Annotated in this window: 55 protein-coding genes and 1 riboswitch (2 of these 56 cut by a window edge); of the genes, 17 read left to right on the top strand and 38 right to left on the bottom strand. The window is 60.8% G+C overall.

The genetic code is table 11. The features are described from left to right. The 4 genes from pheA to mtnA all read right to left on the bottom strand — a co-directional run. Positions 1 to 771: the 5' portion of a prephenate dehydratase gene (pheA, locus tag ACCD02_RS16100; RefSeq protein ID WP_259099358.1), read on the bottom strand. Its footprint begins 324 nt before the window's first position; 771 of the gene's 1095 nt are visible here — the first part of the coding sequence; the start codon lies at positions 769 to 771; its stop codon lies off the left edge, out of view. Continuing rightward, on the bottom strand, positions 771 to 1856 hold the full coding sequence (gene serC, locus ACCD02_RS16105; protein WP_413303573.1) for a 3-phosphoserine/phosphohydroxythreonine transaminase: 1086 nt from the start codon (positions 1854 to 1856) through the stop codon (positions 771 to 773). Before serC ends, pheA begins: the two co-directional genes overlap by 1 nt. Before the next feature lie 104 nt (positions 1857 to 1960). Continuing rightward, a complete protein-coding gene (gene gyrA / locus ACCD02_RS16110) occupies positions 1961 to 4738 on the bottom strand; it encodes a DNA gyrase subunit A (protein ID WP_413303576.1) in 2778 nt (925 codons plus the stop codon). Positions 4739 to 5032: 294 nt separating this feature from the next. Then, positions 5033 to 6109, bottom strand: a complete 1077-nt coding sequence (gene mtnA / locus ACCD02_RS16115; RefSeq protein WP_413303579.1) for an S-methyl-5-thioribose-1-phosphate isomerase — start codon at positions 6107 to 6109, stop codon at positions 5033 to 5035. Positions 6110 to 6412: 303 nt separating this feature from the next. On the opposite strand from mtnA, the gene ACCD02_RS16120 reads away from it, so the two are divergent. The 5 genes from ACCD02_RS16120 (at position 6413) to ACCD02_RS16140 (ending at position 11247) form a co-directional block, all read left to right on the top strand. Beyond that, positions 6413 to 7765: a TRZ/ATZ family hydrolase gene (locus tag ACCD02_RS16120; RefSeq protein WP_413303581.1), complete on the top strand. Its 1353-nt coding sequence runs from the start codon at positions 6413 to 6415 to the stop codon at positions 7763 to 7765. A gap of 43 nt (positions 7766 to 7808) precedes the next feature. Beyond that, the gene (gene ubiG, locus ACCD02_RS16125) at positions 7809 to 8507 is read left to right on the top strand and encodes a bifunctional 2-polyprenyl-6-hydroxyphenol methylase/3-demethylubiquinol 3-O-methyltransferase UbiG (RefSeq protein WP_413303584.1); all 699 of its coding nucleotides are present in this window, start codon (positions 7809 to 7811) and stop codon (positions 8505 to 8507) included. A 4-nt stretch (positions 8508 to 8511) separates the two neighbouring features. Further along, the gene (mupP, locus tag ACCD02_RS16130) at positions 8512 to 9183 is read left to right on the top strand and encodes an N-acetylmuramic acid 6-phosphate phosphatase MupP (protein WP_413303587.1); all 672 of its coding nucleotides are present in this window, start codon (positions 8512 to 8514) and stop codon (positions 9181 to 9183) included. A 179-nt stretch (positions 9184 to 9362) separates the two neighbouring features. After that, positions 9363 to 10103, top strand: coding sequence for a YciK family oxidoreductase (locus ACCD02_RS16135; RefSeq protein ID WP_413303592.1), 741 nt, complete (start codon positions 9363 to 9365; stop codon positions 10101 to 10103). Between the two features lie 217 nt (positions 10104 to 10320). Next, positions 10321 to 11247, top strand: coding sequence for a GGDEF domain-containing protein (locus ACCD02_RS16140; RefSeq protein WP_413303594.1), 927 nt, complete (start codon positions 10321 to 10323; stop codon positions 11245 to 11247). Positions 11248 to 11250: 3 nt separating this feature from the next. Here the strand turns inward: ACCD02_RS16140 and ACCD02_RS16145 are convergent, their stop codons facing one another. The 6 genes from ACCD02_RS16145 to ACCD02_RS16170 form a co-directional block, all read right to left on the bottom strand. Then, positions 11251 to 13713, bottom strand: a complete 2463-nt coding sequence (locus ACCD02_RS16145; protein WP_413303597.1) for an EAL domain-containing protein — start codon at positions 13711 to 13713, stop codon at positions 11251 to 11253. Positions 13714 to 13862: 149 nt separating this feature from the next. Next, the gene (locus ACCD02_RS16150) at positions 13863 to 15602 is read right to left on the bottom strand and encodes an ABC transporter ATP-binding protein (protein ID WP_413303804.1); all 1740 of its coding nucleotides are present in this window, start codon (positions 15600 to 15602) and stop codon (positions 13863 to 13865) included. Between the two features lie 64 nt (positions 15603 to 15666). After that, positions 15667 to 16269 (bottom strand): DsbA family protein, encoded by a 603-nt coding sequence (locus ACCD02_RS16155; RefSeq protein ID WP_413303806.1) that lies wholly within the window; start codon positions 16267 to 16269, stop codon positions 15667 to 15669. A gap of 36 nt (positions 16270 to 16305) precedes the next feature. Next, positions 16306 to 17256: a rhodanese-related sulfurtransferase gene (locus ACCD02_RS16160; RefSeq protein ID WP_413303599.1), complete on the bottom strand. Its 951-nt coding sequence runs from the start codon at positions 17254 to 17256 to the stop codon at positions 16306 to 16308. Between the two features lie 225 nt (positions 17257 to 17481). Beyond that, entirely contained in the window at positions 17482 to 17775 is a 294-nt protein-coding gene (locus tag ACCD02_RS16165; protein ID WP_413303602.1) for a BolA family protein, read from the bottom strand. Positions 17776 to 17791: 16 nt separating this feature from the next. Next, positions 17792 to 18316, bottom strand: a complete 525-nt coding sequence (locus tag ACCD02_RS16170; RefSeq protein ID WP_413303605.1) for a DUF2059 domain-containing protein — start codon at positions 18314 to 18316, stop codon at positions 17792 to 17794. Between the two features lie 173 nt (positions 18317 to 18489). Between ACCD02_RS16170 and ACCD02_RS16175 the strand changes: the two genes are divergently transcribed. Beyond that, on the top strand, positions 18490 to 19884 hold the full coding sequence (locus ACCD02_RS16175; protein WP_413303608.1) for a class II fumarate hydratase: 1395 nt from the start codon (positions 18490 to 18492) through the stop codon (positions 19882 to 19884). A 132-nt stretch (positions 19885 to 20016) separates the two neighbouring features. On the opposite strand, the gene ACCD02_RS16180 is transcribed toward ACCD02_RS16175, so the two are convergent. Both ACCD02_RS16180 and ACCD02_RS16185 read right to left on the bottom strand, forming a co-directional pair. Next, positions 20017 to 20616 (bottom strand): tRNA-uridine aminocarboxypropyltransferase, encoded by a 600-nt coding sequence (locus ACCD02_RS16180; RefSeq protein WP_413303611.1) that lies wholly within the window; start codon positions 20614 to 20616, stop codon positions 20017 to 20019. Between the two features lie 11 nt (positions 20617 to 20627). After that, the gene (locus ACCD02_RS16185; RefSeq protein WP_413303614.1) at positions 20628 to 21521 is read right to left on the bottom strand and encodes a LysR family transcriptional regulator; all 894 of its coding nucleotides are present in this window, start codon (positions 21519 to 21521) and stop codon (positions 20628 to 20630) included. 195 nt (positions 21522 to 21716) lie between these two features. Between ACCD02_RS16185 and speB the strand changes: the two genes are divergently transcribed. Beyond that, positions 21717 to 22667, top strand: coding sequence for an agmatinase (gene speB, locus ACCD02_RS16190; RefSeq protein WP_413303616.1), 951 nt, complete (start codon positions 21717 to 21719; stop codon positions 22665 to 22667). Between the two features lie 233 nt (positions 22668 to 22900). Then, positions 22901 to 23248, top strand: a complete 348-nt coding sequence (locus ACCD02_RS16195) for a hypothetical protein (protein ID WP_413303619.1) — start codon at positions 22901 to 22903, stop codon at positions 23246 to 23248. Between the two features lie 3 nt (positions 23249 to 23251). Here ACCD02_RS16195 and ACCD02_RS16200 read toward each other — a convergent pair whose 3' ends face one another. After that, a complete protein-coding gene (locus ACCD02_RS16200; protein ID WP_413303622.1) occupies positions 23252 to 23374 on the bottom strand; it encodes a PA1414 family protein in 123 nt (40 codons plus the stop codon). Between the two features lie 270 nt (positions 23375 to 23644). Next, on the bottom strand, positions 23645 to 25117 hold the full coding sequence (rmuC, locus tag ACCD02_RS16205; protein WP_413303624.1) for a DNA recombination protein RmuC: 1473 nt from the start codon (positions 25115 to 25117) through the stop codon (positions 23645 to 23647). Positions 25118 to 25656: 539 nt separating this feature from the next. On the opposite strand from rmuC, the gene ACCD02_RS16210 reads away from it, so the two are divergent. From ACCD02_RS16210 to ACCD02_RS16225, 4 genes are all read left to right on the top strand, one after another. Then, positions 25657 to 25956, top strand: a complete 300-nt coding sequence (locus ACCD02_RS16210; RefSeq protein ID WP_413303626.1) for a hypothetical protein — start codon at positions 25657 to 25659, stop codon at positions 25954 to 25956. Between the two features lie 473 nt (positions 25957 to 26429). Then, positions 26430 to 26654, top strand: a complete 225-nt coding sequence (locus ACCD02_RS16215) for a hypothetical protein (protein ID WP_259099319.1) — start codon at positions 26430 to 26432, stop codon at positions 26652 to 26654. 277 nt (positions 26655 to 26931) lie between these two features. Then, positions 26932 to 27411 (top strand): hypothetical protein, encoded by a 480-nt coding sequence (locus ACCD02_RS16220; protein ID WP_413303629.1) that lies wholly within the window; start codon positions 26932 to 26934, stop codon positions 27409 to 27411. A 149-nt stretch (positions 27412 to 27560) separates the two neighbouring features. Further along, the gene (locus ACCD02_RS16225; RefSeq protein WP_413303632.1) at positions 27561 to 28835 is read left to right on the top strand and encodes an OmpP1/FadL family transporter; all 1275 of its coding nucleotides are present in this window, start codon (positions 27561 to 27563) and stop codon (positions 28833 to 28835) included. A gap of 342 nt (positions 28836 to 29177) precedes the next feature. On the opposite strand, the gene ACCD02_RS16230 is transcribed toward ACCD02_RS16225, so the two are convergent. The 11 genes from ACCD02_RS16230 to cobO are packed head-to-tail and all read right to left on the bottom strand — an operon-like array spanning position 29178 to position 38583. Continuing rightward, the gene (locus tag ACCD02_RS16230) at positions 29178 to 29729 is read right to left on the bottom strand and encodes a glutathione peroxidase (protein ID WP_413303635.1); all 552 of its coding nucleotides are present in this window, start codon (positions 29727 to 29729) and stop codon (positions 29178 to 29180) included. Positions 29730 to 29774: 45 nt separating this feature from the next. Further along, positions 29775 to 30506 carry an adenosylcobinamide-GDP ribazoletransferase gene (locus tag ACCD02_RS16235; protein WP_413303808.1) on the bottom strand — a complete coding sequence of 244 codons (732 nt, stop codon included), beginning with the start codon at positions 30504 to 30506 and terminating at the stop codon, positions 29775 to 29777. Between the two features lie 2 nt (positions 30507 to 30508). Then, positions 30509 to 31081, bottom strand: a complete 573-nt coding sequence (cobC, locus tag ACCD02_RS16240; RefSeq protein ID WP_413303638.1) for an alpha-ribazole phosphatase family protein — start codon at positions 31079 to 31081, stop codon at positions 30509 to 30511. Further along, positions 31078 to 32133 (bottom strand): nicotinate-nucleotide--dimethylbenzimidazole phosphoribosyltransferase, encoded by a 1056-nt coding sequence (gene cobT / locus ACCD02_RS16245; protein ID WP_413303641.1) that lies wholly within the window; start codon positions 32131 to 32133, stop codon positions 31078 to 31080. Before cobT ends, cobC begins: the two co-directional genes overlap by 4 nt. Further along, positions 32130 to 32654 (bottom strand): bifunctional adenosylcobinamide kinase/adenosylcobinamide-phosphate guanylyltransferase, encoded by a 525-nt coding sequence (cobU, locus tag ACCD02_RS16250; protein WP_413303644.1) that lies wholly within the window; start codon positions 32652 to 32654, stop codon positions 32130 to 32132. The genes cobT and cobU overlap by 4 nt, the downstream gene beginning before the upstream one ends. After that, on the bottom strand, positions 32654 to 34114 hold the full coding sequence (locus ACCD02_RS16255; RefSeq protein ID WP_413303646.1) for a cobyric acid synthase: 1461 nt from the start codon (positions 34112 to 34114) through the stop codon (positions 32654 to 32656). Before ACCD02_RS16255 ends, cobU begins: the two co-directional genes overlap by 1 nt. Continuing rightward, positions 34111 to 35127, bottom strand: coding sequence for a threonine-phosphate decarboxylase CobD (cobD, locus tag ACCD02_RS16260; RefSeq protein ID WP_413303649.1), 1017 nt, complete (start codon positions 35125 to 35127; stop codon positions 34111 to 34113). Before cobD ends, ACCD02_RS16255 begins: the two co-directional genes overlap by 4 nt. Continuing rightward, positions 35120 to 36028, bottom strand: a complete 909-nt coding sequence (gene cbiB, locus ACCD02_RS16265) for an adenosylcobinamide-phosphate synthase CbiB (RefSeq protein ID WP_413303651.1) — start codon at positions 36026 to 36028, stop codon at positions 35120 to 35122. Before cbiB ends, cobD begins: the two co-directional genes overlap by 8 nt. Then, the gene (gene bluB, locus ACCD02_RS16270; RefSeq protein ID WP_413303654.1) at positions 36025 to 36675 is read right to left on the bottom strand and encodes a 5,6-dimethylbenzimidazole synthase; all 651 of its coding nucleotides are present in this window, start codon (positions 36673 to 36675) and stop codon (positions 36025 to 36027) included. Before bluB ends, cbiB begins: the two co-directional genes overlap by 4 nt. Next, positions 36672 to 37961, bottom strand: a complete 1290-nt coding sequence (locus tag ACCD02_RS16275) for a cobyrinate a,c-diamide synthase (protein WP_413303657.1) — start codon at positions 37959 to 37961, stop codon at positions 36672 to 36674. Before ACCD02_RS16275 ends, bluB begins: the two co-directional genes overlap by 4 nt. A 10-nt stretch (positions 37962 to 37971) precedes the next feature. After that, a complete protein-coding gene (gene cobO, locus ACCD02_RS16280) occupies positions 37972 to 38583 on the bottom strand; it encodes a cob(I)yrinic acid a,c-diamide adenosyltransferase (protein WP_413303660.1) in 612 nt (203 codons plus the stop codon). Positions 38584 to 38671: 88 nt separating this feature from the next. Then, positions 38672 to 38872, bottom strand: a riboswitch (cobalamin riboswitch). A gap of 105 nt (positions 38873 to 38977) precedes the next feature. Between cobO and ACCD02_RS16285 the strand changes: the two genes are divergently transcribed. After that, the gene (locus tag ACCD02_RS16285; RefSeq protein ID WP_413303662.1) at positions 38978 to 40297 is read left to right on the top strand and encodes a PQQ-dependent sugar dehydrogenase; all 1320 of its coding nucleotides are present in this window, start codon (positions 38978 to 38980) and stop codon (positions 40295 to 40297) included. A 78-nt stretch (positions 40298 to 40375) separates the two neighbouring features. On the opposite strand, the gene ACCD02_RS16290 is transcribed toward ACCD02_RS16285, so the two are convergent. From ACCD02_RS16290 to ACCD02_RS16315, 6 genes are all read right to left on the bottom strand, one after another. Beyond that, a complete protein-coding gene (locus ACCD02_RS16290; protein WP_413303665.1) occupies positions 40376 to 40912 on the bottom strand; it encodes a C40 family peptidase in 537 nt (178 codons plus the stop codon). Positions 40913 to 40986: 74 nt separating this feature from the next. Next, positions 40987 to 41664 carry a C40 family peptidase gene (locus tag ACCD02_RS16295; protein WP_413303668.1) on the bottom strand — a complete coding sequence of 226 codons (678 nt, stop codon included), beginning with the start codon at positions 41662 to 41664 and terminating at the stop codon, positions 40987 to 40989. Between the two features lie 75 nt (positions 41665 to 41739). Continuing rightward, positions 41740 to 42504, bottom strand: coding sequence for an NAD-dependent deacylase (locus ACCD02_RS16300; RefSeq protein WP_413303671.1), 765 nt, complete (start codon positions 42502 to 42504; stop codon positions 41740 to 41742). Further along, positions 42498 to 43202: a DnaA regulatory inactivator Hda gene (gene hda / locus ACCD02_RS16305; RefSeq protein ID WP_259099285.1), complete on the bottom strand. Its 705-nt coding sequence runs from the start codon at positions 43200 to 43202 to the stop codon at positions 42498 to 42500. The genes ACCD02_RS16300 and hda overlap by 7 nt, the downstream gene beginning before the upstream one ends. Positions 43203 to 43364: 162 nt before the next feature. Next, positions 43365 to 44438 (bottom strand): AI-2E family transporter, encoded by a 1074-nt coding sequence (locus ACCD02_RS16310; protein WP_413303673.1) that lies wholly within the window; start codon positions 44436 to 44438, stop codon positions 43365 to 43367. Between the two features lie 151 nt (positions 44439 to 44589). Beyond that, positions 44590 to 45651, bottom strand: a complete 1062-nt coding sequence (locus tag ACCD02_RS16315) for a DUF2066 domain-containing protein (protein WP_413303676.1) — start codon at positions 45649 to 45651, stop codon at positions 44590 to 44592. A 491-nt stretch (positions 45652 to 46142) separates the two neighbouring features. Here ACCD02_RS16315 and purM point away from each other — a divergent pair, with 491 nt between their 5' ends. From purM to ACCD02_RS16335, 4 genes are all read left to right on the top strand, one after another. Further along, the gene (purM, locus tag ACCD02_RS16320; protein ID WP_413303678.1) at positions 46143 to 47201 is read left to right on the top strand and encodes a phosphoribosylformylglycinamidine cyclo-ligase; all 1059 of its coding nucleotides are present in this window, start codon (positions 46143 to 46145) and stop codon (positions 47199 to 47201) included. 11 nt (positions 47202 to 47212) lie between these two features. After that, the gene (gene purN, locus ACCD02_RS16325) at positions 47213 to 47863 is read left to right on the top strand and encodes a phosphoribosylglycinamide formyltransferase (RefSeq protein WP_413303811.1); all 651 of its coding nucleotides are present in this window, start codon (positions 47213 to 47215) and stop codon (positions 47861 to 47863) included. Positions 47864 to 47871: 8 nt separating this feature from the next. After that, entirely contained in the window at positions 47872 to 48585 is a 714-nt protein-coding gene (locus ACCD02_RS16330; protein WP_413303681.1) for a DUF3108 domain-containing protein, read from the top strand. 302 nt (positions 48586 to 48887) lie between these two features. Continuing rightward, complete coding sequence (locus ACCD02_RS16335) at positions 48888 to 49067, top strand: hypothetical protein (RefSeq protein ID WP_413303684.1); 180 nt, start codon at positions 48888 to 48890, stop codon at positions 49065 to 49067. A gap of 64 nt (positions 49068 to 49131) precedes the next feature. On the opposite strand, the gene ACCD02_RS16340 is transcribed toward ACCD02_RS16335, so the two are convergent. The 7 genes from ACCD02_RS16340 to ACCD02_RS16370 form a co-directional block, all read right to left on the bottom strand. Further along, positions 49132 to 49674 carry a DUF2058 domain-containing protein gene (locus tag ACCD02_RS16340; protein WP_413303687.1) on the bottom strand — a complete coding sequence of 181 codons (543 nt, stop codon included), beginning with the start codon at positions 49672 to 49674 and terminating at the stop codon, positions 49132 to 49134. Positions 49675 to 49704: 30 nt separating this feature from the next. Next, positions 49705 to 50538, bottom strand: a complete 834-nt coding sequence (gene mazG, locus ACCD02_RS16345) for a nucleoside triphosphate pyrophosphohydrolase (protein ID WP_413303690.1) — start codon at positions 50536 to 50538, stop codon at positions 49705 to 49707. A gap of 97 nt (positions 50539 to 50635) precedes the next feature. Next, positions 50636 to 52879 carry a GTP diphosphokinase gene (relA, locus tag ACCD02_RS16350; RefSeq protein ID WP_413303692.1) on the bottom strand — a complete coding sequence of 748 codons (2244 nt, stop codon included), beginning with the start codon at positions 52877 to 52879 and terminating at the stop codon, positions 50636 to 50638. A 145-nt stretch (positions 52880 to 53024) separates the two neighbouring features. After that, positions 53025 to 54380: a 23S rRNA (uracil(1939)-C(5))-methyltransferase RlmD gene (gene rlmD, locus ACCD02_RS16355; RefSeq protein ID WP_413303696.1), complete on the bottom strand. Its 1356-nt coding sequence runs from the start codon at positions 54378 to 54380 to the stop codon at positions 53025 to 53027. After that, positions 54380 to 55282, bottom strand: coding sequence for a cysteine synthase CysM (cysM, locus tag ACCD02_RS16360; RefSeq protein WP_413303814.1), 903 nt, complete (start codon positions 55280 to 55282; stop codon positions 54380 to 54382). Before cysM ends, rlmD begins: the two co-directional genes overlap by 1 nt. A gap of 220 nt (positions 55283 to 55502) precedes the next feature. After that, positions 55503 to 56870 carry a histidine kinase sensor domain-containing protein gene (locus ACCD02_RS16365; protein ID WP_413303699.1) on the bottom strand — a complete coding sequence of 456 codons (1368 nt, stop codon included), beginning with the start codon at positions 56868 to 56870 and terminating at the stop codon, positions 55503 to 55505. Beyond that, a protein-coding gene (locus tag ACCD02_RS16370; RefSeq protein ID WP_413303702.1) for a response regulator transcription factor crosses the window boundary here: on the bottom strand, positions 56863 to 56905 show its 3' end. Its footprint extends 710 nt past the window's final position; the window shows 43 of its 753 coding nt (coding positions 711-753); its start codon lies off the right edge, out of view; the stop codon is at positions 56863 to 56865. Before ACCD02_RS16370 ends, ACCD02_RS16365 begins: the two co-directional genes overlap by 8 nt.

Genomic DNA, 56905 nt, shown 5'->3' on the forward strand with positions numbered 1-56905 from the left:
CTCGATCTTCTCGGCAATGCGCGTCAGGCCGTACAGGCCTGCGGACATGTCGCCGGCGATGGCCGCAGAGTTCCACTCACCCTTGACTCGCTTGGCGGCCTCGGCATTGCTGGCGACGGCGATGCGCTCGACATTCGGGTAGTGCGCGTCCAGCCACTTGCGGCACTGGGCCAGGGACTGGGCGTGGGAATAGATGCGACTGATGCTTTCGGTCTTCGTGTTTTCACCGACCAGCAGGTGGTGGTGAATACGCAGCTCGACTTCGCCACAGATGACCATGTCATGTTCGAGGAAGCTGTCCAACGTATGGTTGACCGCGCCTTCGGTAGAGTTTTCCACCGGCACCACGCCGAAGTTCACCGCACCGGCGGCGACTTCCCGGAACACTTCGTCGATAGCCGCCATCGGACGACTGATCACGGCGTTGCCGAAATGCTTGATCGCCGCAGCCTGGGTGAAGGTGCCCTCAGGGCCGAGGTAAGCCACTTTCAGCGGCTGCTCCAGGGCCAGGCACGACGACATGATTTCGCGGAACAGCCGCGCCATCTCTTCGTTGCTCAGCGGGCCACGGTTACGCTCCATGACGCGCTTGAGCACCTGGGCCTCACGCTCGGGCCGGTAGAATACCGGCACCTCGCCTTCAGCCAGGGACGCCATTTTCACCCGTGCCACTTCCTGAGCGCAGCGGGCGCGCTCGCTGATCAGTTCCAGGACTTTCTCGTCCAGGCTGTCGATGCGGACCCGCAGGGCCTTGAGTTCCTGTTCGGACATTAGCCGTGTTCCTTCTCGAACTCAGCCATGTACGCCACCAGCGCATTGACTGCGTGGATATCCACCGCGTTGTAGATGGAGGCACGCATGCCGCCCACCGAACGGTGTCCCTTGAGGTTAAGCAGCCCGCGCGCTTCGGCACCCGCGAGGAACGGCTTGTCCAGACGATCATCGGCCAGACGGAACGGCACGTTCATCCACGAACGATCGGGCTTGTTGATCGGGTTGCTGTACAGGCCGCTGGCATCGATAAAATCGTAGAGGGTGCGCTGCTTGACGTCGTTGAGCCTGGCGATGGCTTCGACACCGCCCTGCTCCTTCAGCCACTCGAACACCAGGCCGGACAGGTACCAGGCCAGGGTCGGCGGGGTGTTGTACATCGAGGCGTTGTCGGCCGCGACCTTGTAGTTGAGCATGGTCGGGCAGATCGAACGGGCACGACCCAGCAGGTCTTCACGAATGATATTGACCACGATGCCGCTCGGGCCGATGTTCTTCTGGGCACCGGCGTAGATCATGCCGAAACGCGAGATATCCACCGGGCGCGAGAGAATGTCGGAAGACATGTCGGCGACCAATGGCACGTCGCCAGTCTCGGGAATCCAGTTGAATTCCAGGCCACCGATGGTTTCGTTCGGCGCGTAGTGAACGTAAGCGGCGTCTTTCGACAGTTTCCACTCGTTCTGGCCGGGAATGGCGAAATAGTCGTAAGACTTGGCGCTGGCCGCGACATTGACGTTGCCATAGCGCGACGCTTCTTCAATGGCTTTCTGCGACCAGATACCGGTGTCGATATAGTCGGCAGTAGCGTCTTCGGGCAGCAGGTTCAGCGGAATCTGGCTGAATTGCTGGCTGGCGCCGCCTTGCAGGAACAGCACTTTATAGTTGGACGGAATGTTCAGCAGGTCACGCAGGTCCTGCTCGGCCTTATTGGCGATGGACACGAACTCATCGCTGCGATGGCTCATTTCCATGACCGACAGGCCCTTGCCTTGCCAATCCAGAAGTTCCGCCTGGGCACGCAGCAGAACAGCTTCAGGAAGCGCAGCAGGACCTGCGCAGAAGTTAAAGGCTCGCTTGCTCATATCCACTCTCACTACGGCCCCGAAAACACCGACACCTTATCGGGCTCTCAGGCGGGTTCATTCAGACCGGGGGCGTTGCCCGCCCCCTCAACTCAAGGATTTGCTCAGTCCTGCGGCGCGTCGTCGTCCGCAGCCGCATCGGCCTGCAGTTCGCCACCGATCTCGTCAGCATCGACGGAGGCCGACAGATCGCCTTCCAGCGCTTCGTCATCCAGTTCGTCGCCTTCGACTTCAGAGGGCTCCTGCACACGCTCCAGGCCGACCAGTTTTTCGTCGCTGGCCAGCTTGATCAGCGTGACGCCCTGAGTGTTACGACCAAGGCTGGAAACTTCGTCGACGCGGGTACGCACCAGGGTGCCCTGGTCGGAAATCAGCATGATCTCCTCGCCGTCGAGCACCTGAACCGCGCCGACCAGACGGCCGTTACGCTCGTTGCTGACCATGGCGATCACACCCTGACCGCCACGTTTGTACTCAGGGAACTCGGAAATCGCCGTGCGCTTGCCATAGCCGCGCTCGGAAGCGGTAAGGATCTGGCTGCCTTCTTCCGGGATCAGCATGGAAATCAGCTTTTGCCCTTCCGGCAGACGCATGCCGCGTACACCACGGGCCGTACGGCCCATGGCACGAACGTCGGATTCCTTGAAGCGGGTAACCTTGCCGCCGTCGGAGAACAGCATGATTTCCTGCTCGCCATCGGTGATGGCAGCGGAGATCAGGATGTCGCCTTCGTCCAGCTCAAGGGCAATCAGGCCGACGCTACGCTGACGGCTGAACGCCACCAGCGGGGTTTTCTTCACGGTACCGTTGGCGGTCGACATGAAGATGAACGGAGCCTTCTTCTTGTCCGCAGCCTTGATGCGCGCCTTGCGCTCTTCTTCGGTCTCGTTGCTGTTTTCAGCGTCGTCGAGTTCGCCATCAATGACCTCGTCTTCCTCGTCAGCCTGCTTGCGCATGGCCTCCAGGTCGACCGGCAGCATAGTGGTGATGTACTCGCCCTCGCTCAGCGGCAGCAGGTTGACCAGCGGACGGCCACGGGCAGCGCGGGACGCTTCCGGAATCTCGTAGGTCTTGAGCCAGTACACCTTGCCCTTGCTGGAGAACATCAGCAGGGTGGTGTGGCTGTTGGCGACCAGCAGGTGAGCGATGTAGTCCTCATCCTTGACGCCGGTAGCCGATTTGCCTTTACCGCCGCGACGCTGAGCCTGATAGACCGCCAGTGGCTGGGTCTTGGCATAGCCGCCGTGGGAAATGGTCACGACCCGCTCTTCTTCGGTGATCAGGTCACCCAGGGTCAGGTCCAGGCGTGCATCGAGAATTTCGGTGCGACGCACGTCGCCATATTCGGCGCGGATCAGTTCCAGCTCTTCGCGGATGACTTCCATCAGGCGCGTGGAGCTGTTGAGGATGCGGATAAGCTCGCCGATCTGGGTCAGGATTTCCTGATACTCGCCCAGCAGCTTTTCGTGCTCCAGACCGGTCAGACGGTGCAGACGCAGCTCCAGAATGGCCTGGGCCTGTTCCGGCGAGAGGAAATACTTGCCGTCACGCAGACCGTATTGCGGATCAAGGTTTTCCGGGCGGCTCGATTCGGCGCCTGCGCGCTCGACCATTTCCACCACGGCGCTGGATTCCCACGGCGTATTGATCAGGCCTTCCTTGGCTTCGGCCGGGGTCGGCGAAGCCTTGATCAGGGCGATGACCGGATCGATGTTGGACAGGGCAACCGCCTGGCCTTCAAGGATATGACCGCGCTCACGGGCCTTGCGCAGTTCGAAGATGGTGCGGCGGGTGACGACTTCGCGGCGGTGACGGACGAAGGCTTCCAGCAGATCCTTGAGGTTGAGGATCCGCGGACGGCCATCGATCAGCGCAACGATGTTGATGCCGAAGACGCTTTGCAGCTGGGTCTGGGCGTAGAGGTTGTTGAGGATGACCTCAGGCACTTCGCCACGACGCAGCTCGATCACCACGCGCATACCATCCTTGTCGGATTCGTCGCGCAGTTCGGTAATACCTTCGAGTTTCTTTTCCTTGACCAGCTCGGCGATCTTCTCGATCAGACGCGCCTTGTTCAGCTGGTACGGCAGCTCGGTGATGACGATCTGCTGACGGCCGCCAACCTTGTCGATGTCTTCGACCATGGAACGGGCACGCATATAAATGCGCCCGCGACCAGTGCGATAGGCTTCGACGATACCGGCACGGCCGTTGATCACTGCGGCTGTCGGGAAATCCGGGCCAGGAATGAATTCCATCAGCTCGTCGATCGTCAGATCGGGGTTGTCGATCAGCGCCAGGCAACCGTCGATGACTTCACCAAGGTTGTGCGGCGGAATGTTGGTCGCCATGCCCACGGCGATACCACTGGAGCCGTTGACCAGCAGGTTGGGAATACGGGTCGGCATGACCGCCGGGATCATTTCGGTGCCGTCGTAGTTCGGCACCCAGTCCACGGTTTCCTTGTGCAGGTCGGCCAGCAGCTCGTGGGCCAGCTTGGTCATGCGCACTTCGGTGTATCGCATGGCCGCAGCGTTGTCGCCGTCCACCGAACCGAAGTTGCCCTGGCCATCTACCAGCAGGTAGCGCAGGGAGAAAGGTTGCGCCATCCGTACGATGGTGTCGTAGACGGCCGTATCACCGTGAGGGTGATACTTACCGATGACGTCACCGACCACACGGGCGGATTTCTTGTATGGCTTGTTCCAGTCGTTGCCCAGTTCGCTCATTGCGAACAGAACACGCCGATGCACGGGCTTCAAGCCATCGCGCGCATCCGGCAATGCCCGTCCGACGATAACGCTCATCGCGTAATCGAGATAGGACTGCTTCAGCTCGTCTTCGATATTGACCGGGAGGATTTCTTTGGCCAGTTCGCCCATGAGAAGCCTGATTCCTTTTTCTGGTGAAACCTCGTGTCATCCATGCAGGACGAACGAAGCTCGCCGCTACTGACTTGTGCCAGATAGCGACTTACGACAAATCAACGAGTTATGCCCTGGATCTGTGCAGTGGGGACCACTCTCGCAAGCACCCCCGGAAACCGCCGGATGTTAGCACAAACGCCGTCATGGACCTATCCCTTGAAGGCGCTGAAAATGAGCGAGGCGACCAGAAGACGCCTGATACGCGCTCACAGAGCCGCACAGGCGCCTTCATGGCAATTGGCCGGTTCATTAATGCAGGTGCTTGCGACTCATCAGCGCGGCCATCTTCGCCGCATCCGGACGCTCGACAATGCCCTTTTCGGTCACAATGGCGTCGATCAGATCAGCCGGAGTCACATCGAAGACCGGATTGAAGGCTTCGACATCAGCTCCGACCCGTTGCCCGCCCACCTCCAGAAGCTCACGGCCGTCGCGCTCTTCGATGACGATGTCATCGCCGCTGGCGGTTTCCATGTCGATGGTCGAGCTCGGCGCCACCACCATGAAGCGCACGCCGTGGTGCATGGCGGCTACCGCCAGTTGATAGGTACCGATCTTGTTCGCCACGTCGCCGTTGGCGGTGATGCGATCAGCGCCGACGATGACCCATGTCAGACCCTTGGTGCGCATCAGGTGGGCAGCGGCCGAGTCAGCGTTAAGGGTGACCGGAATGCCTTCGTTGGCCAACTCCCAGGCGGTCAGGCGTGAACCTTGCAGCCAGGGTCGGGTTTCGTCGGCGTAAACCCGTTCGATCATGCCTTCCAAGTGCGCCGCGCGAATCACCCCCAGCGCCGTACCGAAACCACCGGTGGCCAGGGCCCCGGTATTGCAGTGGGTCAGTACGGTCTGCAGGTTGCCCTGATGCTTGCGGATCAGCTCGGCGCCGAGCTGGGCCATGGTCAGGTTGGCTTCACGATCACTCAGATGAATCGCCACCGCCTCGGCTTCCAGCACCGTCAGTGGATCGTCGGTGGGCTTGAGCCGCTGCAGGCGATCGCGCATGCGGTTGAGTGCCCAGAACAGATTGACTGCCGTAGGCCGTGACTGCGCCAGCACCGAAAAATCCTCTACCAGCGCAGTTGCCCAGTCACCACCAGCCGCTATACGGGCACGAGCGCCTAGTACAATGCCATAGGCAGCGCTGATGCCAATGGCCGGCGCACCGCGCACCACCATCGAACGAATCGCCTCAGCCACTGCGGCAGCACTGGTATAGGCGTGCCAGGTTTCCTCGAACGGCAAAACCCGCTGATCCAACAGGTAGAGCGCGTCGCCTCGCCAATCGATGGCCTTCACTTTCTCCGCAGCCAACAGTCGATCGCGCATTACACACCCCACTCTCTTATCAAACACAACATAACCATCTGAATTGAAATACGATTTTGCAGGAGCTGCCGAAGGCTGCGAAGGGGGCTGCCTGTATAGATCGCTTTCGCAGCCTTCGGCAGCGCCTACAGGTCCGGTGTTTGCCACAAGAAGGCGTAACGCCTGCTTCACGTTACGAAAGCCTGGACGCAAACCTTTGCAAATCGCAAACAAGGGGCCAAAAGCCATCGATTATAGCGAGCCGTCCGACAAGGCGCTCGGGTATACTTCGCCGTCCCCATAAATAAGCCCGGAAGCCTTGCCATGCCGAACACCAGAGCTCCCCTCGACCTGCTGCTCCTGCCGACCTGGCTGGTCCCGGTCGAACCTGCCGGAGTGGTGCTCAAGGAGCATGGACTGGGCGTTCGCGACGGCCGTATCGCCTATATCGGCCCTCGGGCGGAGGCTTTGAAACAACCGGCCACTGAAGTCCGTGAGCTGCCGGGCATGCTGCTCAGCCCGGGCCTGATCAATACCCACGGCCACGCCGCCATGACGTTGTTTCGCGGTCTGGCCGACGATCTGCCGCTGATGACCTGGCTCGAAGAGCATATCTGGCCCGCCGAAGGCAAATGGGTCGATGAAGCCTTTGTCCGCGACGGCACGGACCTCGCCATCGCCGAGCAGCTCAAGGGCGGCATTACCTGCTTCTCGGACATGTACTTTTACCCAAAGGTTGCCAGCGAGCGCGTGCACAACAGCGGCATGCGCGCGCAAATCACCGTGCCGGTACTGGACTTTCCGATCCCCGGCGCGCGCAACACCGACGAAGCCTTGCATATCGGCGTCGAATTGTTCAATGACCTGGCCCATCACCCGCGCATCACCGTGGCCTTCGGTCCACACGCGCCTTACACCGTGGGCGACGACAATCTGGAGAAAATCCGCGTCATTGCCGACGAACTGGATGCCATGATCCAGATGCACGTCCATGAGACGGCCTTTGAAGTCGAACAGGCCGTGGCGCAGAATCAGGAGCGCCCGCTGGCCCGCCTGCACCGCCTCGGCATGCTCGGGCCGCGCTTCCAGGCCGTTCACATGACCCAAATCAGCGATGAGGACCTGGTTTTGCTGGTAGAAAGCAACTCCAGCGTGATTCATTGCCCGGAATCCAACCTGAAGCTGGCCAGCGGCTTCTGCCCGGTGGAGCGCCTGTGGCAGGCCGGAGTCAATGTGGCGGTGGGCACCGACGGTGCGGCCAGCAACAATGACCTGGATCTGCTCGGCGAAACCCGTACCGCAGCGCTGCTGGCCAAGGCGGTCGCCGGCTCGGCTACGGCTCTGGACGCCCATCGCGCCCTGCGCATGGCCACCCTCAACGGCGCCCGCGCCCTGGGCCTGCAAGCCGAAGTCGGTTCCCTGGAGATTGGCAAGGCCGCCGACATGGTCGCCTTCGACCTGTCCGGCCTGGCCCAGCAACCGGTCTATGATCCGGTATCGCAACTTATATATGCCACCGGCCGCGATTGTGTCAGCCATGTGTGGGTGGCAGGCAAGGCCTTGCTCGAAGAGCGCCGCCTGACTCGCATGGATGAACAGGCGCTGGGCCAGACCGCCCGGGCCTGGGGCCTGCGCATCAGCGGCCAGACCGAACAAGACAGCCCACACCCGCGCTGAGCGGGCAGGCGAAACCGAATTCTAAGTTTAAGAGGACACCCCCATGAGCAACGTCGACCACGCTGAAATCGCCAAATTCGAAGCCCTGGCTCATCGCTGGTGGGACCGCGAAAGCGAATTCAAGCCGCTGCACGACATCAACCCGCTGCGGGTCAACTGGATCGACGAACGGGTCAATCTGGCCGGCAAGAGGGTTCTCGACGTCGGCTGCGGCGGCGGCATCCTCAGCGAAGCCATGGCCCAGCGCGGCGCCACCGTGACCGGTATCGACATGGGCGAAGCGCCCCTGGCCGTGGCCCGTTTGCATCAACTGGAATCCGGCGTTGAAGTGGAATACCGGCAGATCACCGCCGAAGCCCTGGCCGAAGAAATGCCCGAGCAGTTCGACGTGGTCACCTGCCTGGAAATGCTTGAACACGTGCCGGACCCATCCTCGGTGATCCGCTCCTGCATGCGCATGGTCAAGCCCGGCGGCCAGGTGTTTTTCTCCACCATCAACCGCAATCCCAAGGCATATCTGTTCGCCATCGTCGGTGCCGAGTACATCATGGGCCTGCTGCCCCGGGGCACCCATGACTTCAAGAAATTCATCCGCCCGTCCGAGCTGGGTGCGTGGAGCCGTGCGGCGGGTCTTACGGTCAAGGACATCATCGGCCTGACCTACAACCCCCTGACCAAGCACTACAAGCTGGCGTCCGATGTCGACGTCAATTACATGATCCAGACGCTGCGGGAGGCATGACAGCATGCGTTTGAGGGCAGTTCTCTTCGATATGGACGGCACGCTGCTCGACACCGCGCCGGACTTCATCGCCATATGCCAGGCCATGCTGGCCGATCGCGAATTACCGCCGATCGCCGACAAACTGATTCGCGACCAGATCTCCGGCGGTGCCAAGGCCATGGTCGCGGCGACTTTTGCCATGTCCCCCGAAGCCCCGGAGTTCGAGACCCTGCGCCTGGAGTTTCTGGAACGCTATCAGGTCGGTTGCGCAATACACAGCCATCTGTTCGACGGCATGGCCGAGCTGCTGGCCGACATCGAAAAGGCCAACCTGATCTGGGGTGTAGTGACCAACAAGCCGCTGCGCTTCGCCGAGCCGATCATGCAGCAACTCAAGCTGGCCGAGCGTTCGGCCCTGCTGATCTGCCCGGACCACGTGACCCGCAGCAAGCCGGATCCGGAACCGCTGATCCTGGCCTGCCGCATGCTCGACCTGGATCCGGCCAGCGTGCTGTTCGTCGGTGACGACCTGCGCGATATCGAATCCGGCCGCGACGCCGGCACCCGCACCGCCGCGGTGCGCTATGGCTATATCCATCCCCATGACAATCCGGATCACTGGGGCGCCGATGTGGTGGTGGATCATCCGCTGGAGCTGCGCAAGGTGCTGGATAACGCGCTGTGCAGTTGCTGACACGCCAGCCGTTTGAATTGAAATGTTGTTGGAGCGAGGCTTGCCCGCGAAGCATTCAATAGATTCGACACATTTTTTGCGTTTGAAACATCGTGTTCGCGGGCGAGCCTCGCTCCAACAGGAGAGATCCTGCCGGACTGCCTCAGGCCCGCGCTTATTTGAATCTGCCGAGGTTATTCATGTTCGATTACTCCGCTCGCCCTGAACTGCTCAAGGACCGGGTAATTCTGGTCACCGGCGCCGGGCGCGGCATCGGTGCCGCTGCCGCTCTGACCTACGCCGCCCACGGCGCCACGGTGTTGTTACTGGGCAAAACCGAAGCCAATCTGACCCAGGTCTATGACCAGATCGAAGCGGCGGGCTACCCACAGCCTGCGGTGATTCCGTTCAACCTGGAAACCGCCCTGCCCCATCAGTACGACGAACTGGCGGCGATGATCGAAAGTGAATTCGGTCATCTCGACGGCCTGCTGCACAACGCCTCGATCATTGGCCCGCGCACGCCCATCGAGCAATTGTCCGGCGAGAACTTCATGCGTGTCATGCACATCAACGTCAATGCCATGTTCATGCTGACGAGCACCCTGCTACCGCTGCTCAAACTGTCCCAGGACGCATCGGTGATATTCACTTCCAGCAGCGTCGGGCGCAAGGGCAAGGCCTACTGGGGCGCCTACGGCGTGTCGAAGTTCGCCACCGAAGGCCTGATGCAGACCCTGGCCGAAGAAGTCGACGGCGTCGCGCCGGTGCGCGCCAACAGCATCAACCCGGGCGCCACCCGCACCAGCATGCGTGCCCAGGCCTATCCCGGGGAAAACCCGCTGGATAACCCGTTGCCCGAGCAGATCATGCCGGTCTACCTGTACCTGATGGGCCCGGACAGCGCCGGCATCAACGGCCAGGCTTTCAACGCGCAATAAGTTCTTCCGCCATTTAGCGGCAGTAATCTGGCGCCATACAGACCATGGGCTGTTTTCTGCCCATGGCCTCGCCAACAAACTGCCAGCGCCAATCCAATGGCAGCCTCGCAAAAATCACAAGCCATTGATTATAAAACATTTTATTTTATTTCCGGCACATGGCACGAGTTTCGCTCTACCTCATTCAAGACAGCAACACTTGCTGAGGAGTGCAACCATGAGTTCTCCCGTCCAGACCAACATCATTGATTTCGACCTTGCCCGATCCCAGCGCAAGAGCAGTGCCGCCGGCCATTTCAGTCTGGCAGCACCGATCAATGTGACGCAACTGCGTCAGCATCTGGACCAACGGTTGCAGAGCAGCCTGGAAGCAGAGCGCATCCTTACGTTGTTCTTCAAGCATGTGCAGCACCTGATTCCTCTCGACGGCCTCACCTATCGCCATGAAGAAAGCGATGTGAAATTGCGCCTCGGCGACAACGGTCGGCACAGTGTCACCTACAGCCTCAGCTACGAAGGCCAGTCCCTCGGTGAACTGGGCCTGCAACGCAATATGGGTTTCCTTGAGCAAGAACTGGCCGACCTTGAATCCCTGCTGGCCTGCCTGCTGTTCCCGATTCGTAACGCCTTGCTGTATCGCGCTGCCACCCAGAGTGCGCTGCGCGATCCACTGACCGGCACCGGCAACCGCATCGCCATGGAACAGAGCCTGAACCAGGAAATCGAAACCGCCGCCAAGGAACTGCGTCCGCTGTCGGTGCTGATGCTGGATATCGATCACTTCAAGCAGGTCAACGACACCTACGGCCACTGCGTCGGCGATGAAGTACTCAAGTCCATCGCCAACACACTTAAAGCCCAACTGCGTAACTCCGATCAGGTGTTCCGCTTCGGCGGAGAAGAGTTTCTCATCGTCCTCGCCGATACGGGTCGGGATACTGCCGCCATGCTCGGCGAACGCCTGCGCAAGGCCGCCCAGAGCCTGATCCACCCGGCAGTCGGGCGCCCTGTGGAACTGACCATCAGTCTCGGTTGCGCCACGCTGCTGCCCGCAGAGTCCGCCGACAGCCTGCTGCGCCGGGTCGACGGCGCACTGTACGTCGCCAAGCGCGCCGGGCGAAATCGCCTGACCATGGCTGGCTGAGCGTCAACCAAATGCACCCGGCACGCTGGCCAGTTTCGCCACAGGCCGTGCTGGCCGGGCATGCAGGCATTCACAGGTGAACAACCGGGGTTTCTCGATCAGATAGCCCTGGGCAAAATCGACGCCGATTTCCCGTAAAGCCGCCTCGATCTGCGACGTCTCGACAAACTCGGCAATGGTCCGTTTACCCATCACATGTCCGATATGGTTGATCACCTCGACCATGGCCCGATTAACCGGGTTGTCGAGCATGTCCTTGACGAAGCTGCCGTCGATCTTCAGGTAGTCCACCGGCAAATGCTTGAGGTAGGTAAACGTCGACATTCCGGCGCAGAAATCGTCCAGAGCGAAGTAACAGCCCAAGCCTTTTAGCTCGTTGATAAAGCGAATGGCGCTGCCCAGGTTGGCGATGGCTACGGTTTCGGTGATCTCGAAGCAGATCATATGAGGCGGAATGCCAAAGGTCTTGAACTGCTGGCGCAGGAACTCGAGGAAATCATCATCGCCGACACTGGCGCCCGACAGATTGACGGCACAGGTCGCCTTGGGCCCGGCGTGGCCTTCACGCAGGCATTTGGCGATCACCCGAAATACGCTGCGCACCACCCAGCGGTCCAGGGAGCTCATGATGCCGTAGCGTTCGGCAGCAGGGATAAACCTGTCGGGCAGGATGATCCGGCCGCTTTCATCGCGCAAGCGCAGGAGAATTTCCACATGCCCATGGGCATGCTCCGGAGTATCGTCCAGAGGTGCGATGGCCTGTGCATACAGGCAGAAGCGGTTTTCCTCCAGAGCCATGTGCAGACGTTGAATCCAGGCCATTTCGCCAAAGCGACCGGACAGCTCCGAGTCATCGGGATGATAGACCTGTACTCTATTGCGGCCCTTTTCCTTGGCCATGTGACAGGCCATGTCCGCCGCCCGCAGGCTGGCTTCCAGAGTGGCAAGGGCGGGCGAGCCATGGACCAGGCCGATACTGACCGTGATGACAAAGGGCCGGCCCTTCCAGACAAAATGCAGGTTCTGCACGCTCTGGCGCAGTACCTCGGCCATTTTTTCAGCGATCTGCGGTGAACAGTTGGCCAGCAGCACACCAAACTCGTCACCGCCCAGGCGTGCCAACGTGTCGCCTTCGCTCAGGCACTGTTGCAACACCGTACAGACATGCCGCAGCAGCTCGTCCCCGGCAGCATGGCCACTGGTGTCGTTGACCAGTTTGAACTGGTCCAGATCGAGGAACATCAGCGAATGCCGCCCCGGCTCCAGCTGCTGATATTCCAGGGCCCGTTCCAGGCGAAATTCGAATTCGCGGCGATTGGCCAATCCGGTCAGGGCGTCATGGCTGGCTTGCCACGACAGATTGGCAATGTATTGGCGCTCCCGGGTCATGTCATGCAGGACCAGCACTGTGCCGCTGGCGCCTTCCTCGGTGCGGATCGGCGAGCCGACCAGAGCCACGGCCACCGTGGTGCCATCCAGGCGCTGGATCGACTTGAAATGCTCACCGCCAGCGCCCAGCTTGCCCGCCAGAATATGCTCGACCAGGGTCTGGCCCTCGCGCTGATCGTTCTCGTCAAGCAGATTGAACAGCGCCGCCAGGGGCAGTCCGAGAGCCTGAGCGTGGGTCCAGCGGGTCAGGCTTTCGGCGGCTGGATTCATGTAAACGATGGCCCCGGTGACATCCGTGGTAATCACCGCATCACCGATGGATTGCAGGGTGGTTTGTGCCCGATCCTTTTCCAGCTGCAAGGCATGGGCAAAAGCGCGACGCTGGGCCAGCAGCTTGTGGGTATGGCGCAGGGCCAGAAGAATCAGGCCGATCGCCGCCAATAGATTGAACAGCAACAACGCCCGCAGGATCGCCCGGGAGCCCTCGCCCAGCGCTTCGCTGAAAGCCCGCGCAGCCGGGGTGACGCTTTCGTTGATGGCGACGATCTGTTCACGCCAGCCGAGCAGGTCGGCCGGGGTTGCCAGATTGCCGACGATGCGCTCATGCATGTCCCGGGCAAGGTTATCCAGGCGCAGCATGTGCTGGTCACCGATCTCCCAGTGGGCGATGGCGGTACGCATATAGGTCAGGTTGCGGAAATTCAGATACAGCCAGATCATCCCCGGCACATCTCCCGGGTGGTTGCCACCTTGCAGGATGCCCGTGCGCGCGACGTCGAGATCCGGCGTCTTCTGCTCCAGGGCGAGGCGGAAATCATGGTCGCCCTGGGTAATGGCGATGGCCTGGCGGTAGCGCAGGTAGTCGGCTTCACTGCGGCTGCTGGCGTACAGCGTCAGGTAATAAATGGCGTCTTTCTGCCCCTTGGACCACAGGCTTTCGCCGGCGACATAACTGCGCACCCCGGACAGGGTATAGAGACTGACGCACCCCAGCAGGGTCTGGAACAGAATGACGGCAATGAACGGCCATACGATACCCAGCAGACTGGGGGTGGCAAAAATCCGCTCTGACTTCATGGGCTCCCTTCCGACGACTGGTCCTGAGCTCTGAGCCTAGGACAATTGCGCGAAGTGGAGGGTCGTTTTTGTCAAAATTGAAACACTGTCCGGGCAGACAGCCGTGACCGTGCAGACGTGAGATTGCTATTCAATGGCTCGAGCGCAGGTCAGATTTGCTGCAAATGCCCATAAAGCTTGGCATAGAGCCCGCCATCGGCAATCAGTTGCTGATGACCGCCTTGCTCGGCGATGCGCCCACCATCGAATACCAGCACACGATCGGCCTGCTTCACTGCCGACAAACGGTGGGCGATGATCAGGGTCGTACGGGCACTGAGGAAACGCGCCAGGGCTTGATGCAGGTTGTATTCGGTGGCTGCATCCAGGGCTGAGGTGGCTTCGTCGAGGATCACCACTTTAGGCTCGGCCAATACCATCCGGGCAATCGCCAGGCGCTGACGCTGTCCACCCGACAGGCGCACGCCGGAACGCCCGACGATGCTGTCCAGACCCTCGGGCAAGGCGCGAATGGTCGCCTCCAGCTGGGCAATTTCCAGCGCCCGCCAGCAGGCTTCATCACTGCGCTCGCGGCCCATGGTCAGGTTGGCGCGCACGCTGTCGTTGAACAGCGCCGGGTGCTGCAGGACCACGGCAACGTTGTCGCGAATGGTTTCCAGGCCGATGTCTTGCTGGGTCTCGCCGCCGAAGCGGATGGTCCCGGACTGGGCCGTGTACAGCCCCAGCAACAGTTGAACCAGAGTACTCTTGCCGCCGCCGCTGGCGCCGACAATGGCGACTTTTTCACCGGGAGCAATGGACAGGTTCAGTTGATCAAGTACCTGCACCTCACCATAGGCGAAGCTCAGCTCGCGAATATCGATACCTACGGTGGTATGGCCGGTGAATGGATCCGCCCCGCCGACATACTGCGGCTCGTCCTCCCGGGCCAGCAACTCGTTGATCCGGCTCAGGGCGCCACCTGCGGCGTAATAGGCGTATTGCAGGTTAAGCAGTTGCTCGACCGGGCCAATCATGAACCACAGGTAGCTGAACACCGCCAGCATCTGGCCGATGGACAGGTCGGAAAACAGCACCGTGAGCATCGCCACGGCGCGGAAGATATCGATGCCAAACTGGAACAACAAGCCACTGGCACGACTCGACGCATCGCTCTTCCACTGCGAGGCCACGGCGTAATCGCGCACGTCCCTGGCCCGCAGGCCGAGCCTGCCGAGGAAGAACCCCTGTCGATTGCCCGCGCGCACTTCCTGAATCGCTTCCAGAGTCTCGGTCAGGGCCTGGGTGAAGCGTGACGTGCTGTCGTTCTCCAGTTTCTTCAGGTGCTTGACCCGCTTGCCCAGTTGCACCGTGGCGTAGATCACCAGCGGATTGAACAACAGGATCAGCAGCGCCAGTTGCCAGTGCATGAAGATCAGGATCGCCGCAGTGCCGGTCAGGGTCAGCATGGCGACCAGGAAACGGCTGAGGGTTTCACCGATGAATTTGTCGAGGGTATCGAGATCGGTGACCAGGTGCGCGCTCACCGTGCCGCTGCCCAGGCTTTCATATTCGCCCAGGGAAATGCGCTTGAGGCGCTCGATCAGGCGCAGGCGGATGCGATAGACGATGTCCTTGGCCAGCCGTGCAAAAAGCCGCGCCTGGACCACGTTGAATACCAGGGCACTGAGGCGCAGGCAAAAGGTGAACAGCAGCATCAGGCCGATATAGCCTGCGGCCTTCTGCAGGCTGTCAGGCAACAGGTGATTCATGAAACGCAGGGCCGAGTCGCCGTGGCCCAACAGCACTTCATCCACCAGCAACGGCAGCAGCAACGGGATCGGTACGCTGCACAGGGTGCCCAGTACCGCCACACCATTGGCGATCCATAGAGCCTTCTTGTGGCGCATGACCAACTGGCGAATCTGCGCCCAGTTCAGGCGGTCGCGAGGTGGCGTAGGCGGGATCGATCCATCAGGCACTGACGGCGCGCTCCAGCCAGCGCCCGAGCAGCGGCGACAGTTCATCCAACGGCTGATAGCCATTGGTCAGTAACGCCAGCTGACCATTGCGCTCGGCCAGCAGGGTCGGGAAACCGGCGATGCCCAGATCCTGAACCCAGGCGAAATCCGCTGCGGTGTCCGTCAACTGTGTGGCACTGTCGAAGGCTTCGGCGAATTCGATGCGGGGCAGACCGGCCTGTTCCGCCAGTTCGGCGAGGATCGAAGCCTGGGTCACGTCGCGACCTTCACGGTAAAACGCTTCCTGAATCCGTTTGACCAGCGCCCAGGCGATGTCCTCATCGAAGGAACGCGCGGTGACCACGGCACGACAGGCCGGCTCGGTGTCATAAACGAAACCATCGGGCAACGCGTCGTCGAAGCGGAACGGCTGGCCAGTGGCTTCATGCACGGCCTGCCAATGATTGAGGATATAGCGCCGCGTCGACGAATCCAGTGACGCGCCGCTACCGGTGCGCAAACCGCCCATGACCAGATGCAGCGGAAAGCCCGCCGCCCGCGCCTGCTGCACCAGGGCTTCGGCGACTGGCGCGAACCCCCAGCACCATGAACACATCGGGTCCATTATATAAAGCAGGCGGTCGGGCATGGCTCAGGCCTCGTTTTGACGGTAGTTATAGCCGATCGGATGGGGCTGGTTGCGGGCCTTGGCCAGTTCGATCTGCTTCTGCCGGTCGATGGCACTGCGGCGGGTCTTTTCGCTCAGGCTGTTCCAGCAGTGCGGGCAACTGATACCGGGCGAATAGTGCTCGCTGGCGCGCTCTTCGGCACTGATCGGGGTGCGGCAGGCGTGACACTGATCGTAGTCGCCTTCACTGAGATCGTGACGCACGGTAACGCGATTATCGAAAACGAAACAGTCGCCGCGCCATTGGCTGTCTTGCTCGGGCACTTCTTCCAGGTATTTGAGAATTCCACCCTTGAGGTGATAGACCTCCTCGAAACCTTCGCCGAGCATATAGCTGGAGGCCTTCTCGCAGCGGATGCCGCCCGTGCAGAACATCGCCACCTTCTTGTGCACGGCCGGGTCGAAGTGGGCTTTGATGTACTCCGGGAACTCGCGGAAGCTGGTGGTCTTGGGGTCGATGGCGCCTTCGAAGGTGCCGATGGACACTTCGTAGTCGTTACGGGTGTCGATCAGCAGTACTTCAGGGTCGGTGATCAGGGCATTCCAGTCCTTGGGCTCGACATAGGTGCCCACGGCCTTGTTCGGATCGACGCCGGGCACGCCCAGGGTAACGATTTCTTTCTTCAGTTTGACCTTGGTCCGATAGAACGGCTGCTCGTCGCAATAGGATTCCTTGTGATCGATATCGACCATGCGCGGATCCAGCTTCAACCAGGCCAGCAGGCCATCAATGCCTTCGCGGCTGCCGGAAACCGTACCATTGATGCCTTCTTCGGCGATCAGCAGGGTGCCCTTGATGCCGTTGTCGACCATGGCCTGCAACAGCGGCTCGCGCAGCTCAACGTAGTCTGGGAGGGTGACGAATTTGTACAACGCGGCAACCACGATCGGCGCCGTGACGGGTGCTTCGGACATGTAAAACTCCAGGTGGTGACCCTCGCAAAGGGCCTACCGGATCGAAAAAAAAAGCCAATAAAAAACGCGCCGGGTCACGGCGCGTTGAGCATTCTAGCAAAATTGGCGATGTCCCTGACACCATGCTGTCTCTGACAAATGCAACCCGTGGGACCTGCTTCAGCCAGCAACGCGCTTTCCCGGCTGAAACAGGTCCCACGAAGCGTCATTCATCAGTTGTCAGGATCAGTGCCCTCCGGCACAGGTCGGTGAAGCCGGGGCCGCACCGATCTTCGCCCACTCTTCAGGCGTATAGGTGTGCAGCGCCAGCGCGTGGAACTCGCCCATCAGCCCACCGAGCAGGCCGTAGACCTTCTGGTGGCGCTTGACGGAGCTGAGCCCCTCGAACTGTTCGCTGACAACGGTCGCCTTGTAATGGGTCTGCTCGCCACGGCTGTGCATGTGGCTCTCGTCGAGCACATGCAGGTAAACCGGTTGGAACACGGCAAGAGCCGACTCGATACGCGTTTGCATGGTCATGACAGGTTTCGCTCAATCAGGGCTTCTTGGTGGCCTTGGCAGGTGCGGCAGCAGGCTTGAGCTGGGCGGTCATATCGTCCAGCAGCTTGTCGACCACGGGGCCGGCAACCTGGAGTTTTTCCTGGGTCATCTGGATCGATTTCTGACCCAGTACCGGCGAGGTCGCCAGGACTTTCTGGCCCAGCGGCGACTGGTAGAACGCCACCAGATCTTTCAGCTCGCTTTCGCTGAATGCAGAGGCGTAGAGTTTGACCATGTCAGGCTTGAGCTTGTCCCAGCCGATGGCTTGGTCCAGAGCGGCACTGGCCTTGGCCTGGTAGGTTTCCAGCACGGCCTTTTTCGCTTCAGTACCGTTGGCTTCGGCGAAACGCTGGGCGAACATCTGCTGCACTTGCATGTAGGCCGGGGTGGCCAGTTTGTCGGCGTGCACCAACTTGAGGAATGTTTCGGCATTGGCATTTTGGCTGGCAGCATCGGCAAGAACCTGGCCGCTGGCACAGGCCAGAACCACCGCAGCACAAATAGCACGAAGACGGGTCATCGAGTTTCCTTTATAGCAGGCGAGGCATTACCCCAAGGCCGACCATTCTGCGCCCATGAGCCTGACCCGCTCAACCCCCCGGCCTAATCGGTGTTGCAAATCATTCTCAAAATTGAACCCAAACCGCTCAAGAACGCCTAAACTGCACGTTCAACTTTTCAGGAGTGAATCCAGTGAGCCGCATTGAAACAGACAGCATTGGTCCGATCGATGTCCCCGAGGACGCCTATTGGGGGGCCCAGACCCAACGCTCGCTTATCAACTTCGCCATTGGTCAGGAACATATGCCGGTGCCGGTGCTGCACGCCCTGGCGCTGATCAAGAAGGCCGCGGCACGGGTCAATAACCGCAATGGCGACTTGCCTGCGGAAATCGCCCGCCTGGTCGAACAGGCCGCCGATGAAGTCCTCAGTGGCCAGCTCGACGCACAATTCCCCCTGGTGGTCTGGCAGACCGGCAGCGGTACCCAGAGCAACATGAACGTCAACGAAGTGATCGCCGGCCGCGCCAATGAACTGGCTGGCCAGAGTCGCGGCGGCAAGTCGCCGGTGCACCCGAACGACCACGTCAACCGCTCCCAGAGCTCCAACGACTGCTTCCCTACCGCCATGCATATCGCTGCCGCCCAGGCGGTGACCAGCCACCTGCTGCCAGCCATTGCCGAGCTGTCCAGCGGTCTTGCCGAGCAGTCGGCGCGCCACATGAAACTGGTCAAGACCGGCCGCACCCACATGATGGATGCTACGCCGATCACCTTCGGCCAGGAGCTCTCGGGCTTTGTCGCCCAGCTCGAATACGCCGACAAGGCCATCCGCGCCACCCTGCCAGCCATTTATGAACTGGCCCAGGGCGGCACCGCCGTCGGTACCGGGCTGAACTCGCCCAAGGGCTTTGCCGAAGCCATCGCCGCCGAGCTGGCCGCGCTGTCTGGGCTGCCGTTCGTCACTGCGCCGAACAAATTCGCCGCCCTGGCCGGTCATGAGCCGATTGCCGCCCTGTCCGGCGCCCTGAAAACCCTGGCCACGACCCTGATGAAGATCGCCAACGACCTGCGCCTGCTGGGCTCCGGCCCGCGTGCCGGTCTGGCCGAGGTCAAACTGCCTGCCAACGAACCCGGCAGTTCGATCATGCCTGGCAAGGTCAACCCGACCCAATGCGAAGCCCTGTCGATGCTGGCCCTGCAGGTCATGGGCAACGACGTCACCATCGGTTTTGCCGCCAGCCAGGGCCACCTGCAACTGAACGTGTACAAGCCGGTGATCATCCACAACCTGCTGCAATCGATCCGCCTGCTCGGCGACGGCTGCAGCAACTTCAACGAACATTGCGTCGCGGGCATGGAGCCGGATGCCGGCAAGATGGCCGAGCACCTTGAGCGCGGCCTGATGCTGGTGACCGCACTCAACCCGCATATCGGTTACGACAAATCAGCCCAGATCGCCAAGAAAGCCTACAGCGAAGGCCTGACCTTGCGTGAGGCAGCCCTGCAACTGGGCCTGCTGACCGATGCGCAGTTCGATGAGTGGGTACGTCCGGAGAATATGCTGGAAGCCGGCAGCAACGGCTGACCCCTACCCACCCAGGCAACATCGGGCAAATGTGGGACCGGCTTGAGCCGGGAAGGCGATATTACAGGCGATAGAGATGTATCGATCATGCCTGAGCCTTCCCGGCTCAAGTCGGTCCCACAGGCTGTCGCATCAACGCTTTTGAGCATGATTACGGCTATAGGTATCCTGACCCATCGCCGCAATCTGGCCCTCGATCAACGCATCGAAAGGCCGCAGTAACGCGACAAATGACGTCGGCGCCTCCAACGTCTGCAAGGCGTGAACGATAGCTTCCAGCGTCGACAGTGCCTCGGCATCCGGCGCCTTGCGAAGACGGTAGCGTGATGCCCCAACTTCCCCCAGCGTGACCCGTGGCAGCGCTGCCAGCAGCGGATTGCAGTGCAGCAGCTTGCGCGCCTTGCGCCAGGTGCCATCGGGAACCACCAATAAGGTGGGCTGGCTTTCAGCCGTCTCGGCGATCAAGGGGTGTGCCTGCTCTCCGGGAAACAGCAAGCGCGCCTGATAACCCGGCTGATTGAGCAGTTGCGGCAGATCCTCGAATACCTCCCCCACTTGCAACTGCGCATTACGCAACCCCAGTGTCGCCAGACGCGCGGTATTGAGGGCGTGATTGACTTCACTCGGATGCTGCAACACCAACACGCGAGTGCGGCTATCCAGGCTGGGGATCAGTGCACACAGGCAAAGGCTTAGCGGGCGCAGACAACGTTCACAACGGGGGCGGGACATCGAGACCTTCCTCAGACCGGATTGAGCTGCGCTTTGAGCAGGTCGCGGAACGTCTGGATCAACGGTTCGCGACTGCGGCCACGGCGCACGATCATGGAAAACGGCGCCTGATAACCAAAGGTCGCAGGCAGCAATACGCGCAGATGGCCGGAGTCGACCCAGGCCTGCGCGTAATGCTCCGGCAGATAACCGATATAGGCCCCGGACAGCACCAGAATCAGCTGCGCTTCCATACTCTCCACCGTGGCGGCGCTGTGCTTGAAGCCGTGGCGCGCCAGCTCCGCCTGGCTCCAATAGCCACGGCCGACCATGCGCTGCTGGGCGATCAGCGGCTCGGGAATGCGCCGCTCGTTGAACAGGGGATGGCGATTACTGCAATACAGCCAGTGCTGCTCGCGATACAACGGCTGATACACCAGGCCGTTCATGCGCGTGGAAAACGAACCGATGGCCAGGTCCAGGCGATTGTCGAGCACGCCCAGTTGCAGCTCATACGGGCTCATCACCGACAAGTGCAAATGCACCGCCGGGTGCTCTTCGCTGTAGGCGCCAATGACCTCGGCAAAAGGCAAGGCCCGATCACTCACGGTGGAATCGAGCACACCGAGGTTCAGGGTGCCGCGCAGTTCACCCTTGAGGGCCGCCGCATACAATTCGAAACCTTCCAGTTCACCCAACAGGCGCAGGGTTTCCTGATGAAACAGCTCGCCCTTGCTGGTCAGACTGAAGCCGCCACGGCCGCGATGACACAGGACAATACCCAGGGCCGCCTCTAGCTGGCTCATGTAGGTACTGATGGCCGAGGTCGACAGGTTGAGCTCCTGCTGGGCACTGGCGAACCCCTGATGACGGACCACGCTGACAAAGATGCGCAGCAATTTCAGATCGGGTAGAGCACTGGCCATGGAGGTCCTGCAAGGTCGGGAGCGACAAATATGAGGCTGAGAACAGCGCCCATTCTAACCACAATCCCCTTGAGCGCTATCGTCCGCCCGGCATCAGTTCAGAAATTTCTAAACTGATTATTTGCTCCCCGGGATTCCCTCCCGGCCTCTCGCTTCGCAGAATCGCCTCCATCCAAACCATGCTGAGGCAATCCCGTGGACAAGATTTTTCACCAACCACTGGGCGGCAATGAAATGCCGCGCTTCGCCGGTATCGCCACCATGATGCGCCTGCCCCACCTGCAGACCGCAGCAGGCCTGGACGCCGCCTTTGTCGGTGTGCCGCTGGACATCGGTACCTCGCTGCGCGCCGGCACCCGCTTCGGCCCGCGGGAAATTCGCGCCGAGTCCGTAATGATCCGCCCCTACAACATGGCCACCGGTGCCGCGCCTTTCGACTCCCTGTCGGTGGCCGATATCGGTGACGTGGCAATCAATACCTTCAATTTGCTGGATGCCGTACGCATCATCGAAGAAGCCTACGACGAGATCCTCGAGCATGGTGTCATTCCCATGACCCTGGGCGGCGACCACACCATCACCTTGCCGATCCTGCGCGCCATCCACAAGAAACACGGCAAGGTTGGGCTGGTGCATATCGATGCCCACGCTGACGTCAACGATCACATGTTCGGCGAGAAAATCGCCCATGGCACCACTTTCCGCCGCGCCGTGGAAGAAGGTCTGCTCGATTGCGACCGCGTGGTACAGATCGGCCTGCGCGCGCAGGGTTATACCGCCGAGGACTTCAACTGGAGCCGCAAGCAGGGTTTCCGCGTGGTCCAGGCCGAAGAGTGCTGGCACAAATCCCTAGCCCCCTTGATGGCAGAAGTGCGCGAAAAAGTCGGCGGCGGCCCGGTGTACCTGAGCTTTGACATCGACGGTATCGACCCGGCCTGGGCGCCGGGCACAGGCACCCCGGAAATCGGCGGCCTGACCACCATTCAGGCCATCGAGATCATCCGCGGCTGCCAAGGCCTGGACCTGATCGGCTGCGACCTGGTGGAGGTGTCGCCACCTTACGACACCACCGGCAACACTTCGCTGCTGGGGGCCAATCTGCTGTATGAAATGCTCTGTGTTTTGCCGGGTGTTGCGCACCGTTAACTATCCGGAACCACCCGGGGACCGGCTTTAGCCAGGAAGACGTAATTATGATCGACACATTTGTCGATTGTCATATTGCCCTCTCGGCTAAAGCCGGTCCCACACCAAATGGGCTTACCTCCGTCCAGCGCCTGCGCGCGCTTCAGACAACAGCTTGAACTAATCTTGATTATCTCTCCCTCCGTTTTTAGGCAGTAGGGCCAGCCTGCGCAATAGCCATGACCGGGGTTTGCATGAACCGCGAGGAGATCAAACAGAGGGTGCTCGACACACTGGGCATCATTCTGATCGACAAGAGCGCCATCCATGAAGATTCAACCTTCAAGGATCTGGCTCTGGACGACGAAGATGTGGAAAAATTTCTGCTCGGACTGGGCAACGAGTTCGGCTTTACCTTTCCCGATGCAATACGCAAACGCGCCAGCGACGCCCCCGATCACGTGACATTACCCGCACTGGTGGACCTGATCGTGCTGATGCGGCGAGAAGAAAAGCCTGTGCAATACCGTCATGCAGGCGAGCATGAGGAACAGACACGCACCGTCAGGAAATCAAAACGGCGCGCGAGGAAGGGTAGATAAGGGTCAACGACGCTGGCGACGTCGATCATCATCGGTGCGCACTGGAATCGGTTGCAGCTTGGGTCGTTCGATCAAGCCCAGGGCAACACCCAGATCATGAAGCCACTCTTGCAATTTGTCGTTCATAAGGCCCCCTTGGGGAAATACACGGACATCACCATCAAAATCCTGCCTTGGACATCATAGTGCTATCCCGCACTTTACGCCTGCTACCAGACGTCGCGGGAAAATATTTCATGCCTTAATGTGACAGCTTGCAGACTGCCAGGGAGTGATCACGCGACCAACGGCACATTTTTGTACGACGCATTGATAATGCCTGTCGACAACGCGAATCAGTTACCGACCGCAGGGGCTAAAACCAGGCCGGCAACGCGTGTTCTTGAAGTGAATTCGTTACAACGGCTGATTGCCATCATCATCGCTCAAGGCGCGCTCCAGCAACTCGGTCGGCAGGCTTTTGCTGGCACGGGCGCCCAGCAGCTTGAGCTGCTCACTGCGGCTGACCAGGTTGCCGCGCCCGTCCGTCAGTTTGTTGCGTGCTGCGGCGTAAGCCTTGTCCAGTTGCTGAAGGCGATTGCCCACTTCGTCAAGGTCCTGGATAAACAGCACGAATTTGTCGTAGAGCCAGCCGGCACGCTCGGCGATTTCCCTGGCGTTCTGGCTTTGGCGCTCCTGTTTCCAGAGGCTGTCGATCACTCGCAAGGTCGCGAGCAACGTGGTCGGACTGACAATCACAATGCTGCGGTCATAAGCCTCCTGAAACAGCGTCGGCTCAGCCTGCAGGGCGGCCGAGAATGCGGCTTCAATGGGCACGAAGAGCAGGACGAAATCCAGGCTATGCAGGCCTTCCAGACGCTTGTAATCCTTGCCGGACAAGCCTTTGACATGATTGCGCAACGACAGTACATGCTGCTTCAGGGCTGCCTGGGCCAGCGCCGTGTCATCCGTCGAGACATATTGCTGGTAAGCCGTCAGGCTGACCTTGGCATCCACCACCACCTGTTTGTCGCCCGGCAGCATGATCAGCACATCCGGTTGGAAGCGCTCGCCATCGGGCCCTTGCAGACTGACTTGAGTCTGGTACTCCCGGCCCTTCTCCAGCCCGGCGTGCTCCAGCACCCGCTCAAGGATCAGTTCACCCCAGTTACCCTGAGTCTTTTGGCCTTTAAGGGCACGGGTCAGGTTGGTTGCCTCGTCGCTCAGTCGCTGGTTCAGCTGTTGCAGGCGCTCCAGTTCCTTGCCGAGCGAGAACCGCTCACGGGCTTCCTGCTGATAACTCTCTTCGACGCGCTTTTCGAATGACTGGATGCGCTCCTTGAGTGGATTGAGCAGTTGCCCCAACTGTTGCTGGCTGGTTTCGGCAAAACGCTGCTCACGCTCATCGAAGATCTTGCCCGCCAGCTCGGCGAACTGGGCACGCAGTTCGTCACGCGAGCCCTGCAGATCCGTCAGTCGTTGCTGATGGCTTTCCTGCTGTTCGCGCAACTCGGCAGCCAGGGAAGCGCAGCGGGCATCCAGACGGCGTAGCTCGGCATCCTTGGCAACCCGCTCGGCATGCAGGCTGCCCAGGGCGTCCCGGGAATCATCGTGGGCCTGGCGCTGCAACTCTACCTCACGACGCAGTGCTGCCAGCTCCGCCAGCCTGGCGCTGTTGGCCTGGCTCAAGTCACTGATTTCATCGCGACTGGCATCGAGCTGGGCATTGAGACCATCCTGAGCCATGCGTGCTGTGCTCAAGCGTTCGTCGAGCAGGGCCGATTCGGCCTGGCGCTGCACCAGGCGACGTTGCAGTTGCCAGGCCAGCAACAATAAAGGCAGGGCTGCGGCGGCCAGCCCCAACAACAGACTGGTCAGATCCAGTGCCATAGAAACTCCAGATGATCGAATTCATGCTCGCGGCATTATGCGACGCAAAATAACCAGAAGAAGGGATAAGTAACAGACTGGCAGGCGCGGGCTAGAGCAAGCGCGCGGGACAATCCACAGAAGCTGTGGATAACTCAGTGGACAACCCCCCTTTAACCCGCGCAAACGCACGTAGAATGGGGCCTGCGTTCAAACTGACGATTTTTTCACCAATGCAAAAAAGCGATGTTTTTCATTGACTTAATAATTCACCACCATAAATCAAGCTCTTAGAGCCGTATATGACAGTGACATGGCAGCTTGTCCGGCTAATGTGCACAAGTCAATTCCCCACAGCTATAAGAGCGGTAAAAACAACGACAAAAATCACCCAGGACGCGACTCAATCGCAATCAGGCCAGGGCTTTGGGGCTCATGCTGAAAAAAATCGGTCGCCCTCGAACCTCTATCTGGGTGACTGAACATCAACCGGACGACTGGCCAATCAGACCCCGGGCAGCCAAAATGCTCCATTAGCCCATTGGCGGATCACCGTATCCATGAGAGACATCGTGGCCTTTGCCCTGTTGTTAGTGCTTGTCTGTGTCGTCGTGATGGGGATCAGCCTGAAACTGCCCAGTCCCGATGGTGCGATTTTCGCCGTGACCATCCTGTTGTCGGCGACGTTAATGGCGCTGATAATCAGCGTCGATCTCAGCGAAGGCAGGATCAACCGTGAGGGCGACATCATGCGTCTGATCGAGCAACGACGTTCCTGGCGCATGACCATACCCGCCTACCTGATGGGCTGGTCTCTGGTCGCAGCAATGACCGTACTGATTTATCGGAGCTTCTCTTGACTTTCTTATGAACCAGCCCTTCCCTTTAACCGCCCGATCCATTATCATTGCCTTCGTTAGTACCAAGCTGAAAGTCAATTCTGGTCGAAAAGTCCCATCCACAGGCATCAAAGCCTTGGGCTAAAAGGGATCGACCACCTCGATGGTTTCCAGACATGCACACTGCCCAGTAGCTTCCTTACTCATCGGAAGACTGCGGCAAATCAAGCATGGCCTGATAGAACCAGCCTGCAATTGATCAGGAACTTCACCCCGAGCGTCGAACCTTCGCTCCCGCTGTGATGCCTGCCCTCCTAAGTACCTACCAGTCAGACCAGGCGCCATACGATAACGCGCGCTTCAACTGTCTGCTTTTGTTCCAGTCAGGTTCTTCGCCCCGCCATGCCTCGGTTACCCAGGTACAGGCCCGCGTTTACTGGGACGTTTATTGTTGCACGGTATTGTTCCGTGTCGTTTTAGGAAACACCTTGACCATGACTACTCATATCCACACCGAGGCCGCCATTCGCACCCTCACCCACGCCTTCGCACCGATGAACTGCCTGATCATGGCCGCTCGCAAAGGCTGCTTCAGCTTCACCCTCGTCAATGAGCACGGCATTGCCCGTCATAGCGAGCGCCTGTACCCCGATCAATACTCCAGCGCCGAGCCGCTGCAGGCCGTGATCGAGCGTACGCGCCAGGCCTTGACCGCCTGACAGACGCGGATTCAGGCTACGCGCAAGCCCTGCTGACAAAATCAGCGGGGCTTTTTATTGCCCGGATTTTTCCTACATAAAAAACGGACCTAATCACCGACCGCTATATGTCGCGCCCTACATCTCGAGAAATATTTTAAAAACAGCCCTTTACACTCGAAATATGACACTACACTTCAACTCAAGCAGCCCAGGCTGCTTCCGGCGGACCCTGTCCGATCCATCCGCTGCCAATGCGTTGGGGTCCGTCGGCCATTACCTTCGAGCAGGCTGTATTATGGGAATTGCTGCCAGCGAACTGTGTCGTTACGTGATCCGCCCTACGCTTGAGTACCTGGGCCATCACACACCTTCTGCCGAGTCTTTCCTGCTGGGTGTCGCCGCCAGCCAGTCCGCTCTTGGTGCGGCTCTGGACAGCCGCCGCGGCCACGGCCTGTACAGCATTCCGGAACGCCGCCATCGGCAACTCTGGGATGACTACCTGGCGCTGGACCCGGAGCTGGCCAGCCGGGTTCGAGGCCTGGCCAGCCAGCATGCGTTCCTCGATGGCCCGCATCTGGAACTCACCGTCAACCTGCGTTACTCCACCGCTATCGCCTGGATGATGGTTCAAGCCCAAGGCGCCATCCTGCCGTGCGAAGACGACCTGCTCGGCATGGCTCGCTTATGGCGCCAGGTTTTCCAGCCCCAGGGACGCCTTCGCGACTTCACCGCAGCCTGGCAAATTTGTGTTGCTCCGTTACTCCTTGCGGCCTGACTGTCCAGTCAATTTACGCATTTGCTGGCGTTCGCCGCGTTTTGGCAAAATTGTCCTACAAAACCGCTCTAACTCGGGCAATTCACGCTATGGCGCAACCGGAAAAATGTTGGTAATTTCCGCGCGGTGATCAACAAGGAGTTCTAATAATGAAAAAAGTAATACTCAAGACCACACTCAGCATCGCCGTGTCCGTAGCCTGCTCCCAAGCCTTCTCCGCCGGTTTTGCCATCAACGAACAAAGCATCAGCGGTATGGGGACCGGTTTCGCGGGCCGCTCCTCCAGCGCTGACGATGCCACCACTGTCTATGGCAACCCTGCCGGCATGTCCCGTCTGAAACGTCAGGAAGTCAGCGTCGGCGCCGCCGTAATCGACGCCAAGACCGATATCCACAATGGTCGCGGTACTTTCGGCGGCAGCAACGACGGCGATATGGTGCCGGTCGTCGCCGTGCCCATGGGTTACTACGTCAAGCCAATCGATGAGCACTGGGCATTCGGTGTCGGCTTCTACGCCCCGTTCGGTCTGGTAACCAACTACGAAAACGGCTTTGCCGGCCGTTACTTCGCCGACAAAAGTCACGTTGAGGTCATGACCTTCCAGCCGACCGTCAGCTATGCCTTCAACGATAAAGTGTCCATCGGCTTCGGCCCGACCTTCAACCGTATCGAAGGTACCCTGACCTCGGAAACACTGACTGCAGCAACGCCGGGCCGCAACGATGGCAAGGTCAAGATCACCGGTGATGACACCGCTGTGGGCTTCAACGCCGGTATCCTGGTCCAGGCCACCGACACTACGCGTCTGGGTCTGACCTACCACTCGAAAATCGACTTCAAGCTCGATGGCAAGACCAAAATCCAGGGCGTAGGTTTCGGACCATTCAACGGCCAGAAGTACGATGCCAACCTGGATCTGGACACGCCTGAGTCGGTGGACATGTCCATCACCCAGAAGATCGATGACAAGTGGACCGTCTATGCCGGTAGCACCTGGACTCGCTGGAGCCGCCTGAAAGACATTACCGTCACCAACAGCGGCGTTCCGGCACAGCTCGGCGGCTCTGCCGGTCCGATCGGCACCATCACCGAAGAACAGAACTGGCACAACACCTGGGCACACGCCATCGGCGCGTCTTATCAGGTGAACAAGCAGTGGGTCCTGCGTACCGGCTTCTCGGTCGACCAGGCACCGACCAACAACGTCAACCGTTCGCCACGTATCCCAACCGGTGACCGCAAGGCCATCAGCTTTGGCGCTGGCTGGAGCCCGACCGACGACCTGACCATCGACGTAGCGTATTCGTACCTGCGTGAAGACGAAGCCAAGATCCGCGACTCCAGCGCGACCAAAGGCTCGTACAGCGCGGACTTCCGCAACAGTGCCAACGGTTTCGGTACTTCGATTACCTATCGCTTCTGATAGCTGGCCGTTCCCGAGCATGAAAAAGCCCCGATTTTCGGGGCTTTTTCATGGGCCGAATGTGGGGCAACCCTGTGTACGAATTCATTCGCTCTGTCTGCGTCAGGTGTTGCGGCCAGTGATTTACCTGGCCGATTCAGGCCGCTGCATCGCCATCGGTTCTAACGAGGTGTAGATGTTGTGGGAGCGGATTTATCCGCGAAGAAGTGTGCACAATCACGACATTTTCGCGGATGAATCCGCTCCCACATAATTCGCGATACCTCGTACGCAACACTTAATGCAGACAGAGCCAATGAATTCGTTCCCATGGTTCGTCCCCTACACAATTCACTCCAGCCGTCAGGGCTTCGACGCAATCGCCTTTTCCAGTGCCTCGATCAACTGCGGATCATCCGGCTTGGTCATACTGGAAAAACTGGCAATCACCTTGCCCTGGCGATCCACGACGTACTTATAGAAATTCCATTTCGGTGCACTGCTCTGCTCGGCCAGGACCTTGAACAGATGGGTCGCATCTGCGCCCCGCACCGGCTGTGGCTCGGTCATGGTGAACGTCACGCCGTAGTTTACGTAGCAGACCTTGGCAGTCTCTTCGCCATCTTTGGACTCCTGCCTGAAGTCATCGGACGGCACGCCCAGCACTTCCAGGCCGCGCCCCTTGTACTGTTTGTTCAGGGCTTCTAGACCTTTGAATTGTGGGGCGAACCCGCAAAAGCTGGCGGTATTGACGATCAGCATGGGCTTGCCGGCAAAACGCTTGCACAGGTCGATATTTTCCTTGGCGCGCAGCTTGGGCAGTTCGCCCTGGAGCAACTCCGGGCAGTCAGCGGCCAGGGCCGTGCCACTCAGGGCAAGCAACAGAACAGGCAGGGAAATCCAGCGAATGATCATGATGGCCTCCAAGGCTCACTTCTGAGCGACACGCTACGCTGGCCCTCAGAGCAACGCCAGCCCCACCAGAACCAATACTTCCAACAACTCCAGCAAAGCGCCCGCCGTATCGCCGGTCGTACCGCCCAGGCGCCGCAGCATCAGCTGGCGCAGCCAGAAGAAGCCAACCGCAGCCAGCAGTAAAGCAAACAGCCCTGACAGGCCTGCAATCAGTACACAGCCGACCGCGCAAGCCAGCAGCACCTGCCGCCCCTGAGAACGCGGCAGATGATCAGCCAGGGCCTGTCCCAGCCCGCCCTTGCGCACGTAAGGCGTATTGAGGAACAACCCGAGCATGGCACCGCGAGCGATGACCGGCGCCAATAACAGGGCGATGCTGCGCCCACTGTCGATCAGGGCAAAGATGGCGGCGAACTTGAGCAGCAGCACGAGGATCAGGGTAACCACGGCAATCGGCCCGCTGCGTGGGTCCTTCATGATGCTCAGGGTGCGTTCGCGGTCGCCGAAGCCACCAAGCCAGGCATCGGCGCTGTCGGCCAGACCATCCAGGTGCAGGCCGCCACTGAGCAGCACCCAGGCACTCAACAGCAAGGCCGCGTGGAGAAGCCCAGGGGTATGACTCAACAATCCGTTCAACAGCAGCAAAAGGACGCCAAACAGCAAGCCCACGGCCGGGTAGAACAACAACGAACGCCCCATGGCCTGGGACGATGGCATGCCCGGCAGGCGAATCGGCAGGCTGCTGAGAAACTGCAGGGCAATCCAGAACGGCAACATCATCAGCCCTCGATCAAGACACAGCCGCTGTCGACCCGCAGCGGTAGCAGCGCGCCATGGCCGACGCTGACCTGCAACAGCTGCTCACGAGGCAATCCCCGGGCCTGCGCCAACAGCAATCGCATCACACCGCCATGACAGACCAGCAGCACTCGCTCGCCGTCACAGGCCTGATACAGGCGCTCTACAGCCCCCAGCACCCGTGTCGAAAAAGCCGTCACCGGCTCGCCATTGGCCGGCGTGAAGGCATAGGGATCGGCCCAGAACAGCCCCAACCCCTCGGCATCGGTCTCCATCAGTTGCGCGGCGCTACGCCCTTCCCAGTCGCCGAAATGCAGCTCCTGCACATCAGCCTCCAGTCGCAGGGGCAAGTCCAACTGTGCAGCCAGTTGTTCGGCGAACCGTGCACAGCGCTGCAACGGCGAACTGACGATACGATCCCACGGCCCTGCCTGGGCCACGGCGGCCTGCATCTGCGCCCAGCCGGTGGCGGTCAGGGCGTCATCGAGGCTGCCGCGCATGCCGCCACCCAACTCGGTTTCACCATGGCGCAACAGGTCCAGACACAAGGTCATGCCGGGCGGTCCGCCACTGCCGCTTCAGCAAACGTCGCCATATTGTTGTGCAGGGCACAGGCCATCTGCACCAACGGCACCGCCAGGGCCGCACCGCTGCCCTCGCCCAGACGCAGGCCGAGGTCGATCAGCGGCTCGGCCTGCAGGGTTTCCAGCAGATGTCGGTGCCCTGGCTCGGCACCGCGATGGCCAAACAGCAACCACTCGCGGCAGGAAGGATTCAGGCGTACTGCCACCAGCGCGGCGACGCTGCAAATAAAGCCATCGACCAACGCCGCAATGCCTTCCTGCGCGCAGGCCAGATAGGCGCCTACCAGTGCCGCGATTTCGAAACCTCCCAGGCACCACAGGCTTTGCAGCGGATCACCGGCAGCCTGCTCGGCGTGCAACGCCAGAGCGCGCTCAATCACCGCGGTCTTGTGGCGGATACCCTCGGCATTCAGCCCGGTGCCCGGACCGACCAGCAAAGGCGCGGCGCATTCCAGCAAGGAGCAGGCAACGGCGCTGGCCGAGGCGGTATTGCCGATGCCCATCTCGCCGCCGATAAACAGCTCGCTGCCCGCCGCCCTGGCGCGCAGCACGCTATCCCGTCCGCCCGCCAACGCCAGCAGCCCCTGCTCGACGGTCATCGCCGGGGCCTGGGCAAAGTTGGCCGTGCCAGCACCAATGTTCAGATGGCGCACACCCGGCAGATTGAGTGGCGAGACGGTGCCGAGATCGACCACATCCAACTGCGCCGACAACTGTTTGGCCAGGACGCTGATGGCCGCCCCGCCCATGATGAAGTTGTGCAGCATCTGCCCGGTAACTTCCTGGGGATAAGCCGACACGCCTTCGGCAACCACACCATGGTCGCCAGCGAAAATCGCGATCCAGCACTTATCCACCGCAGGCTTTTCCCGACCTTGCAAACCGGCCAGTTGCACTGCCACTCGCTCGAGCTGACCGAGGGAGCCGGTTGGTTTGGTCAATTGCTGCTGACGGGCCAGCGCGGCTTCGCGCATCGGCACATTCAGCGCCTGGGCAGGCTTGAGCCACCAGGAGTCAGTCATATCGCAGTTCCTTTCAAAGTCAGAGGCAGGCCGGCAACGGTCAGGACCACGCGCCCGCAGCGCTCGGCCAGGGCCTGGTGCAACCCGCCCGCCTCGTCGACGTAACGGCGGGTCAGTTCACCGAGGGGCACAATACCCATCCCGGTCTCGTTGCTGACAAAAATGATTTCGCCCGGCAGATCGGCCAGGCAGGCAAGCAGGGCGTCACGCTCTTGGGCCAGGCGCTGCGGATCCTCTTCGAGCATCAGCAGGTTGGTCAGCCACAGAGTCAGGCAGTCCACCAGCAGGCAGCGCCCGACCTCAGCGTTGTCGCGCAGGACTCGGGCCAGTTGCAGCGGTTCTTCAATCAGCCCCCAGTGTTCGGGACGACGTTGGCGATGCAACTGCACACGCTCGTTCAGCTCGCCGTCGACGGGCTGGCTGGTGGCAATATAGATGACCTCCAGGCCCGAATCAGCGGCCAGGCGCTCGGCCAGGCGGCTCTTGCCCGAGCGGGCGCCGCCAAGGATCAGTTGCAGCATCAACTGTGCTCCAGGCCGCACAGCTGGCGCAGCAGCGGGCCATCGAGATGGTTTTCCACCAGATCCGCCAAGCGTTCAATGTCGCGCTCGCGCAGGGCGTGATAATCCACCGCCTGCACATTCTGCAGGCCGGCCCAACGCAGCAGCGCCGTACAGGACGCCGGGGTCTCGAACAGGCCATGCAGGTAGGTGCCAAGGATCTGCCCATCGGCGCTCCGGGCTCCATCACAGCGGCCATCGTCGAGATAGACCGCCGGCTGCTCCAGAGCGCTGCCGGTGGTGACCCCGGCATGAATCTCGTAGCCGCTGACCTGGGCGTCCTCCAGTTGCAGATGGCCACGGACGTTGCGCAGTTGCTTCTCTTGCTCCAGCACCGTACTCATATCGAGCAGGCCCAACCCGGCACTTGAACCCGCCGCCCCTTCCAGACCCAGCGGGTCGTGGACCTGCTGACCGAGCATCTGCAAGCCGCCGCAAATGCCCAGGACCTTGCCGCCGTAGCGCAGATGCCGGCTGATGGCCGCATCCCAGCCGTTGGCGCGCAGATAGGCCAAGTCGCTGCGCACACTCTTGGAGCCGGGCAGAATGATAAGGTCGGCCGGTGGAATCGCCTGGCCGGGACCGATGAATTGCAGATTGACCTGAGGGTGCAGGCGCAACGGATCGAAGTCGGTGTGGTTGCTGATGCGTGGCAATACTGGCACGACTACATTGAGGACCTGCTCGGCCTTGTCGGTCTGGCGCTGATCGAGACCGTCCTCGGCCTCCAGGTGCAGGTCCATGACATAGGGCAGTACGCCGATCACCGGTTTGCCTGTGCGTGCCTCGAGCCAGTCCAGACCCGATTGCAGTAAGGCGATATCACCGCGAAAACGGTTGATCACAAAGCCTTTGACCCGTGCCTGCTCGCTGGGCTCGAGCAACTCCAGAGTGCCGACCAGATGGGCGAACACGCCGCCGCGATTGATATCGGCGACCAGAATCACCGGGCAGTCCACTGCCTCGGCAAAGCCCATATTGGCGATATCGTTGGCGCGCAGATTGATCTCCGCCGGCGACCCGGCACCCTCGACCATGATCACCGGATACTGCGCGCTCAAACGCACGTGGGACTGCAGCACCGCCTCCATGGCGATGGTTTTATAGCCGTGATAGGCCACCGCGTTCATGGTGGTCACTGCCCGGCCATGAATGATCACCTGGGCGCCCGTATCGCTATTGGGCTTGAGCAGCACCGGGTTCATATCAGTGTGAGGCTGCAGCCCGCACGCCTGAGCCTGCACGGCCTGGGCCCGACCGATCTCACCGCCGTCAGCAGTCACCGCACTGTTCAGGGCCATGTTCTGCGGCTTGAACGGCACCACGGCAATGCCCTGGCGGGTCAGCCAGCGACACAGGGCGGTCACCAGAGTACTTTTGCCAGCGTCGGAAGTGGTGCCTTGCACCATCAGAGTGGTCATGAAGAGCGTCCGTTGAATTCAGTCAGGGCACTGGCGATACGCTGCCAGTCGCGCTCATCGGCAGGCAGGCCAAAACGCAGGCTGTCGGTATGCCGTTGGGCATGGCTGTCGCCCGAGGAAAACAGCCGCAGCAGAATCCCGCGGCGGGCGCAGAACTCATGCAGGGGCTTGGCCTGGTGTGTACGCACCCATTGAAACAAGGCGCAACCGCCGTGAGGTTGCAGGCCGTGCTGGCTCAGCAATTCGAACAGACGCGTACCGGCCTGTTCGCAACGCTGACGTTGTTGCGACTGGGCGGCGCGGTCGTCCAGGCAAACCCGTCCAAGCTCCCGGGTCGGACCGCTGACCGCCCAAGGCCCGATCTGCACCTCCAGTTGCTTGAGCAACGAGGCCTGGGCCATGACAAAACCCAGCCGTACTCCAGCCAGGCCAAAGAATTTGCCGAAGGAGCGCAGCACAATCAAGCCGCTGCGATCAGCCTCGGCCACCAGGCTCGATTCGGGGGTAACGTCCATAAAGGCTTCGTCCACCACCAGCCAGCCGCCACGTTCGGCCAGACGGGAATGCCATTCCAGCAGCAGCGCCGGGGCCAGCTTCAAGCCGGTGGGGTTGTTCGGGTTGACCACCACCAGCACGTCCAGATGCTCGATGAAGTAATCGACCTCTTCCTCCATCAGTTCACGGACCAGAAAGCCACCGTTGCGCCAGGCCTCGGCATGCTCGGCATAACAGGGTGACAAGACACCCACCTTGCCCACCCGCCGCAGACGCGGCAGGGCCTGGATCGCCGCTTGGGTGCCCGGTACCGGCAACACCTTTGAGGCGCCGTAATAGTCGGCAGCAGCGGCTTCCAGGCCGTCATCATTCTCCGGCAGGCGCGCCCAGGCGCGCAGAGGAATCGGCGGAACCTCGAACGGCCAAGGCGCCAGCCCCGTGGATAAATCCAGCCAATCGTTCTGTGCAATACCGTAGTGTTGCGCCGCTGCCCTCAGACGCCCGCCGTGCTCAAGCATAGAATTCCGTTCCCAGGCATAAGATCAACAACCACAGCCAGACACCGCGCTGCACCAACTGCAAGCCCCGCTCAATGGACTCGGGACTGGCCACCCGGCCACGCCCCAGTTGCGGCCGCTGGTGCAGTTCGCCGTGATAAATCGCAGCACCGCCCAGCTCGACGCCAAGCGCGCCCGCCCCCGCCGCCATCACCGGCCCGGCATTAGGGCTGTCCCACAGCGGTGCCTGAGTTTTCCAGCAGTGCAGTGCCAGGCGTGTCTTGCCCAGCAGCGCGTAGGTCAAAGCCACCAGACGCGCAGGAATATAGTTGAGGATGTCGTCGATTTTTGCCGCAGCCCAGCCGAAACGTTCGAACCGCGCATTGCGATAACCCCACATGGCATCCAGGGTATTGCACAGGCGGTACAGCACGACACCCGGCGCACCGGCCACGACAAACCAGAAAATTGCGGCAAATACCGCATCGCTGCCGTTTTCCAGAACCGACTCGGTGGCCGCCCTGGCCACCTCGGTGGCGTCCAGTTCGTCGGTCTGGCGACTGACCAGATAACCGACCCGCTGCCGCGCCTTGTCCAGCTCATTGGCGCGCAGGGCCTGCGCCACCGGCTCGACGTGTTCGCCAAGACTGCGCAGACCAAGGGCGCAATACAGCGCCAGCACCTCGACCAGCCAGCCAATATAGGGCAACCAACTCAGGGCTGTGGCCAGAAGGGTGATGGGTACCACAGCGATAAACCAGGCGGTGACGCCATGGCTGCGCCAACCACGCCCGGCCGCATTGAAGCGCTTTTCAATACGCTCGGCGAAACGACCGAAGGCTACCAGCGGGTGCGACCGTTTCGGCTCACCGAGCAACGCATCCAGCGCCACCCCGGCGACGCTCAGCAGCGCCACACTCATTGACTTACTCCCCATTGATTCTCAAATAACAGCTCGCTGAGCGGACGCTCCTGCGCCCAGCCTTCGAGCACCAGCATCGGTGCCGGGTAAAACTCGCTGACCGGCCCCAGGCACAGGATCGCCAAAGGCTTGGCCCCGGCGGGCATGTTCAACAGCGCCGCCAGTGCCTCGGGATCGAACAGCGACACCCAGCCCATGCCCAGGCCTTCGGCACGGGCGGCGAGCCAGAGATTCTGGATCGCGCAGGACAAGGACGCCATGTCCATTTCCGGCAAGGTACGTCGCCCGAAGATATAACGCTCGCGGCCATCCATCAGCGCCGCCACCAGCACCTCGGCGCAATCGTTGATGCCTTCGACCTTGAGCTTCATGAAGTCATCGGCCCGTTCGCCCAGGGCCTTGGCGGTGCGAATCCGCTCCTCCTCGACCTGAGCCTGCATCTGCCGCCGCAATTCGGGATCACTGATGCGGATGAAGCGCCACGGCTGCATCAGACCGACACTGGGAGCCTGATGCGCCGCCTGCAGCAAACGGCCAAGCAACTCGGGTGCCACAGTGCCGCCACTGAAGTGACGCATGTCGCGTCGCTCGGCAATGGCGCGGTACACCGCTGCCCGTTCCTCGGGGCTGAACGCCTGATCACTCATGGTCGCAAAAGCGCCGCAACCGCCTGGGGATGGGACGGAAAGTAAAAGTGCACGTAGGACGCGGTCAGGCGCCCCAGACGATAAACCGCCTCGGCACCACGCCCGCCATTGGGGCTGACGCCACGGGCAATCGGCTGCAACTCGGTGCTGGTCAGGGAGTGGTGATAAGTGTGTCCGCGTAGCAGTCCTTCCGGCAGTTGCACCGCCTGCAAGGCCAGGGCGGCCAGACGCTTCTGCATCACCGCCTCTCCGGTCAGCAGGCCGACCAGTTCCGCGCGCTGGCCTTCGACATCCGTAAGGGCATCGAGCAGATAGAGCATCCCGCCGCACTCGGCGAGCATCGGCTTGCCCGCAGCGTGATGGGCGCGAATAGCCTCAAGCATCGGCGCATTGGCGCCCAGGGTGAGGTGATGCAGCTCCGGATAGCCGCCGGGCAGGTACAGACTGTCGGCTTCGGGCAACTGCTGATCGCGAATCGGCGAGAAGAACAGCAGTTCGGCGCCCATGGCCCGCAGCAGATCCAGATTGGCGCCATAGAGAAAGGCGAAGGCTTCGTCGTGTGCTACAGCAATGCGCACGCCCATCAGCCATGACTCCACTGCGGTGGCTTGCGGCGCGGCAAAGGTCACCGCGGGCGGCAGGGCCACTTCGCAGGTACTGGCCAAGGCTTCGGCGGCGGCATCGAGGCGCGCATCCAGGTCATTCAATTCGCTGGCCTGGACCAATCCAAGGTGGCGACTGGGCAATTCGATACCGGTTTCCCGGGACAAGGCGCCATACCAGCGCAGGCCTTCGGTGAGGCTGCCTTCGAGCAATTGCGCATGACGCACCGTACCCACTCGGTTGGCCAGGACCCCGGCGAACGGCAGATCCGGCTGATAACGCGCCAACCCCAGGGCCAGGGCGCCAAAGGTCTGGGCCATGGCGGTGCCGTCGATCACCCCCAGCACTGGCACACCAAAGTGCCGGGCCAGATCGGCGCTGGACGGCGTGCCGTCGAACAAGCCCATCACCCCTTCGATCAAAATCAGGTCGGCCTCACCCGCCGCTTCCCACAGCAGTCGACGGCTTTCCTCGGCGCCGACCATCCACAGGTCGAGCTGATAGACCGGCGCGCCACTGGCCCGTTCGAGAATCATCGGATCGAGAAAGTCCGGCCCGCATTTGAACACACGGACCTTGCGCCCCTGGTTACGATGCAGACGCGCCAGGGCTGCGGTTACTGTGGTCTTGCCCTGGCCGGAGGCCGGTGCAGCAATCAGCACCGCCGGGCATTGCCGGTTCATAACGCTGCACTCACAGTTCGATGCCTTTTTGCGCACGAATGCCCGCCTGAAAGGCGTGCTTGACCACGGCAATCTCGGAAACGGTATCGGACAGATCGATCAATTCCTGTTTGGCGCCACGGCCGGTAACGATCACATGCTGCATCGGCGGGCGAGCCTGCAAGTCGCTGAGCACTTGCTCCAGGTCCAGATAGCCATGCTTGAGGGCGATATTCAGTTCATCCAGCACCACCAGGCCGATGGCCGGGTCGCTGAGCATTTCCCGGGACACCGCCCAGGCCGCTTCGGCAGCAGCGATATCGCGTTGGCGGTCCTGGGTTTCCCAGGTGAAGCCCTCGCCCATGACGTGGAAACGCACCTGCTCGGGGAAGCGCCGGTAGAACAGCTCCTCCCCGGTGCTGTTACGGCCCTTGATGAACTGCACCACGCCGCACTGCATGTCATGCCCCATGGCTCGGGCGAGCATGCCGAAAGCCGAGCTGCTCTTGCCCTTGCCATTGCCGGTCAGCACCAGTAAAAGGCCGCATTCATTGGGTGCGCTGGCGATGCGCTCGTCCATCACTGCCTTTTTGCGCTGCATGCGCGCCAGGTGGCGTTCGTCGCGTTCGGGGGATTCGTTCATCTCGGCTCTCCGCTCGAGGACACGTGAAAGCACACGGCAGGCGCAGCAAACGGCGGCAAGGCACCGATGCAGGACATCGCCCGCCGCGATGCCATTGATTGGATCAGGCCGGTCTCCGGGCTCATGAGCGGGTTGTCCGTGGGACTACCCGACGCTACGCCTTCCCATGCACTCGCACAGTGGCATTCCATAGCGTCTTGACTCATTTACCGTTGCGGGGGCAGCGCCGGGATCTGACCGGCTTCCCTGTTTCACTCAATTGCAGAGCACCTGAAACAAGTCGCGAAGGGTAGAGGGTTGGGCTAACAGCGTCAATGAATGCAAGACAGGTTGAACCCTCACGCAACGGGTCCCTCTACTCTTTACTGGATACTGCCCGCCACGGAGATTGTACATGTTCAAAATCAGACCTCAGTACGCTGTCCTGTTACTGCTGGCAGGAGGTCTTGCGGCCTGCGGCGAGTCCTCGACCTTGCAGGTGAGCGACGGCACCGGCGCCTCGCCCAAGCTGCCGGAACCGAACAAGACCCTGATACCCACGGTGAATATCGCCCCCGCAGTAGGCTGGCCAAGCGGCAGCAAACCCCAGGCGGCCGCAGGGACTCAGGTCGAGGCATTTGCCGAAGGTCTGGACCATCCGCGCTGGCTGTATGTGCTGCCCAATGGCGATGTGCTGGTGGCCGAAACCAACGCGCCACCCAAGCCCGATGACAGCAAGGGCATTCGCGGTTGGGTCATGAAGAAAGTCATGGGCAAGGCCGGAGCTGGCGTGCCCAGCGCCAACCGCATCACATTGCTGCGTGACGCCGATCACGACGGGGTGGCAGAAACCCGCAAAGTGTTCCTTGATCATCTCAATTCGCCTTTTGGCATGACCCTGATCGGCAATGACCTGTACGTCGCCGACACTGACCGCCTGATCCGCTTCCCCTATCAGGACGGCCAGACCTCGATCAGCGCGGCGCCCGTCAAGGTGGTCGACCTGCCCGCTGGCACCATCAATCACCACTGGACCAAAAACGTCATCGCCAGCAAGGACGGAAGCAAGCTGTACGTCACAGTCGGCTCCAACAGCAATGTCGGCGAAAACGGTCTGGCAGCCGAAGAAGGTCGCGCGGCGATCTGGGAAGTGGATGCTGCCACCGGCGCCCATCGCATCTTCGCCTCTGGCCTGCGCAACCCCAACGGCATGGACTGGGAGCCAACCACCGGCAAACTCTGGACCTCGGTCAACGAGCGAGACGAAATCGGCAGCGATTTGGTGCCCGATTACGTGACCTCGGTGCAGGATGGCGGTTTCTATGGCTGGCCGTTCAGCTACTACGGCCAGCATGTGGATGTGCGCGTCGATCCCCAGAACCCGGCCCTGGTCGCCAAGGCCATCGCCCCGGACTACGCGGTCGGCCCCCATACGGCGTCGTTGGGCATGGTCTTCACCGATGGAAAATCCCTGCCTGCGCCCTTTACCCAAGGACTGCTGGTCAGCCAGCACGGCTCGTGGAATCGCAAGCCCCATAGTGGCTATAAGGTGATCTTCGTGCCCTTTACCGACGGCAAACCCAGCGGTGCGCCGGTGGACCTGCTGACGGGCTTTCTGAATCAGGACGAGAAAGCGCAGGGTCGCCCGGTGGGCATCGTCAACGATAATAAAGGCGGGGTATTGGTGGCGGATGATGTGGGGAATGTAATTTGGCGGGTGACTGCCAGTAAATGAAGCTTCAAGACGCAAGCTTCAAGCTACAAGCCAAAAGCAGCCTATACACGATCCGCTTGCAGGTTGCCGCTTGTAGCCTCAGTTCTGCATCTGCGCCAGATGCTCAGGCTGTATAACCCGCTTGGCATTCAGGTAAGCCTTCTGCCAGTAAGGCTTGTCCAGACTGTCGAGCTTGACCGTGCCTCCCGTCTGCGGGGCATGTACAAAACGGCCTTCGCCGACGTAGATCCCGGCATGACTGACCTGACCACCACCGCCGGTGGCAAAGAACACCAGATCACCGGATTGCAATTGGGCGCGATCGACATCCGGCGCGCGCATCACTACCAGGTCGCGGGTCGAGCGCGGCAGGGCAATACCGGCAGCATCACGATAGACGTAACCGATCAGGCCACTGCAATCGAATCCGGAATCTGGCGTATTGCCGCCCCAGCGGTAGGGCGTGCCGACCAGCCCAAGGGCACGGAACAAAACGTCTTCGGCAGCGGGAGGGGTTTGCGAGGGGGCAACCAGAACCGGACGTTGAACGATCCGGGGCTGCGGCGGTGGCGCACTGGCGCAGGCACCGAGCAAGGCTGCGAGGGAAATGACCGCCAGGCGTACCATTATCGACATAAACAACAACCTGCTGGATGCGGCTTATCTTGCCGAGCTGATCAATAAGGCGCGCTATAGCGCGCCCAGGCATTTCAAGGGTGACGGCGTTGGATTGTAGTCGAACTCATGGCAGTCGTCTGCTCAGGCGCAGAAGGCGGGGCCATGGCCAAGGCACGCTTGGCTTCGATAAAGGTCTTGCTCCAGTAGACATCGTCGAGACTGTCGACACGCACACCACCGCTGCGGCGGCTGCTGGAATGAATGAACTGGTCATCACCCAGGTAGATACCGGCGTGGCTGACGCGACCGCGACCGGCGGTGCTGAAGAACAGCAGGTCACCTGGCTTGAGATCGTTGCGTTTGACCAGCGGAGCGTCGATGTTGATCATTTCCCGCGACGAGCGCGGCAGGCTCATGCCAGCCTGTTCGCGGAACAGGTAGCCGATGAAACCGCTGCAATCGAAACCCGAACTGGTCGAAGTACCGCCGAAACGGTAACGGGTACCGATCAACGACTTGCCGCGTTCAAGGATGCTGTCAGCCAGGGCTGGCAACTGATAAGGCTTTTGTTCGGCAAACTGAGCCAGTTCGGCTTCAGTGGCCAGCTCATCCTGAAGAACAGAGCCGTCAGCACGATCAGCGCGATGGCCTGCGGATTGAGCGGTAACCGGGCTCTGGTACTGCTGTTGCGACGTCGGCATGTTGGCCGAGCAGCCGAAAAGCAGTGAGACGAGTGCGAGAGGCACGAGGGGTGCAAAGCGATTTAGCATGGGCACGACCGTGGCTGTGAAATTAAGAAGCCGCGACTATGCCCTCTATCGTTGTGATTTGCAAATTCAATCGGCTTACATGTGACTTATCAATTGATCCATGACATGTACTGCTCGAACCGGCAAAAACGCATCCATTTGCGCACTGTGATCAGTGGCTACCGGATTGATTTCCGCCGTGAATCCACCTGAAACCCGCGTGCGCAGCATGGGTTCGTGGATATAAGGGAAGCTCGCCGTGGTGCCAATACTCAGGACCATATCGAAGCCCAGGGTCATCTGCTCCTGCAAGGTCGCCAGGGCGTCCTGGGGTAACATTTCCTCAAACAATACGACCGGTGGTCGCAAAATGCCATGACAGCGTTTGCACAGCGGCGGCAGTGGCTGCTGCAAGTGCTCACTCAGCTGTGGGTCGTCGGCACCGCAGGTTTGGCAGAACAAGGGCGCCAACTGACCATGGATCTCGATCAGGCGCTCCGGCGGGCTACCCGCTGCACGATGATAGCCATCAACGTTCTGGGTCAGCACCCAGCAATCGGGTTTCATGCGCTGTAACCGGGCGATGGCGTAGTGGGCGGCATTAGCCTGGCCACCGAGGCAGGCACGGCCCAATTCGGCAATGTACTTCCAGCACAAGGCAGGGTCGCGGCGCAACATGGGCCCGGACAAAGCCATCTCAATGGGCAGGCCATCGGCAGTCTCGCCGTTATACAGACCACCTACCCCGCGATAGGTCGGCAGGCCGGAATCTGCGGACAGGCCAGCGCCGGTAATGATCAGGATGCGACGGGCATGACGCAAGGCAGCAGCGACCTGCAACACCAACGCCGGATCTACCACCCGAGGGTCTCTTTAAGGAAGGGAATGGTCAGCTTGCGCTTTTCCTGCAATGAGGCTTGATCCAGGCGTTCGAGCAGATCAAACAACGCACTCATGCTGCGGGTGCCGCGAGTCAGAATGAAATGCCCGACCTCATCGGTCAGGTGCAGGCCACGGCGCGAGGCACGCAGTTGCAGGGCGCGCAATTTGTCTTCATCTGACAAGGCACGCATCTGGAACACCAGAGCCATGGTCAGGCGTGACTTGAGATCGGCCAGCTTGACCGGCAATTCCCGAGGCGACTGGGACGCGGCGATCAGCAAACGACGGCCGCTGTCACGCAGGCGATTGAACAAATGGAACAGCGCCTCTTCCCACTCCGGCTTGCCGACCACCACTTGCAGGTCGTCGATGCAGACCAGTTCGTACTGTTCCAGATGATCGAACAATTCGACGCCCTGCTCTATGACCTGAGCCATGGGCAGATACACCGCCGGTTCACCCAGCTGTTCGAAACGCAGACAGGCCGCCTGCAACAGATGCGTACGCCCTACCCCGTCCTTACCCCAGAGGTAAATCAGGCTTTCGGTCCATCCGGCATCGGCTTCACACAGCCGCTCGACGTAGCCGAGGGCCGCAGCATTGGCGCCAGGATAGTAATTGATGAAGGTGGCGTCATCACGCAGACGCACACCCAGGGGCAGCTGAATCGGTTTCATGCTGGCTGAACGGCTCGGGGAGCCATAGGGGCCTCTGTGTAAAGTCTGCAAAGTCTATACCCGTGACGCCGGGCGCACAATGCGAGAGACCACAAGCAAAATCAAAGGTTTATACGCGTGACGGGCAAATCGCCCGTCACGCTTGGACAAAAAAGGAAACACTTACAAATCAGGATCTTCCGCGCCGCCGTAGATATCCGACTCTTTATAGAGGTCGTGCACGTGCCGCACCAGCACCATGATCACCGCCGCCACCGGCAGCGCCAGAAGGATACCGGTAAAGCCGAACAGCTCGCCGCCGGCCAGGATCGCAAAGATCACCGCCACCGGATGCAGGCCGATACGGTCCCCCACCAGCAACGGCGTCAGGACCATGCCTTCCAGCGCCTGGCCGACCATGAACACTGCGACAATCCCCAGCATCGGATACAGATCGCCACCGAACTGGAACAGCCCGGCAGTAATCGCCGCACCGATGCCAATCACGAAGCCCATGTAAGGCACGATGGCCGCCAGACCGGCGATCAGGCCGATCAACAGGCCCAGCTCCAGGCCCACCAGCATCAGGCCGGCAGCGTAGATCACGCCCAGGGCCAGCATCACCAGCAGTTGCCCGCGAATGAACGCGCCGAGCACTTCGTGGCATTCACCGGCCAGTTTGACGATGCGCTCCTCGCGATGCCGCGGCAGCAGGCCCTGGATTTTGGCCATCATCACGTCCCAGTCGCGCAGCAGGTAGAAGCACACCACCGGGATCAGCACCAGATTGGTCAGCCAGCCGATCAGCGCCAGGCTCGAAGCCGTGGCCTGGGACAGGATCACACTGACGATATCGCCGGTCTGCCCCATGTGCTCGGAGATCGCCGCCTTGATCTTGTCAAACTTCCAGAAACCATCCGCCAGGCCCAGCTTGGCCTGGGTCCAGGGCAGCGCCGTGTGCTGCAACCAGTCGAGGATCTGCGGCGCCAGTTCGTATAGGCGATACAACTGCTTGGCCAGCATCGGCACCAATACCAGCAGCAATGCCATCAGGATAAGGGTAAACAGCGCGAAGACCGCCACCACGCTCAAGGTCCGTGACAGCCCGAGCTTTTCCAGACGGTCGGCCAGGGGATCGCCCATGTAGGCAAGCAACAGCGCGATCAGGAATGGGGAGAGAATCGGGTGCAACAGGTAGATGAACAGGCATAGCAGCAGCACACCGCCAATCCAGAACCAACGCCGTGTATCAGTCATCAACACCTCTATATCAAACAAAACATAACCAACTGAATAAACGCGGTCTTTCTGTGGGACCGGCTTTAGCCGGGAAGACAATGTGAGAGCTGACAGAATGTATTGATTCTGCCTACGCCTTCCCGGCTAAAGCCGGTCCCACATGCCCCCATTACCAACGAAAATGCAATTGCGTCGCCGGAGCCGCAACAGGCGCCGGAGCCGCAACACCCGCTCCCGCATCAACCGGAGCGCCAGGCGCGGCCACCGCAGGGATCTCCCCCGCCGGCACTTCCTGCAACCTGGCCAGACTCAGTTGCGAACGAAGCTGATCAACGCTACCGGTCACTTCATAGGCAACACGGCTGCCATCCACCGATTGCAATCGCCCGCCGAACGGCTCAAGCAAGCGGTTCAACTGCGCGTAACGCTCGAATGTCATGCCCTGCACGTCCAGGGTCAAGGCGGTGGAGGCCCCAGGCTTGGCCACGTAACGCGGCGCCAGACGTTGACTGACCGCCAGCATCACCGCATCGGCCAGGGCTTCCTGACTGGTGCCTGTAGCCGTGCCCTGCTCGCGCTGATCGCCCAGCCATAGCCGCCATTGCGCCTGCCATTGGCCATTTTCTTCATGACCATGCACGGCCAGCAGCGCATCGGCACCATAGCGTTCGGATGCTTCTTTCAAGGGCGCCGGGTCGGTACTTTCAAGATTTTTTGCAGTGCCGACGCCCTGCTCGCTCAAATCCGCCAGGGGCAGGCGCAATGGCAGGCCACGGTGCTGGGCGGCATGGCGCAGAGGCTCGGCGGCGGGTTGGCCGTCGCCGATCAGATTCGAGCCATCAGTGGCATCCATCAGCCACCAGCCGAGAATGCTCGGCCGGTTGCTGCCCCACAGCGACAAACCAGCCTGGCGCAAGATGCGATCAGTGCTGACCGGATCGAAATCCACCAGCAACATCTGGGTCGCACCGGCTTCATAACCGGTCTGGTTGATGATCTGCTGCGGGTTCTTGCGCAGTTCGGCCAGGGCCGGGCCTTGGGTTGCCTTGGCATCGCCGGTCAGGCGCAGGATCAGGGTTTCCAGGGCCGCCTGGGTGGCGCGGGTACGCTCATCCGGCGATTGAGCCGTAACAGGCTCGCGCACCTGGTACAGATTGTTCACGGTTTCGGCCAGGCTCGGCAGACTGATCAGGGACAGGCAGCCGACGAATAGAAAACTAGAAAGACGCATGGAAGGTTCCCAAACGGAAAATGCGGAGTGAAAAGACCGCGTAACGAAGCCTAGGACCTCTAATGAGGGCCAATCATTCAACTATCCAGGAAAGGTACACCTTAATTCGCCCACGACGAACGGTGCAGGCCGTTGATTGAGATGTTTTTTTGTATCCTTGGCCCTGCCCGTCGGACCAGGGTCTGTTGCCACTCAATCGCAGCCGCGCCGGAGCCTGCTTTTGCGCGAGGCAAGGCGCGAGATGCGAAGTTTGGTTGTTCCAAATGAGCATCGAGCAACGTAGCCTCGCGCAAAAGCAGGCCCGGCCCTACGGGTTGCGATTGAATGCCAGCAGTCCCTAAAGGATGGCCCGTAGCCCCCAAGCCTGATAAAATCGCGCGCCTTCGCAGACTGGCGATGGTGGTGGCTTACCGACAAGGTCGTATTCAGACCTGTCCTGCTGGCCCCGCCGCAGCGGTCGATCCCCCGAATCCCCCCTAAAGGCCTGGATTATGAGCAAGCAACCCTCCCTGAGCTACAAAGACGCCGGTGTAGACATCGACGCCGGTGAAGCATTGGTCGAACGCATCAAGAGCGTCGCCAAGCGCACCAAGCGTCCGGAAGTCATGGGCGGCCTGGGTGGCTTCGGCGCCCTTTGCGAAATCCCGGCCGGTTACAAACAACCCGTGCTGGTCTCCGGCACCGATGGCGTCGGCACCAAGCTGCGCCTGGCGTTGAACCTGAACAAGCATGACAGCATCGGCATCGACCTGGTCGCCATGTGCGTCAACGATCTGGTGGTCTGTGGCGCCGAGCCACTGTTCTTCCTCGACTACTACGCCACCGGCAAACTCAATGTCGACACCGCCGCCCAGGTCGTCACCGGCATCGGCGCCGGCTGCGAGCTGGCTGGCTGCTCCCTGGTCGGCGGTGAAACTGCAGAAATGCCAGGCATGTACGAAGGCGAAGACTACGACCTGGCCGGCTTCTGTGTCGGCGTTGTAGAGAAAGCTGACATCATCGACGGCTCGAAAGTCGCCACCGGCGACGCCCTGCTGGCCCTGCCATCGTCCGGCCCGCACTCCAACGGCTACTCACTGATCCGCAAAATCATCGAAGTTTCCGGTGCCGACATCGAAACCATCCAGCTCGACGGCAAGCCGCTGACCGACCTGTTGATGGCGCCGACCCGCATCTACGTCAAGCAACTGCTCAAGCTGATCAAGGAAACCGGCGCGGTCAAGGCCATGGCCCACATCACCGGTGGCGGCCTGCTGGACAACATCCCGCGGGTGCTGCCAGCCGGTGCCCAGGCGGTTGTTGACGTGGCCAGCTGGCAGCGCCCGGCGGTGTTCGACTGGCTGCAGGAAAAAGGCAACGTCGACGAGCACGAGATGCACCGTGTCCTCAACTGCGGCGTCGGCATGGTCATCTGCGTCGCCCAGGAACACGTTGAAAGCGCCCTGAAAGTGCTGCGTGACGCAGGCGAGCAACCTTGGGTCATCGGCCAGATCGGCGTGGCTGCCGAAGGCGCCGCGCAAGTCGAGCTGAAAAACCTCAAGGCGCACTGATGCCACAGTCGATGTCGACAACCTGCGATGTGGTTGTGCTGCTGTCAGGCAGTGGTGGCAACCTGCAAGCCATGATCGACAGTTTCAAGGGCGAAGAGCAGCCTGTTCGCATCCGCGCGGTGATTTCCAACCGCGCCGATGCCTACGGCCTGCAACGCGCCAGGGACGCAGGGATCCCCGCCCACGTTCTGGACCACAAGCAATACGAGGGCCGCGAGGCCTTCGATGCGGCTCTGGTCGAATTGATCGACGGCTTCGCACCCCGGTTGGTGGTGCTGGCCGGATTCATGCGTATTCTCAGCGGCGACTTCGTGCGCCACTATCAGGGTCGCCTGCTGAATATCCACCCTTCCCTGCTGCCGCGTTACAAGGGCTTGCACACTCACCAGCGTGCCCTGGAGGCCGGTGACAGCGAGCATGGCTGCAGCGTGCACTTCGTCACCGAGGAACTCGATGGCGGACCACTGGTCGTACAGGCTGTTATAACGGTAGAGTTGCAAGATTCGCCCGATACCCTGGCGCAACGGGTGCATGTTCAGGAACACCGGATATACCCGCTGGCAATGCGCTGGTTCGCCGAAGGTCGTTTGAGCCTTGGCCCGAACGGCGCATTATTGGACGGTCAGTTACTCGCGGCCAGTGGCCACTTGATTCGAACCTAGGAGATATTATGCGTCGCGCTTTGCTCTTCGCTTTCGCTCTGTTTGCCTTGCCCGTAGTCAATGCAGCAGACCTTCAGCCCTTCTCCGCCAGCTACACCGCCGACTGGAAACAGCTGCCCATGAGCGGCACTGCCGAACGCAGCCTGCAAGCCGGTGCCAACGGCACCTGGACCCTGAGCTTCAAGGCGTCGATGATGATCGCCGGCCTGACTGAAATCAGCACCCTCAAGGACAACAACGGCACCCTGCTGCCGCAGACCTACCAGTTCGAACGCGGCGGCCTGGGCAAGCCCAAGAAAGTCGACCTGAACTTCGACTGGAGTACCAAGTTCATCACCGGCACCGACCGCGGCGAAGCGATCAAACTGCCACTCAATACCGGCGTCCTCGATAAGTCCACCTATCAGCTGGCCCTGCAGCACGACGTTGCCGCAGGCAAGAAAAGCATGAGCTACCAGGTGGTCGACGGTGATGAAATCGACACCTACGATTTCCGCGTCCTCGGCGCCGAGAAAGTCGCGACCAAGGTCGGCTCGGTGGATGCCATCAAGGTCGAGCGCGTACGCGACCCGACGCAGAACAAACGCATCACCGTGATGTGGTTCGCCAAGGACTGGGACTACCTGCTGGTCCGCCTGCAACAGGTCGAGACCGACGGCAAGGAATACAACATCATGCTTCAGGACGGTACCGTGAACGGCAAGACTGTCAAAGGCAGCTGATTCACACCGGCGTCACCGAAAACCCGTCCTTGCGACGGGTTTTTTATTGGCTTCGTGCTTTCACGCCGCAAATACGATCCTGTAGGAAACCGCACTCCGATTCAGATCATCGCAACATGAAAAAACCTTCATTTAGTCCCAAGCCAAGGCTCTAGCCCAACAAAAACGGGCCTTTCAGCGCTGTCACCGCGCAAGCTGACAGAAACATGAAAAAAACAACTATTTACGTAGGAGGCTAACAAATTCTATAAAAGAGGCCTGCGACGTCTTGCCGCACCTTCAAAAGCTCTGGAGTTTTCAAGATGACCGTAAAAGTGACTGAACGCGACGCTGCACACCTTTCCCACGAAGCCATTGCCAACGGCATTCAGATCTGGGATGTGCATCAGCAGGACATGCTGGTAGGAATGTTCCACGACGAGTCGGAAGCTCAACGCTACAAGATGGAACTCGAAGCGCAGGAAAGCCAACGTAACCAGTAAGACGCAATTTCAGAATTGCTCAAAAACAAAACCCGCACTTGGCGGGTTTTGTTTTTTCTGCGGTTTACCACATCAGATCATCAGGGATCTTGTAGGCCGCGTACGGATCATCGCCTTCGACTTTCTCTTCGGTGGCCTCGCTGAGCAACACGATACGCCGTGGATCGCGCTCCTGGATCTTCAGGGCCGCTTCACGGGGGATGACTTCGTAGCCGCCGCCGTGATGGACGATCGCCAGGGAGCCGTTACTCAGCTTGCTGCGCATCAGGTTGTTGACCGAGATACGCTTGACCTTCTTGTCGTCAACGAAGTTGTAGTAGTCCTCGGTGGTCAGCTTGGGCAGGCGCGACACTTCGATCAATTGCTTGATCTGCGCGGCACGGGCCTTCTCTTCGGCCTTTTCCTGCTGCTGGCGGTTCAGCTCCTGGTCGCGTCTGGCCTTCTCGGCCATGGCTTCCTGGGCGGCGCGCTTTTGCGAGTCGTCGATCTCGATCTGGCCCTTGTGCGCCAGACGCTGTTCTTTCTGCTTGTCTTTGCTGACCTGTTTGGCCTGCTTTTGGTTGACCAGACCTGCCTTGAGCAACTGGTCGCGAAGGGAAAGGCTCATTGTCTTACTCACTTATGCAGGGGCAGCGTCTCAGCCGCAGCTGGGCGCGTTATGTTCCTGACGTTTGGCTTCGCCCCACAGGGCATCCATTTCTTCGAGGGTGCAATCTTCAATGGGACGACCAGTGTCGCGCAATGCCTGTTCGATAAATCGAAAGCGCCGCTCGAACTTGCGATTGGCCGCGCGCAGGGCATTTTCCGGGTCGACCTTCAGATGCCGGGCCAGATTGACCGCCGAAAACAACAGATCACCGACTTCTTCGGCAATGACTTCGGCGTCGTGACTGGCCATGGCTTCCAATACTTCGTCCAGCTCTTCACGCACGTTGTCCACCACCGGCAATGCCGAGGGCCAGTCAAAACCGACCTGTGAAGCGCGCTTTTGCAACTTGGCTGCCCGGGATAACGCGGGCAACACGGCAGGGACATCATCAAGCAAGGACAGTTGTTGCGGCACGCTGGCCTTGGCTGCGCGTTCCTCGGCCTTGATCTGTTCCCAGCGCTGCTTGACCTGCTCTTCGCTCAGGCGCGGCGTCTCCAGCGGCGCATACAAATCGCCCGTGGGGAACACATGGGGATGACGGCGAATCAACTTGCGGGTAATGCCATCGACCACGCCGTCGAACTCGAAGCGGCCTTCTTCCCGGGCCAACTGGCTGTAATACACCACCTGAAACAACAGATCGCCCAACTCACCCTTGAGGTCATCAAAATCACCGCGCTCGATGGCATCGGCCACTTCGTAGGCTTCTTCCAGGGTGTGGGGCACGATGGTCGCGTAATTCTGCTGCACGTCCCATGGGCAACCGTACTGCGGATCGCGCAGGCGGGCCATGAGGTGCAGGAGGTCATCAAGTTTATACATGGGGTTCCCGTTGGTCACAGCTATCAGCGGCAAGCCACAAGCTTCAAGTTGTCCGCGTACAGCTTGCGGCTTGTCGCTTGAAGCTCGCAGCTACGCCTCAAGGCGTTCTGTTTCGCCGCGTCTCAATGATATTCGGCAACTGCGATATCCGCCCCAGCAAGCGTCCCAGGGCGTCAAGGCCAGGAATCTCGATGGTCAGGGACATCAGCGCGGTATTGTCTTCCTTGTTCGAGCGGGTGTTCACCGCCAGCACGTTGATCCGCTCGTTGAGCAGGACCTGGGAAACGTCACGCAGCAGGCCGGAACGGTCGTAGGCGCGGATGATGATGTCCACCGGATAGGTGAGCACCGGTACCGGGCCCCAACTGACCTGGATGATCCGCTCCGGTTCGCGACCGCCCAATTGCAGCACCGAAGCGCAGTCCTGGCGGTGGATGCTGACGCCGCGGCCCTGGGTGATATAGCCGACGATGGCATCCCCCGGCAGCGGCTGGCAGCAACCGGCCATCTGGGTCATCAGGTTGCCCACGCCCTGGATCTGGATATCGCCACGCTTGCCGGGCTTGTAGCCGGTGGCCTTGCGCGGGATCAGTTCCAACTGTTCGTTGCCGCGTTCCGGCTCGACCAGTTGCTGGGCCAGATTGACCAGTTGCGCCAGACGCAGGTCACCGGCACCGAGCGCGGCGAACATGTCCTCGGCGGTTTTCATATTGGCTTTTTCGGCCAGGCGTTCGAAGTCCACCTGTGGCAGCGCCAGCCGCGCCAGCTCACGTTCGAGCAGAGTGCGACCGGCCGCGACGTTCTGATCGCGGGCCTGCAGCTTGAACCAGTGAACGATCTTCGCCCGGGCCCGGGAAGTGGTGATATAGCCCAGGTTCGAGTTCAGCCAGTCGCGGCTCGGCGTGCCTTGCTTGCTGGTGATGATCTCGACCTGCTCACCGGTCTGCAGGCTGTAATTGAGCGGCACGATACGCCCGTTGATCTTGGCGCCACGGCAGTTGTGGCCGATCTCGGTATGGACCCGATAAGCGAAGTCCAGCGGGGTCGCGCCCTTGGGCAGGTCGATGGCGTGACCGTCCGGGGTAAAGACATAGACCCGGTCCGGCTCGATATCAACGCGCAGCTGCTCGGCCAGGCCGCCGATATCACCCAGCTCCTCGTGCCATTCCAGCACCTGGCGCAACCAGGAGATTTTCTCCTCGTAGTGATTGGAGCTGGGCTTGACGTCGGTGCCTTTATAACGCCAGTGGGCACAGACACCCAACTCGGCTTCTTCGTGCATGGCGTGGGTGCGTATCTGCACCTCCAGTACCTTGCCTTCAGGGCCGATCACCGCAGTGTGCAGGGAGCGGTAGCCGTTCTCCTTGGGGTTGGCGATGTAGTCGTCGAACTCCTTGGGAATGTGCCGCCACAAGGTGTGGACGATGCCCAACGCGGTGTAGCAGTCGCGCATTTCCGGGACCAGCACACGTACGGCGCGCACGTCATAGATCTGGCTGAATTCCAGACCCTTGCGCTGCATTTTGCGCCAGATCGAATAGATATGTTTGGCCCGGCCGCTGATATCAGCCTTGACGCCCGTGGCCAGCAATTCGTTTTCCAGCTGCCCCATGACCTCGCTGATAAAACGCTCACGGTCGAGACGCCGCTCATGCAACAGCTTGGCGATCTGCTTGTACTGCTCCGGCTCCAGGTAGCGGAAGGACAGGTCTTCCAGCTCCCACTTGATATGGCCGATACCCAGACGGTGAGCCAGGGGGGCGTAGATATCGAAGACTTCCCGGGCTACGCGATTGCGCTTTTCGTCGGCGAGATTTTTCACCGCGCGGATGGCGCAGGTGCGTTCGGCCAGCTTGATCAACGCCACGCGCACATCGTCGACCATCGCCACCAGCATCTTGCGCAGGTTTTCCACCTGGGCCTGGCTGCCCAATACCAGGGACTGGCGCGGGCTGAGGCTGGCACTGATCGCGGCCATGCGCAGCACGCCGTCGATCAGCTTGGCGACCGTCGGACCAAAACGCTGGGCGACGTCCGGCAAGGGAATCTTGCCCTCGCGCACGCCGCGGTAGATCACCGCCGCCACCAGGGAGTCCTGATCCAGCTTGAGGTCAGCGAGGATTTCAGCAATTTCCAGACCAGTCTGGAAACTGGAGGTGCCTTCTGCCCAGAGATTGTTCGAGGCGTTGTCCTGCTGCTCGGCATGCCGGGCAAACTCGCAGGCTTCCTTCAAAGCCTCACGGTCCAATGCGGTATCGACGCTGACTATGTGGTCGAGCCATGCATCGAGATTGATACTGCCGTCTGTGTTTATCGGCTGGTGCGCTCTCACCTGTACCATGTCACTTACCTTCCCTACGGCGTGATGAATTACGCCATCAGTCGCTGGTCTTTAAACGCGAATGCCCTACCAGACCTGGTATTCGCGACCAGTCGGATTAAACGAGACTCCCTGTGCTGGCCAACTCGACTCCTGGAGCTGGCGATCACTGACTCGTTTCAAATAAAGCCATCGCCTCGACATGGGCCGTCTGAGGAAACATATCGAGTATTCCGGCACGTTTTAATCGGTAGCCCTGCTGGATCAATTCGACCGTATCGCGAGCCAAAGTTGCAGGGTTGCATGACACATACAACAACCGCTGCGCGCCCAGCGCCTTGAGCTTGCGAACCACTTCGAAAGCGCCATCGCGGGGCGGGTCCAAGAGTACCGCAGAAAAGCCCTGGGCGGCCCAGCGCGCATCACTCAGCGGCTGGGACAGATCCGCCCGGTAAAAAGCAACATTGCCCAACCCGTTATCGGTCGCATTGCTCGCCGCTCGCTGCACCATCGTTGCCACACCTTCCACCGCCACCACTTCCCGGGCGGTTTTCGCCAGGGGCAGGGCAAAGTTGCCCAGCCCGCAGAATAAATCCAGCACCCGCTCATCGGCCTTCGGAGCCAGCCATTGCAAAGCCTGTTCAATCATTGCGCTGTTGACCACCGCATTGACCTGAATGAAATCACCGGGGCGATAAGCCAGCTGCAAATCCCAGGGTTCCAGACGGTAGCCGAGGGTTTGATCCGGCTCCACCGGCTGCGGCTCGCCTTCGCCATGCAACCACAGTTGTGCGTCATGCTTCTGACAGAAGCCCTTGAGAATCGTCAGATCGCCGTCGCTCAATGGCGCCGTATGGCGGACCAATACCGCAATGGCCGAACCACTGAACAGCTCGACATGCCCTAAAACCTGGGGCTTGGCGACCCCCCTGAGCATTTCGGGCAATTGCGTCATCAGGGGTTGCAAGGCCTGTACCAGCACCGGGCAATGCTCAATGGTAACGATGTCCTGACTGGAGGCGGCGCGAAAGCCAACGTCCAGACGTTTAGCCTTGGCATCCCAACGTACCGCGATGCGCGCACGGCGACGGTAGCCCAGTTCAGGGCCACTCAGGGGCTCGGCCCACTCTTCGGGTTCGACGCTGGCCACGCGTTGCAATTGCTCGGCGAGCATGCGCTGTTTCAGGGCGAGCTGTTCAGCATGGGGCAGGTGCTGCACGCTGCAACCACCGCAACGGCCGAAGTGCGCGCAGGCAGCCGGGCGGCGCATGGCGCTGGCCTGCAGGACTCTTTCGGTTCGCGCCTCGACAACTTTGCCATGGGCACCCAGCACCCGCGCCTCGATTTCCTCACCGGCCAGGCTGCCGGCGACAAACCAGGTCTTGCCTTCATGGAACGCGATGCCACGGCCGTCGTTGGCCAGCCGTTCGATGGTCAGTTTCTGCTTTTTACCGGTCGGTATCTGGGGGGCACGGGTGCCGCCAGCAGGCTGGAAGCGCAGGCCTCGCTCATGCCTGGCCATCAGTTGGGCGCGTCGTAGACGCCGGTCGACAAGTAACGGTCGCCCCGGTCACAAATGATGGCGACCATGACCGCGTTCTCGACTTCCCGGGACAGGCGCAACATGCCCGCCACCGAGCCGCCTGATGACACGCCGCAAAAAATACCTTCTTCACGGGCCAGACGACGCATGACGTCCTCGGCCTCGGCCTGGGCCATGTCGAGAATGCGATCGACACGGTCGGCCTGATAGATCTTCGGCAGGTATTCATGGGGCCAGCGACGGATCCCGGGAATGGCCGAGCCCTCCATCGGTTGCAGGCCGACGATCTCGATGGCCGGGTTCTGCTCCTTGAGATAGCGCGAGGTGCCCATGATGGTCCCCGTGGTGCCCATGGAGCTGATGAAATGGGTGATGGTCCCGTCAGTCTGGCGCCAGATTTCCGGGCCGGTGCCGGTGTAGTGGGCCTCGGGGTTGTCGCCGTTGGCGAACTGATCGAGGACCTTGCCACGTCCTTCGAGCTGCATGCGCTCGGCCAGGTCCCGGGCGCCTTCCATGCCCTCTTCCTTGGACACCAGAATCAGTTCGGCGCCATAGGCCGTCATCGCCGCCTTGCGCTCGGCGCTGGAATTGTCCGGCATGATCAGGATCATGCGGTAGCCCTTGATCGCCGCCGCCATGGCCAGGGCGATACCGGTATTGCCGGAAGTCGCTTCGATCAGCGTGTCACCGGGATGAATCTGCCCGCGCAGCTCGGCACGGGTGATCATCGACAACGCCGGACGATCCTTGACCGAACCGGCAGGGTTATTGCCCTCAAGCTTTACAAGCAAGGTATTGCTGGTATTACCGCCCAGGCGTTGCAGACGCACCAGCGGAGTGTTGCCGATGCAATCGGCGATGGTTGGATACTGCAAAGTCATGGCGTATTCGCGATTCAGACTGCGGGGATTGCCTATCATACCGGCAAACCTCTGCGGCCCATATCACGCAAAGTGTGGGAGTTATCGCGAAAAGGTATAAGACCTCACTCCAGAGGCTGGTGAAGACCTGTAGGAGCTGCCGAAGGCTGCGAATTGGCTGTATCTGAAACACCGCTTCGCAGCCTTCGGCAGCTCCTACGAAAAATTTCGCAGATCTGGTTCAACCCTGCCGCGCAGTCAGGCGCATAGTAACCCGCAGCCCCTGCCCATTGTTCTCGGCCCACATATCCCCACCCTGGGCCAGCAACGAATGCCGGGCAATGCTCAGGCCCAGGCCGAAGCCGCCATCACCGGGGCGCGAGCCGTCCAGGCGAGTGAAGGGGGCAAAGATTCGTTCCAGATCCTCTTCGGCGACGCCGCCGCCCTGATCATCGAGCCAGAAAAACCACTGGCCACCCTCTTGCCGCCCGCCCAGGTGCACGACGCCATCAGCCGGGGAATGGCGAATGGCATTGCGCAGCAGGTTTTCCAGGGCCTGGGCCAGGCTATTGAGGTGGCCGCGGACCCGGCAGTCGGCATCGAGATCGCTGCTCAGCCGTGAGGGCAGCCAACCGCTTTCGAAGCAGGCGTTCTCGGCGAGGATTTCCCACAGGGCGACGACCTGAATGTCTTCCAGAGGCAAGCGCTCGCGCTCGGTGTCCAGCCAGGCCAGTTGCAGGGTGTCGTCCACCAGCCGCTGCATACCATCCACCTCACGGCTCAGGCGCTGGCGCAACCGCTCCAGTTCCTGTTCGCTCTCGCAGGCAACCCGCAGACGGCTCAAGGGGGTGCGCAACTCATGGGACAGGTCGCGCAACAACTGCTGCTGCACCGCCACGGTACTTTGCAGACGCCGGGTCATATGGTCGAAGGCCCGGCCCAGTTCGCCCAGCTCATCCCGCCGCCGGGTGAGCTGTAGTGGCAGGTGATTACTTAATTCATCGGCACGCAAGGCGTTGGCCTGTTCACGCAGTTGATTGAGCGGCACGATCAGCAAGCGATACAGCCCCACACAGAACAACAGCGTCAGCAGTGCCGGGATCAGGCCGTTGGTCAGCAGTTGCCAGAGCCATAGATATTGCCCCGGGGTAAAACGCTCAGGCAGTTCGATCACCAGGCTGCCCTGAGCCGCGTCCCTGGGAAACGGTACTTTCAGCCAGGGCGCCAGCACCGAACGCTGGCTGGTCGGCCAGTCCAGGCCGCGCAGGAAAGTCAGGCGGTGATTCTGCTCGTCAGTCAGGGGCCGCGTGGCCAGGGACTGCAAATCCGGGCCGATGACGCCGACCCAGCCGGGCTCCCGCTGACGCATCGCCGCAATCCAGGCATCGACGCCCGCACTGTGACCGGTCTCCCAGGCCTGCTCGGCCTCGGCGGCATAGCCGCTGATCACCTCCCGCGCATCCTGGGACAGATAGGCGTTCTGCAATTGCACATAACGCCCCCACGACCAACTCAGCCAGATCATCAGCAGGCAAAAACACACCAGCGAAAACGCCAGTTTCCAGAACAGCGAGGATTTGCCCGGCAGGCGCAGGCGCGGTTCAGGCATCGCTGTCGGCAGCCGTCAGCACATAACCCTTGCCC

Source organism: Pseudomonas sp. Pseusp88, assembly GCF_047303955.1.
GTDB lineage: Bacteria > Pseudomonadota > Gammaproteobacteria > Pseudomonadales > Pseudomonadaceae > Aquipseudomonas.

Coding starts and splice junctions, on each gene's coding strand:
- serC (WP_413303573.1), bottom strand. CDS start 1,856: ATGAGCAAGCGAGCCTTTAACTTCTGCGCAGGTCCTGCTGCGCTTCCT.
- gyrA (WP_413303576.1), bottom strand. CDS start 4,738: ATGGGCGAACTGGCCAAAGAAATCCTCCCGGTCAATATCGAAGACGAG.
- mtnA (WP_413303579.1), bottom strand. CDS start 6,109: ATGCGCGATCGACTGTTGGCTGCGGAGAAAGTGAAGGCCATCGATTGG.
- ACCD02_RS16120 (WP_413303581.1), top strand. CDS start 6,413: ATGCCGAACACCAGAGCTCCCCTCGACCTGCTGCTCCTGCCGACCTGG.
- ubiG (WP_413303584.1), top strand. CDS start 7,809: ATGAGCAACGTCGACCACGCTGAAATCGCCAAATTCGAAGCCCTGGCT.
- mupP (WP_413303587.1), top strand. CDS start 8,512: ATGCGTTTGAGGGCAGTTCTCTTCGATATGGACGGCACGCTGCTCGAC.
- ACCD02_RS16135 (WP_413303592.1), top strand. CDS start 9,363: ATGTTCGATTACTCCGCTCGCCCTGAACTGCTCAAGGACCGGGTAATT.
- ACCD02_RS16140 (WP_413303594.1), top strand. CDS start 10,321: ATGAGTTCTCCCGTCCAGACCAACATCATTGATTTCGACCTTGCCCGA.
- ACCD02_RS16145 (WP_413303597.1), bottom strand. CDS start 13,713: ATGAAGTCAGAGCGGATTTTTGCCACCCCCAGTCTGCTGGGTATCGTA.
- ACCD02_RS16150 (WP_413303804.1), bottom strand. CDS start 15,602: ATGCGCCACAAGAAGGCTCTATGGATCGCCAATGGTGTGGCGGTACTG.
- ACCD02_RS16155 (WP_413303806.1), bottom strand. CDS start 16,269: ATGTGTTCATGGTGCTGGGGGTTCGCGCCAGTCGCCGAAGCCCTGGTG.
- ACCD02_RS16160 (WP_413303599.1), bottom strand. CDS start 17,256: ATGTCCGAAGCACCCGTCACGGCGCCGATCGTGGTTGCCGCGTTGTAC.
- ACCD02_RS16165 (WP_413303602.1), bottom strand. CDS start 17,775: ATGACCATGCAAACGCGTATCGAGTCGGCTCTTGCCGTGTTCCAACCG.
- ACCD02_RS16170 (WP_413303605.1), bottom strand. CDS start 18,316: ATGACCCGTCTTCGTGCTATTTGTGCTGCGGTGGTTCTGGCCTGTGCC.
- ACCD02_RS16180 (WP_413303611.1), bottom strand. CDS start 20,616: ATGTCCCGCCCCCGTTGTGAACGTTGTCTGCGCCCGCTAAGCCTTTGC.
- ACCD02_RS16185 (WP_413303614.1), bottom strand. CDS start 21,521: ATGGCCAGTGCTCTACCCGATCTGAAATTGCTGCGCATCTTTGTCAGC.
- ACCD02_RS16195 (WP_413303619.1), top strand. CDS start 22,901: ATGAACCGCGAGGAGATCAAACAGAGGGTGCTCGACACACTGGGCATC.
- ACCD02_RS16200 (WP_413303622.1), bottom strand. CDS start 23,374: ATGAACGACAAATTGCAAGAGTGGCTTCATGATCTGGGTGTTGCCCTG.
- rmuC (WP_413303624.1), bottom strand. CDS start 25,117: ATGGCACTGGATCTGACCAGTCTGTTGTTGGGGCTGGCCGCCGCAGCC.
- ACCD02_RS16210 (WP_413303626.1), top strand. CDS start 25,657: ATGAGAGACATCGTGGCCTTTGCCCTGTTGTTAGTGCTTGTCTGTGTC.
- ACCD02_RS16215 (WP_259099319.1), top strand. CDS start 26,430: ATGACTACTCATATCCACACCGAGGCCGCCATTCGCACCCTCACCCAC.
- ACCD02_RS16220 (WP_413303629.1), top strand. CDS start 26,932: ATGGGAATTGCTGCCAGCGAACTGTGTCGTTACGTGATCCGCCCTACG.
- ACCD02_RS16225 (WP_413303632.1), top strand. CDS start 27,561: ATGAAAAAAGTAATACTCAAGACCACACTCAGCATCGCCGTGTCCGTA.
- ACCD02_RS16230 (WP_413303635.1), bottom strand. CDS start 29,729: ATGATCATTCGCTGGATTTCCCTGCCTGTTCTGTTGCTTGCCCTGAGT.
- ACCD02_RS16235 (WP_413303808.1), bottom strand. CDS start 30,506: ATGTTGCCGTTCTGGATTGCCCTGCAGTTTCTCAGCAGCCTGCCGATT.
- cobC (WP_413303638.1), bottom strand. CDS start 31,081: ATGACCTTGTGTCTGGACCTGTTGCGCCATGGTGAAACCGAGTTGGGT.
- cobT (WP_413303641.1), bottom strand. CDS start 32,133: ATGACTGACTCCTGGTGGCTCAAGCCTGCCCAGGCGCTGAATGTGCCG.
- cobU (WP_413303644.1), bottom strand. CDS start 32,654: ATGCTGCAACTGATCCTTGGCGGCGCCCGCTCGGGCAAGAGCCGCCTG.
- ACCD02_RS16255 (WP_413303646.1), bottom strand. CDS start 34,114: ATGACCACTCTGATGGTGCAAGGCACCACTTCCGACGCTGGCAAAAGT.
- cobD (WP_413303649.1), bottom strand. CDS start 35,127: ATGCTTGAGCACGGCGGGCGTCTGAGGGCAGCGGCGCAACACTACGGT.
- cbiB (WP_413303651.1), bottom strand. CDS start 36,028: ATGAGTGTGGCGCTGCTGAGCGTCGCCGGGGTGGCGCTGGATGCGTTG.
- bluB (WP_413303654.1), bottom strand. CDS start 36,675: ATGAGTGATCAGGCGTTCAGCCCCGAGGAACGGGCAGCGGTGTACCGC.
- ACCD02_RS16275 (WP_413303657.1), bottom strand. CDS start 37,961: ATGAACCGGCAATGCCCGGCGGTGCTGATTGCTGCACCGGCCTCCGGC.
- cobO (WP_413303660.1), bottom strand. CDS start 38,583: ATGAACGAATCCCCCGAACGCGACGAACGCCACCTGGCGCGCATGCAG.
- ACCD02_RS16285 (WP_413303662.1), top strand. CDS start 38,978: ATGTTCAAAATCAGACCTCAGTACGCTGTCCTGTTACTGCTGGCAGGA.
- ACCD02_RS16290 (WP_413303665.1), bottom strand. CDS start 40,912: ATGTCGATAATGGTACGCCTGGCGGTCATTTCCCTCGCAGCCTTGCTC.
- ACCD02_RS16295 (WP_413303668.1), bottom strand. CDS start 41,664: ATGCTAAATCGCTTTGCACCCCTCGTGCCTCTCGCACTCGTCTCACTG.
- hda (WP_259099285.1), bottom strand. CDS start 43,202: ATGAAACCGATTCAGCTGCCCCTGGGTGTGCGTCTGCGTGATGACGCC.
- ACCD02_RS16310 (WP_413303673.1), bottom strand. CDS start 44,438: ATGACTGATACACGGCGTTGGTTCTGGATTGGCGGTGTGCTGCTGCTA.
- ACCD02_RS16315 (WP_413303676.1), bottom strand. CDS start 45,651: ATGCGTCTTTCTAGTTTTCTATTCGTCGGCTGCCTGTCCCTGATCAGT.
- purM (WP_413303678.1), top strand. CDS start 46,143: ATGAGCAAGCAACCCTCCCTGAGCTACAAAGACGCCGGTGTAGACATC.
- purN (WP_413303811.1), top strand. CDS start 47,213: ATGTCGACAACCTGCGATGTGGTTGTGCTGCTGTCAGGCAGTGGTGGC.
- ACCD02_RS16330 (WP_413303681.1), top strand. CDS start 47,872: ATGCGTCGCGCTTTGCTCTTCGCTTTCGCTCTGTTTGCCTTGCCCGTA.
- ACCD02_RS16335 (WP_413303684.1), top strand. CDS start 48,888: ATGACCGTAAAAGTGACTGAACGCGACGCTGCACACCTTTCCCACGAA.
- ACCD02_RS16340 (WP_413303687.1), bottom strand. CDS start 49,674: ATGAGCCTTTCCCTTCGCGACCAGTTGCTCAAGGCAGGTCTGGTCAAC.
- mazG (WP_413303690.1), bottom strand. CDS start 50,538: ATGTATAAACTTGATGACCTCCTGCACCTCATGGCCCGCCTGCGCGAT.
- relA (WP_413303692.1), bottom strand. CDS start 52,879: ATGGTACAGGTGAGAGCGCACCAGCCGATAAACACAGACGGCAGTATC.
- rlmD (WP_413303696.1), bottom strand. CDS start 54,380: ATGGCCAGGCATGAGCGAGGCCTGCGCTTCCAGCCTGCTGGCGGCACC.
- cysM (WP_413303814.1), bottom strand. CDS start 55,282: ATGACTTTGCAGTATCCAACCATCGCCGATTGCATCGGCAACACTCCG.
- ACCD02_RS16365 (WP_413303699.1), bottom strand. CDS start 56,870: ATGCCTGAACCGCGCCTGCGCCTGCCGGGCAAATCCTCGCTGTTCTGG.